Source organism: Mesorhizobium sp. WSM4898, from assembly GCF_029625845.1.
Taxonomy (GTDB): domain Bacteria; phylum Pseudomonadota; class Alphaproteobacteria; order Rhizobiales; family Rhizobiaceae; genus Mesorhizobium.
In genome coordinates this window covers 277737-333034 of sequence record NZ_JARTVQ010000001.1, presented here as the reverse complement: position 1 = coordinate 333034, position 55298 = coordinate 277737, and the positions used below count along the sequence as shown (strand labels likewise).

Sequence of the window (55298 nt, the reverse complement as noted above, 5' to 3'; positions counted from 1 at the left end):
TCGACCGATGCCTTGGTTGCCTGCACCTGGGTGCGGGCGCCTTCGATGCCCTTGCCGTAGATTTCCGACAGCGCGACGCCGAGGGGATAGTAGACGCCCGACGTGCCGCCGGTCAGCACGGTGATGAATTCCTGTGCCCCGGCCGACATGGCGCCGAGGCCGAGCGACAATGCCAAAGCGCCGGCGGCAACAAATTTCGTCCTGAAATCGAGCATTTTGTTTCCTCCTCCTGATGGTCGCGCCGCGCCGCCTCTGCCGGCGCGAAGCTGGGAGTTTAGACAGGAGACGCCAAATGCCAACCCGCAATTGCAGCCATTAGACGAACGATCGAGGGGTGGCGAAAGCGCCGGCTTGCGCTCGATTGCTTTGGAGGCGAAAGATTTTCGCGGCGCCTGTCGAAATCGGCCGTGGCCGCACGACATAGGTCGGCCCGCGACGACGCGGCCTTCGAGAAAACGGAGAAGACCATGCGATACATGCTTTTGATCTACAATGACGAAGCGGCAATGGCGAATGCGCCGCGCGACAAGACCGAACAGACGCTTGCCGCCTACGGTGCCTATACCGAAGCCTTGAAGAAGTCCGGCGCGTACCTCGCCGGCGAAAGGCTGCGTCCGACCCAGGCGGCCACTTCGATACGGCTCGCCGACGGCAAGACCAATGTGCTCGACGGTCCCTATGCCGACACAAAGGAACAGCTTGCCGGCTTCTACATGATCGAAGCGACCGACATCGACACCGCTATGGAATGGGGCGCGCGCTGCCCGGCAGCCAGCACCGGCACGGTCGAGGTGCGGCCGATCTGGGAAATGACCGACTACCGGTCCTAGCAATATGGACAAGCGCCCGGAGACGGCGCGGGCGGCGGCCGAGGCGGCCGCCCGGCAGAGCTACGGCAAGCTGGTTGCCTATCTCGCTGCTCGCATGCGCGACGTTGCCGGCGCCGAGGACGCGCTGGCCGACGCGTTCGCCGCCGCACTGGAGCGCTGGCCGAAGAGCGGCGTGCCCGAAAAGCCGGAGGCCTGGCTGCTGGCGGTGGCGCGCCGCCGCGACGTCGACGCCGTGCGGCGGCGGCTGACCGGCGAGGCGGCCCGCGGCCACCTGCAGCTGATTGCCGAAGAGGCGGAGGCGCGCATGACGCACGAGGATTTGCCCGACGAGCGGCTGAGGCTGATGTTTGCCTGCGCACATCCGGCGATCGAGGCCAGCGTACGCGCGCCGCTGATCCTGCAGACCGTGCTTGGCTTCGACGCCGCAACCATCGCCTCGGCCTTTCTGGTCTCGCCGACGACGATGGGCCAGCGCCTGGTGCGCGCCAAGAGCCGCATCCGCGAGGCCGCCATCCCCTTCCGGGTACCGGAGCGGGCCGAGCTCGGCGAGCGGCTCGAGGCGGTGCTGGAAGCGATTTACGCCACCTTCGCCGAGGGCTGGTCGGATCCGGCCGGCACCGAGACGCGCCGGCGCAACCTGGCCACGGAAGGCATCTGGCTCGGCCGGCTGGTCGCGTCGCTGATCCCGGACGAGCCGGAAACGCTCGGGCTCCTGGCGCTGATGCTTTTCGCCGAAGCGCGGCGCACGGCGCGGCGCAGTCCCGACGGCGACTTCGTGCCGCTGGCTGAGCACGACGTGGCGCTTTGGGACGACAAGCTGATCGACGAGGCGGAAGCGCTGCTCAGGCGCGCCGCGATCAGGGGAACCATCGGCCGCTACCAATTGGAGGCTGCGGTCCAGTCGGCGCACACGGCAAGGCGGCGGAGCGGCCGCACCGACTGGGCCGCGATCCGCCAGCTTTACGACGCGCTGATGGCGATTGCCGGTTCGCCGGTGGTGGCGATCAACCGCGCTGTCGCGATCGCCGAAGCCGAGGGCGCAGCCGAGGGTCTTGCCGCGCTCGACGAGATCGGCGGCGACAAGCGGGTTGGCGACTACCAGCCTTATTGGGCGGCGCGGGCCGAGCTCTTAGCCAGGCTCGGCAGGACGGCCGAGGCCGCCGAGGCTTATGGGCGGGCGATCGGCCTCGAGCGCGATCCGGCCTTGCGCCATTTCCTGCAGGCCGAGCGGGGGAAGCTGGTCCGCAACTGAGGCGAGACGGCGGTTCCAGCAACTAGTCCTGCGGCCACATCTCATGAGAAAGGTTCAGTTTCCGCATGATCGCATGCTGGCGCAACTTGCCCCACAGCCGTTCGATGTTCGGCCAGGCCACGCGAGCGCTCTTGGTGTCGGGATGCCAGGCCACCAGCATCACGAGATAGATGTCGACCAGCGAAAGTTCCTCACCGGCCAGCCACTCACGGCCGGCGAGCGCGCTATCGAGAATGGCAAAGCCGCGATCCATTTCCGCGATAGCCGCCTCCTTGACCACCTGCACGCTATCGGCGTCGGCCGTGTAGCGGTGGGGGTAATAGAGCCTCAGGATCGCGGGATAGAGCGCCGACGACATGAAGGCCATCCAGCGCAGGAAATCGGCGCGCGCCGGCGAGCCCGCTTGCGGCGCCAGATGCGCTTCTGGATGACGCTCGGCGAGCAGGATGCAGATCGCCGCCGATTCCGTCATCGACCGGCCGTCGGGCAATGTCAGCGCCGGCACCTGGTTCAACGGGCTGATGGCGAGGAAAGCCGGATCGGGCGGATCCTTCTTCGGCACGTCGATCTGCCGGAAAGGCGCGCCGGCCATAGCCAAGGCCGCCTCGACGACGAAGCCGCCGCTGCCGGGACGCGTGTAAAGCTTGTACATAAAATCCTCCCGCCGGCCGATTCGAGGCCGGCGGCGATTTGAACCGGAAGCGGCGCCTTCCTCAAGCCGGGCTCCGCTTGCCACAGACGCTTTTTGAGCGATCCAGCTTGCATCATCCCGGGAGTGCCGCTTGTCTGCAAGCTCTTGAGATTGGCTGTGGCGTTCCCGACTTGGTCATCCACGTGCGAGCAACGAGCTGCGCGACGCGCGCAGACCCGAGGATCAATCCCGTGACGTCCCCACGTCACAAGCTTTGCGGGTCTTTCTGCGGAGGAGCAGCGGCTCCGTTAATCTCGGATAAGACAGGTGGTATCCATTCTGGACCGTGGCATTTCCTGGCCACGGTCACGGCGTGGATCCCAGGATCGACGCGACGGAGTTTCGCTCCTGCTTCGCCCTGGGACTACGACCGTGAGGGGCTGAAGCCATTCCTCGAGGGATGAGCGCCTAGGCCCCCAGCCCGTCGAACAGGATCGTCGAGAGATAGCGCTCGGCGAAGGACGGAATGACGACGACGAGGTTCTTGTCCTTGTTTTCCGGCCGCGAGCCGACGACGATCGCCGCCTGCAGCGCGGCACCCGACGATATGCCGACCGGCACGCCTTCGAGGCGGGCGACGAGGCGCGCATTGGCGACCGAATCCTCGTTCGAGACCCTGACGATCTCATCATAGATCGTCGTGTCGAGGATCTTGGGCGCGAAGCCGGCGCCGATGCCTTGAATCTTGTGCGGGCCGGGCTGGCCGCCGGAGAGCACCGGCGAGGCTTCCGGCTCGACTGCCACCACATGCAGCGAAGGCTTGCGCTTCTTCAGCACCTGGCCGACGCCGGTGATGGTGCCGCCGGTGCCGATGCCGGCCACGAAGATGTCGACCTCGCCATTGGTGTCGTTCCAGACCTCCTCCGCCGTGGTGCGGCGGTGGATTTCCGGATTGGCCGGGTTCTCGAACTGCTGCGGGATGATGGCGTTGGGCAGCGTCGCGGCAAGCTCGTCGGCCTTGGCGATGGCGCCCTTCATGCCTTTCGGGCCTTCGGTGAGCACCAATTCGGCACCGAGCAGCGCCAGCATCTTGCGACGTTCGACCGACATTGTCTCCGGCATGGTGAGGATCAGCTTGTAACCCTTGGCGGCGGCGGCGAAGGCCAGCGCGATGCCGGTGTTGCCGGAGGTCGGCTCGATCAGCGTGGTCTTGCCCGGCGCGATCTTGCCGCCCTCCTCCAGCGCCTCGATCATCGAGACACCGATGCGGTCCTTGACCGAGGCGATCGGGTTGAAGAATTCGAGCTTGGCCAGCACGTTGGCGACGATGCCCTTCTCCTTGGCGAACTTATCCAGCCGCACCAGTGGCGTGTCCCCAATCGTCTCGGTGATCGAGTTGAAGATGCGGCCGCGGCCGGGGACGCGCGCGGAGGTGACGGGCTTGTTCATTGGTTTCGCTCCCAAGGCAAAGGCATAGGCAAACAGAATAAGGCTTTCAGCCGCGCAAGATAGGCTGCTCGCCGAAAATATCCGAGTGGGGCGGCTGCTGAAACCTCCCCGCGCCGGAAATGCATTTTCCGGATCGCCCGTTTTGGGGATGCTTTCCCCGAAATGGGGGCCGGTTGAGAATGCAGCCTATTGACGGGCCGCAATGGCGGCTGCCGCTCCCATCATGAAGCCGGCGGCGGTGCGGTTCAGCACCTTGAGCGCGCGCGGCGATCTCAGGAACCAGCGCGCCTTCGCAGCCAGCGCCAGATAGGGGACCAGCACCACGAACAGGACGACAACGGTAAGCGCGACAAGGATGCCGTAGTCGGCCGGCGTGATCGTTTTCAGGTCGACGATGGTCGGCGTGATGGCGAGATAGAAGATCATCGTCTTCGGGTTGCCGAGCGTCACCGTCAGCCCGGCGATGAAGCTCGACGCCAGGCCGCTCTTGCTCTTCCGCGCCTCGACCGTTTCGGGCGAGATGCCGCTCGTCCAGAAGCGCCAGGCAAGGAAGGCGAGATAAGCGACGCCCGCCCATTTGATGGCGAGAAACACCATGCCGAAGGTCTGGGCGACGAAGGCGAGGCCGAGCACGACGGCGGTGAGGTAGGTAATGTCGCCGAGCATGAGACCGAACGACATAGCGAGCGACGAACGGAAGCCGGAGCCGAGCGCGCGGGCAACAAGCGCCGTCACGCCGGGACCCGGAATGGCGGCGGCGACGCCGAGGGCGGCGCTGTAGGCGAGAAATCCTGTCAGTGTCATGGTTTGAACCCAGCGCTATCCCGGGATCGGGATCCAGAGCGGCAGCCTCTTACCACGGTGCCGGGGCGGCGTTAATTGCCTTGCGGCCGGATTCGGTTGCACCAGCGCCGCTTCAGGACCGGCCGTCGCCGTAGGTGACGCGCCATATCGTGCCGTTGCCGTCCTCGGTCAGGATCAGCGAACCATCGTTCGCCACCGCGACACCGACCGGCCGGCCCCAGACCGCATCGTCGGCAATGACGAAGCCGGTGGCGAAATCCTCATATTCGCCGGTCGGCTTGCCGTCCTTGAACTTCAGCCGCACCACCTTGTAGCCGGTGCGGACATTGCGGTTCCACGAGCCGTGCAGGGTGACGAAGGCGTCGCCCTTGTAGTCGGCCGGGAAGTTGCCGCCCTCGTAAAAGGCGATGTTGAGCGGCGCCGAATGTGCCTGGATCAGCACGTCCGGCACCGTGACCTTGCCGGCGAGATCGGGCCGCGCGCCTTTGTGGCGCGGATCCTCGTTGTCGCCGATATAGTACCAGGGCCAGCCATAGAAGGCTCCCTCCTTGACGGCGGTCGCATATTCGAAAGGCACGTTGTCGCCTAGCTCGTCGCGTTCGTTGACGACGCACCAGAGCGCGCCCGTAGCCGGCTGCACCGTCATGCCCGAGCAGTTGCGCAGGCCGGTGGCGACCATCCTGCGGTTCTTGCCGTCAGGATCGAAAGCGAGCACATCCGCTCGGCCTTCCTCCGCGCCCCAGGTAGCGCCGAGCGGTGCCGATCTCGCCCATTCTTCGACGCCGCCCTTCGGCCTCGCTCCCATGCCCTCCGCGGTATTCGAGCCCGAGCCGACCGAGAGATAGAGCGTTTTGCCGTCGGGCGAAAAAGCGATGTCGCGCGTCCAGTGATGGCTCGACGGGATGTCCGAGACGATCGTTTCGGGCTCGCCGGAAGCTTTGAGGTCGCCGTCGCGATAGGCAAAGCGGACGACGCTGTTGCTGTTGGCGACATAGACCCATTGCGGCTTGTCGCCCGGCGGATAGAAGGCGATGCCGTAGGGCCGGGTCAGGCCTTTGGCAAAGACCGACTTCTCGGCGGGCTTGGCGCTGCCTTCGGCCAGTCGATAGACGCGGACCTGGCTCGCCCTGCTGTCGGCGACGAAGAGATCGCCGTTCGGCGCCGTGCGCACGACACGCGGGCTGCTGATGCCCGAAGCCACCAGTTCGGCCGAAAAGCCGGGTGGAAGGGCTGGCGTGGCATCCTCGGGGCGATCGGTGACACCGCCGCCGTTCGAGGCGGATTCGGCGACATTCGGCTTCGGGAGATCGTCGGGCCTGATGAGGCGCCGCACGCCGGGCCGGTCGGCCCTCCAGTCACCGAAGGCCTTTTTGCCGGTGAGCAAGGGCTGATCGGCCTGCTGCGCGACGGCGCCGGAGGCCAGGAACAAAGCGAGGGCGGCAAGGCCGGCAATCCGTATCATGCTGTTCTCCGTTATTCGCCAACGTGCATCAGCAACCAGACAGCGAATATCGGGCAGGCTTTCCAAAAGAGAAGCCGGGCATGCGGATTTTGACGGAAAGCGCCGGCAGTTCAGCTCTCTTCGATATCCAGATCGTCGTCGAGCTGCTTTTCCAGCGCGACCAGATCGGCCGGCAGCGGCAGGCCCATGGCGCGCATTTCCCTGAGCTTCTCGCGCAGTAGCTCCTGGATCTCGTGATCGTCTTCCGGTTGGTTCACCATCTCCTCGAGCAGCAGGCTGATCTGGGCCTTGAACGATTCCAGCGCCATTTCCACCCTCCTTGCGACGTTTCCCGCTCGCCTATCTCAGCATGCGCGAAATCAACTGGGCCGTATAGTCGACCATCGGGACGATGCGGGCATAGTTCAATCGCGTCGGGCCGATGACGCCGAGCGCGCCGACGACGCGGGCATCCTTGTCGCGATAGGGCGCGACCACGAGCGACGAACCGGACAGCGAAAACAACTTGTTCTCCGAGCCGATGAAGATGCGCACGCCCGGACCTTCCTCGGCGAGGTCGAGGAGCTGCAGCAGTCCGTCCTGCGTTTCCAGATCCTCGAACAGATGGCGCAGCAATTCGAGATCGGCCTGGGCGGTGACGTTTTCCAGAAGATTGGCGCGGCCGCGCACGATGAGGCGCGCCGGCAGGCCGCTTTCGGCGCCGGCCCAGACCGCGAGGCCCTTCTCGACCAGCTCCTGCGACAGCGTGTCGAGAGCCGCCCTGGTCTCGTCTTTGATGCGCGCGATCTCGACCCGGGCCTCGGCCAGCGTGCGGCCGCGGATATGGGCGTTGAGGAAGTTCGAGGCCTCGTGCAGCTGCGAGACGGTGATACCGGCCGGCAGGTCGACAACGCGGTTCTCGACATCGCCGCTCTGCGACACCAGGACGGCGAGCGCCTTGGTGGGTTCCAACTGGATGAACTCGATGTGCTTCAGAGCCACCTCGTTCTTGGCGGCGAGCACCAGGCCGGCGCCGCGCGACATTCCGGAGAGCATCTGGCTGGCCTCGGTCAGCATATGCTCCAGCGTGGCGCCCGAGCCCGAGGCACGCACCTGCGCCTCGATGACGCGACGCTCGTCGTCCGACAGATCGCCGAGCTCCATGAAGGCATCGACGAAGAAGCGCAGGCCGGTCTGGGTCGGCAGGCGGCCGGCCGAGATGTGCGGCGCGTAGATCAGCCCCAGATGCTCGAGGTCGCTCATCACGTTGCGGATGGTGGCCGGTGACAGCGACGACGGCAGGATGCGCGACAGGCTGCGCGAGCCGACCGGCTCGCCGTCGCGCAGATAGGAATCGACGATCCGCCGGAAGATGTCGCGCGAGCGCATGTCGAGCGACTGAAGCACGGGCGGCTGCGATGCGGGATCGACTGCCTTGTTCATTCCAGCGAAAAACCTCCTATTGAAAGATATAGACTTAAGCCTCCCTGGCGCAACCCGGGCCATTTTCGCTTGCGCCGTTTCCTTGGCGCCCTTTTCCTTTGCGCCATCCGCCGCATGCGTCTACAAGCCGCCGACGAATCCAAAACCATAGGAAAGAAGGCCGAATGCGCCCCTCCAAACGCCAGCCCGACGAAATGCGCGCCATCTCCTTCGAGCGCGGCGTCTCCAAGCATGCCGAAGGCTCGTGCCTGGTGAAGTTCGGCGACACGCATGTGCTGTGCACGGCGAGCCTGGAGGAAAAGGTGCCGGCCTGGATGCGCAATTCCGGCAAGGGCTGGGTTACGGCCGAATACGGCATGCTGCCGCGCTCGACGGGCGAGCGGATGCGCCGCGAGGCTTCCGCCGGCAAGCAGGGCGGCCGCACGCTGGAGATCCAGCGGCTGATCGGTCGTTCGTTGCGCGCCGTTGTCGACCTGCAGGCGCTAGGCGAACAGCAGATCACCGTCGACTGCGACGTTATCCAGGCCGACGGCGGCACCCGCACCGCCTCGATCACCGGCGGCTGGGTGGCGCTATACGATTGCCTGCGCTGGATGGAAGCGCGCCAGATGGCCAGCGTTTCCAAGGTTCTCAAGGACCATGTCGCGGCGATCTCCTGCGGCATCCATGACGGACAGCCGGTCATCGATCTCGATTATCTCGAGGATTCCTCGGCCGGCACCGACGCCAATTTCGTCATGACCGGCAAGGGCGGCATCGTCGAGATCCAGGGTACTGCGGAAGGCGAGCCCTTCTCCGAAGAGCAGTTTTCGGCGCTGATGGGGCTGGCCAAGAAGGGTATTTCGCGGCTGGTGAGCCTGCAGCAGATGGCGGTGGCGTAGGGTCACCGATGAGGTCGACGATCCTTCGCATCCCCTTCTGGCCTGCCGGCCATCTGCCCGACAGGGCAGAGGGGGGTGCTTCGTGACTCCCTCCGCGATTCTGGAATCAGCGCTCTACGTCACAGATCTAACCGCTGCCGAAGCCTTCTACCGCGACATCCTCGGCCTGGATCCGCTGGGCAAGGTCGAAGGTCGCCACGTCTTCTTCCGCTGCGGCAACGGCGTGCTGCTCATCTTCAATGCCGAGGCGACGAAAATTCCGCCGGCGCCCGACGCCAGGCTGAAGGTGCCGCCGCACGGCACGGTCGGCGAAGGGCATCTTTGCTTCACCGCGACTGCGGCCGAGATCGCCCAATGGCGCAAGCATTTGGCGGCCAAGAACATCGCCATCGAAAGCGATTTCGAGTGGCCGCAGGGCGGACATTCGATCTATATCCGCGACCCTTCGGGCAATTCGATCGAGTTCGCCGAACCAAGGATCTGGGGTCTCTGAATGCATTCTTTGAACGGACAAAAGATCGTCGTCGCCAGCCACAATGAAGGCAAGCTGCGCGAATTCGCCGACTTGATGGCCCCGTTCGGCTTCGAGGCGAAGTCGGCCAAGGATTACGGCCTGCCGGAACCGGACGAGACCGGCACGACCTTCGAGGAGAATGCCTATATCAAGGCCTATGCCGCCGCCAAGGCCACCGGCCTGCCGGCGCTGTCGGACGATTCGGGGCTCTGCGTCGACGCGCTCGACGGGGCGCCCGGCGTCTACACCGCCAACTGGGCCGAGACGGCGGACGGCACACGCGATTTCGGCATGGCCATGCAGCGCACCGAAGTGGCGCTGCAGGAGGTCGGCGCGACCGAGCCGGCGCAGCGCACCGGCCGTTTCGTCGCCGTCATCTGCCTCGCCTTTCCCGATGGCGAGGCCGAATATTACCGCGGCGAGGCCGAAGGCACGCTGGTCTGGCCGCCGCGCGGCACGCTCGGCTTCGGCTACGATCCGGTGTTCCTGCCCAACGGCTTCGCCAAGACTTTTGGCGAGATGAGCGCCGAGCAAAAGCATGGCTGGAAGCCCGGCCAGGCAACAGCCCTGTCGCACCGCGCCCGCGCCTTCCAGAAGTTTGCCCAGGCCCGCTTGGATTTGGCGCGGCTGGATCTGGCGCGGCTCAGGTCAAAATGATCGGAACAGGCCAGACCATGCCGCTCGACCGCAGCCCCGGCTTCGGCGTCTATATCCATTGGCCGTTCTGCGCGGCCAAATGCCCTTACTGCGACTTCAACAGCCACGTTCGCCACCAGCCGGTCGACCAGGAGCGTTTTGCGCGGGCCTTCGAGACGGAGCTCAAGACGATGCGCGCCCGCACCGGGCCGCGCGAGGTGACCAGCGTCTTCCTCGGCGGCGGCACGCCGTCGCTGATGAAGCCGGAAACTGTGTCAGCGGTTCTGGAAGCCGTAGCGAAGAACTGGACGGTGCCTGCCGGGATCGAGGTGACGCTGGAGGCGAACCCGTCCTCGGTCGAGGCGGAGCGCTTCCGCGGTTATCGGGCGGCCGGCGTCAACCGTGTCTCGCTCGGCGTGCAGGCGCTGAACGACAAGGACCTGCGCTTCCTCGGCCGGCTGCACAATGTCGAGGAGGCGCTGCAGGCCATCGGGCTGGCGCGGGAAATCTTTCCGCGGCTCTCCTTCGACCTGATCTATGCGCGGCCCGGCCAGACGCCGGAGGCTTGGGCTTTAGAGCTTGAGGAAGCGATCGGGCACGCCGCCGACCACCTGTCGCTCTATCAGCTCACGATCGAGGAGGGCACGCCGTTCCATGCACTCCACTCAGCGCGAAAATTCGTCCTGCCCGACAACGACCATGCCGCCGACCTCTACGCGCTGACGCAGGAGGTGACCGCGGCGCACGGGCTTCCGGCCTACGAAATCTCCAACCACGCGCGGCCGGGCGCGGAAAGCCGGCACAACCTGACTTATTGGCGCTACGGCGAATATGTCGGCGTCGGACCCGGCGCGCATGGCCGCTTCGTCGAGAACGGCCGCCGTACCGTGACGGTCGCGGAAAAGATGCCTGAGACCTGGGCCAACCTGGTCGAAGCCAGGGGCCATGGCGTCAACGGCGGCGAGGTGCTGACGCGCGCCGAAGAAGCCGACGAGTTCCTATTGATGGGGCTGCGGCTGGCCGAAGGCATCGACCTCCAGCGCTACGAGACGCTTGCCGGGCGTAGTCTGGCGAGCGACCGATTGTCGGTGCTGCAGGAAGAGGGGCTGGTGGCGCCGGTCGGCAACGCCCGCCTCCGCGCCACGACCGCCGGCATGATCGTGCTCGATGCGGTGGTGGCAGACCTCGCGCGGTGAAAAAGGTTCTCTTCGTCTGCAGCCAGAGCCGCCTGCGCAGCCCCACCGCCGAGCAGGTGTTTTCCAGGCGCCGCGACCTCGAGGTCGAATCGGCCGGCACCAATCACGACGCGGACAACCCGCTGACGCATGAACTGGTCGCGTGGGCCGAGATCATCTTCGTCATGGAGAAGGCGCATCGTGTCAAGCTGCAGAAGAAGTTCCGGTCAAGCCTGATGCGGGCACGGGTGATCTGCCTCGACATCCCGGACAACTATGCGTTCATGGATCCGGAACTGGTGCGGCTGCTCGAGGCGAAGGTCACTAACTATCTGGGCTGAATGGCGTCAGGCGCCAAGCATGGCGCTTCGCTCCTCGCTCCGCCTGGGATGAGGCGAGAGATCGCGAAGGGTCGCAGCTGCTCTAGGCGTCGTGCTTCTGACGCTGCTTCCCGCGATCCTTTTCCGCATGCGCGTCGCCGGAACGGCCCTGCTTCAGGTCAGTCTTGTCGCGGCGGTTCCCGTGCTGGGCGGCGATCGGATGGGAAGGAATGCCCTCGCGGGCGGTCTTGCTTTCGAGTCGTGTGATGAAAATGTCGAAGCGATTGGGCATCGTCCGGTCAGTGCTCCGTCGTGCTTTCGGTTTCGGTCGAGGCGTCTTGAACCGCGGGGCTTGGAAGCGGCTTCATCGCTTCCTTGTCCTTTGTCCTGGCGGAGGGTTCCCGATCCTCCGAACCGGCAACCTTCTCCGATCCGGCAAAGCGCTTGCAGCCCGAATAATAGGGCGTGAAAGCGTCTTGAATGATCAGGCTGTCCATCCTGTCCTCCTCCTCGGGAATCAGGGGTAAAATCCGCCTTACGCGGTTTGGTTCCGCATCGTGGCAAAGGCATGGCGATTCCCTTGCATCGCCATCACGTTTTGCAACCGCAGATCAGCCGTGGCAAACAGTGGCGCGTGGGGAGGGCCTCAATTGACCGGCGACAAACGCAGCTATGTAATCGGGCAGACCGAAATTGCGGCGCGGCCGCTGGAGCCGGCGCTCTATCTGGTGGCGACGCCGATTGGCAATCTCGCCGATGTCACGCTGCGTGCGCTGGAGACGCTGGCCGGCGCCGACATCGTTGCCTGCGAGGACACCCGCGTCTCGCGCGTGCTGCTCGAACGCTACGGCATTCGCCGGCGCACCACGGCCTATCACGAGCACAATGCGGCCGAGGCCGGGCCGAAGCTGATCGAGTCGCTCGCTGCCGGACAAAGCGTGGCGCTGATCTCGGATGCCGGCACGCCGCTCGTTTCCGATCCCGGCTACCGGCTGGTCGGCGAGGCGCTGGAGCGCGGCATCCGCGTTATTCCGGTGCCCGGACCGTCGGCGGCGCTTGCCGCGCTGACCGCTTCCGGCCTGCCTTCCGACGCCTTTCTGTTCGCCGGCTTCTTGCCGGCCAAGGCGGGCCAGAGGCTCACCAAGCTCGAAAGCTTCAGGCAGGTACCGGCGACGCTCATCTTCTATGAATCGCCGCGCCGGCTGGCCGAGACGCTTGCTGCGATGGTGCAAGTGCTTGGCGGAGCGCGCAAAGCGGCGATCGGCCGCGAGTTGACCAAGGCGTTTGAGGAGATGCGAACGGGGACGCTCGGAGAGCTTGCCGATCACTACGCGGCGGCCGAGACGCCCAAGGGCGAAATCGTGGTCTGCGTCGGCCCGCCGGAGGCGGCCGAGGACCAGCCGGCCGACATCGACCGGCTGCTGTTGTCTTTAGCCGCCGAAATGCCGGCCTCCAAGGCGGCGGCGGAAGCGGCGAAGATGACCGGCGGCCAGAAACAGGCGCTCTATCGCCGGCTAATCGAGCTGAAGGCGGACGGCGGTGGCTGAGCGCACCGTCGGGCATCGGCGAAAAGCCTATCGGCGCGGCCATCGCGGCGAATGGCTGGCGGCGCTGGCGCTGATGCTGAAGGGCTATCGCATCGTTGCGCGCCGCCATCGCACAAAGCTCGGCGAGATCGACCTGATCGCCAGGCGCGGCGACCTTGTACTGTTCGTCGAGGTCAAGGCGCGGCGGACGCTGATGGATGCGATGGAAGCGATCGCCCACGCCTCGGAACGGCGCATCGAGGGTGCCGCCGACCTCTGGCTGTCGCGACAGCCGGACTATGGCCGGCTGTCGGTACGCTTCGACATGGTGGCGGTGCTGCCCTGGCGCTGGCCGGTGCATGTCGAGAATGCGTTTTATGGGCGGAATTGAGGGGCTCACCCTCCCAACTCATGGGAGGGTAAGCTCACCCCCAGATCATCAGCGCCACCAGTCCGAGCCCGCCAACCACCAGCCGCCACCAGCCGAACAGTGAATAGCCCCTGCGCGAGACGTAATCGAGCAGGAAGCGCACCACGAAGAGCGCGGTGACGAAGGCGGCGATGAAGCCGACGGCAATGATCGGCAGGTCGGCCGAGGTCAGCACGTTGCGGTTCTTGAACAGATCGAAGGCGAAGGCCCCGACCATGGTCGGCATGGCGAGGAAGAAGGAAAACTCCGCCGCCGCGCGCTTGTCGACGCCCAAGAGCAGCGCGCCGACGATGGTCGAGCCGGAGCGCGAGGTGCCGGGTATCAGCGACAGGCACTGGAACAGGCCGATCTGCAGGTAAAGCCTGGTCGGAAAGCGCTCGACGTCGCGGTAGACGGGCTTCAGGTTCATGCGGTCGACGGCGAGCAGCACCACGCCGCCGATGACCAGCATGATGCAGATCAGGCGCGGCGATTCGAACAGGAAGGTCTTGATGAAGTCATGCGCCAACGCGCCGATGACCGCCGCCGGCAGGAAGGCGATGAGGATGCCGATGGCGAAATGCCTTGTCAGCCGGTCATGCGGCAGTTCGAGCAGCATCTTCCAGAGGCGGCGGAAATAGACGCTCAAGATCGCAAGAATCGCGCCGAGCTGGATCAGGATCTCGAAGGCCTTGCCGGTCGAATGGAAGCCGAGGAAATGGCCGGCGAGCAGGATGTGGCCGGTCGACGAGACCGGGATGAATTCGGTCAGGCCCTCGATCAGACCAAGCAGCAGCGCTTCGACGATGGTCTGGCTTTCCATGGCAACCTCTGCTTCGAGTGACGGCTAAGGGGAAGGGCTTGCTTGTCATGGCGCGGAAGTGCCCCTATAGGTCGCAACACATGACAGTCCCTGGAATCGGGCCGCCAAGACTTACCGGCGCTCACACCAATTTGCCAGTGCGCCCTATCATCGCGGAACCATGCTGACGCTTTTTCACCACCCGATGTTCGCCACCTGCCGGTTCGTCCGCCTCGCCTTTGGCGAGTATGGCGAGGAGCTGGCCTTGATCGAGGAGAAACCCTGGACCCGGCGCAAGGAGTTTCTGGCGCTCAATCCGGCCGGCACGCTGCCGATCCTGCTGGCCGAAGGCGATGTGCCAATCGTCGGCGCCATGGTCATTGCCGAATATCTTGACGAGACACGCGGGGTGCTGAAGCGCGACAGGCGGCTGTTTGCCGAGGACCCGATGCAGCGCGCCGAAATCCGGCGACTGACCGACTGGTATCTCAGCAAGGCCGAAAGCGAGGTCACCCGCCATCTGGTGCGCGAGCGGGTGCTGAAGCCGGTGATGCCGGAGACGGCGGGCGGCGGCTCACCCGATTCGGGCGCAATCCGCGCCGCGCGCGCCAACATCCGCCAGCACATGAAATACACCAACTGGCTGGCGGGCACGCGTCATTGGCTGGCCGGCAACAAGGTGACCTATGCCGACCTCGCCGCGGCCGCGACGCTTTCCGTGCTCGACTATCTCGGCGAGATCGACTGGCGCGAGCACGCGGCGGCGCGCGAATGGTATACTCGCGTGAAATCACGGCCGTCGTTCCGGCCGCTGCTCACCGATCGCGTGCGCGGCCTGTCGCCGGTATCGCATTATGCGGACCTCGATTTCTGACACGACGAAGCTGCGCGCGCTGATCGACGCGGAGGCGCGCCGCGCCGGCTTCGACGCCGTTGCCGTCACCCGGCCGGACGCGATCCCGCTGGCTCCCGCGCGCCTGGCCGAGTTTGTCGCCGAGGGATTTCACGGCTCGATGGACTGGATCGCCGAGACGATCGGGCGGCGTGCCGAGCCTTCGACGCTGTGGCCGGAAGTGCGTTCGATCATAGTGCTCGCCATGAACTACGGTCCGGACCGGGATCCGCGCGATGTCCTCGACAAACACGATCGCGGTGCGATCTCGGTCTACGCGCAAAATCGCGACTATCACGACGTGATGAAAGGTCGGCTGAAGGAAATCGCGGGCAAGATCGTCGCGCGGGCCGGCGGCGACGTGAAGGTCTTCGTCGACACGGCGCCGGTGATGGAAAAGCCGCTTGCCGAAGCCGCGGGGCTGGGCTGGCAGGGCAAGCACACCAACCTGGTGAGCCGCGAGCATGGCTCATGGCTGTTCCTCGGCACTATCTTCACCACGGCCGAGCTTGAGCCGGACAAAGCCGAGATCGACCATTGCGGCTCCTGCCGCGCCTGCCTCGACATCTGCCCGACCGATGCCTTCCCGACGCCCTACCGGCTCGATGCGCGGCGTTGCATCTCCTACCTCACCATCGAGAACAAGGGGCCGATCCCGCGCGAATTTCGCGAGGCGATCGGCAACCGCGTCTATGGTTGCGACGACTGCCTCGCCGTGTGTCCGTGGAACAAATTCGCCAGCGTCGCCGCCGAGGCCAAGCTTGCCGCTCGCGAAGATCTGCGCGAGCCGCGGCTGTCGGAGCTGCTGTTGCTCGACGACGCGACGTTCCGCTCCTTTTTCTCGGGCTCGCCAATCAAGCGCATCGGCCGCGACCGTTTCATCCGCAACGCGCTGATCGCCGCCGGCAATTCGGGCGATGCTTCGCTGACGCCGGTCGCGCGCGGCCTAATCGACGACGGCTCGCCGCTGGTGCGGGGTGCGGCAGTATGGGCGCTATCGCGACTGATGCCGCGGCGCGATTTTGCGGAGTTCGCCGCATCGGCCTTGCAGGCCGAAGGCGATGCAACGGTGCGCGAGGAATGGCTGTCAGCGCTGCCGGTTCCCGCAAAGGACCATTGAGGAACGGATTTAATTGATGGGCGAGAGACGCTTCTTCATTTTCGGCGCCGGTTATTCCGGCAAGGCTTTTGCGAGAGCCAATGAAGATGGCGCGCCGATCCTTGGGACGACGCGATCGCCGGAAAAGTTCGAGGTGTTGCGGCAGGCAGGCATCAATCCGTTAAGCTTCGACGGTTCGTTGACGGCGGAAATCAGCGATGCGCTTCGGCACACAACACATCTCATCGTCTCGGTCGCTCCGGACGAAGCGGGCGATCCGGTGCTCAACGCGGCAGGCGAGGCGATCCGGGCCAAGATGCCGGCGCTCAAATGGATCGGCTATCTTTCCACTGTCGGCGTCTACGGCGACCATGGCGGCGCCTGGGTGGACGAGAGCGCCGAGTGCAGGCCGGTTTCGAAGCGCTCGGTAATGCGGGTGGCGGCCGAACAGGAATGGCTGGCTCTTGGGCGGGAAATCGGAAAGCCGGTAGCGATCCTGCGGCTTTCCGGCATTTACGGCCCGGGCCGCAACGCGCTGGCCAATCTCGAGGACGGCACCGCGAGGCGGCTGGTCAAGCCCGGCCAGGTCTTCAACCGCATCCATTGCGACGACATCGCCGGCGCCCTGTGGCACCTGGCCGATAGGAACCGCGGCGGCATCTTCAATGTCACCGACGACGAGCCGGCGCCGCCGCAGGATGTCGTCGCCTACGCCGCCCGGCTGATGGGCGTGGAGGCGCCGCCGGAAATCCCCTTCGAGACGGCGCAACTTTCGCCCATGGCGCGGTCCTTCTACGGCGAGAACAAGCGCGTCGCCAACGCCGCGATCAAAGCGGCCGGCTACAGCTTTCGTTTGCCGAATTACCGGGTGGCGCTGGAGCGGATGTGGGCCGACGGCAACTGGCGAGACGGACAGCCGCGCAGTCCGATGAAACGCTCGTGAGCGAAGCGACGTGCATGGCGTGATATGATTCGCGCCTGAACTGCGTCACGAATCTTTCGGATTCGCTCCATGCGCTCCAGTTTTGATTTTATGCATGTCTTTATCCCGAAACCGGGTCCCACTTTCGGGAGACATGTTTTAGCATGCCGCCTGAGATTGCGTCGCGCCACTGGAGAGGGGACCCGACCTGATGACGTTGCGACCGCTGCCCGACAGGAAGCCGTTCCTGACCGCCGCGCTTGCCCTGGTGACCTTAGCCGGGCTGGCGGCGGCCGCGATCTCGGCCGAACCGCGCGCAAAAGACCTGTTCGGCGCCAAGAAGCTGCCGGCGGTGGCGCACGCGCAATCGTTCGGCTTTTACTCAAGAGGCTGCTTCACCGGCGGCGTCGCCTTGCCGGTGGACGGGCCGAGCTGGGAGGTGATGCGCCCCTCGCGAAACCGCCGCTGGGGCCATCCGGCGATGATTGCGCTGATCGAGAAGCTCGCTCGAGACGCCCAGGCGGATGGCTGGCCGGGGCTGCTGGTCGGCGATGTCTCGCAGCCGCGCGGCGGCCCGATGACGACCGGCCATGCCTCGCACCAGATCGGCCTCGATGCCGACATCTGGCTGACGCCGATGCCGCGGCGGCCGCTGACCATGGCGCAGCGCGAGAGCATGAGCGCGACGCTGATGGTCGACGAGAAGACGCATCTGGTGAAGGACGCGCTGTGGACGCCGTCCCATACGCGGCTTTTGAAGCGTGCGGCGAGCTACCCTGAGGTCGAGCGCATCCTGGTCAATCCGGGCATCAAGAAGAAACTTTGCGACACGGTCACCGGCGATCGCTCCTGGCTGCGCAAGATCCGGCCGTTCTGGGGCCATGACTATCATTTCCACATGCGTATCGGCTGCCAGGCGGGCTCGCCCGGCTGCAAGGCGCAGGAGGCGACGCCGGCCGATGACGGCTGCGGCAAACCGCTTGCCTGGTGGTTCACCGAGGAGCCGTGGCGGCCCAACAAGAACCCGGATGCGCCGAAAGCGCGCGACCTGATGACCATGGCCAATTTGCCGAAGGAGTGCCAGGCGGTGCTTGCAGCGCCGGACGCGCCTTCTCTGGAAGCGGTCACCTATCAGGGCGACGGCGCGGCAGCTGTGGCGGCGGCCAAATCGAAAGCGACCGAGCCGGCGGAGACGATCTCCAGCGATGCGGCGACGCTGCCGGCGGCGGCGAGCTCCTTTGCGCCGACGCCCAAAATCGGCATCCCAGTGCCCCGGCCAAGGCCGGGGAACTGAGGGCCGCGCCACGGCGTCCAGATGGTCGAGGCCGGCGGCGCCCCACATCCGCCTGGCTGCCGCAATGCGGGCTTTCTTCTTGCGAAGCTGGCGATTGGCGAAACCATTGGCGACAGTGCCCCTCTCCCCGTCACTGACGGGGAGAGGATGCCGACAGGCAGGTGAGGGGCGGCGGCGACGCTCGAGATAGGCACCGAAGCCGCTTTCCCTTTGCAGGACCATGCGCTAGTCAGCGACGGAGCGGGAACGAACGGGACAAAAAGCATGGTTGGCGAAGACGATACAGCGCTGCGGTTTCCGGTCCTGATCGGTGATATCGGCGGCACCAATGCGCGTTTCTCGATCGTGCTCGACGCCAATTCGGAAGCGACCGAGCCGCAAATCGTCCAGACGGCCAATTTCAAGACCATCGACGAGGCGATCCAGGCGGCGGTGCTCGACCGCTCGTCGATCCAGCCGCATTCGGCGGTGCTGGCGGTGGCCGGGCCGGTCGACGGCGACGAGATCCGACTGACCAACTGCCCCTGGGTGGTCAAGCCGCACCAGATGTTTGCCAATCTGGGCTTGAGCGAGATCGTCGTGCTCAACGATTTCGAGGCGCAGGCGCTGGCGGTGGTGGCGCTGGGCGAAGAGCATATGGAAAAGATCGGCGGCGGGACGCCGGAGCCGAATGCCGGCCGGGTCGTGCTCGGCCCGGGGACGGGGCTCGGCGTCGCGGGGCTGATCTACGCGCTGCGCCGCTGGATACCGGTGCCGGGCGAGGGCGGGCATATGGATATCGGCCCGCGCACGCCGCGCGACTTCGAAGTGTTTCCGCATATCGAAAAGCTCGAGGGTCGCATCTCCGGCGAGCAGATCCTGTGCGGCCGCGGACTGGTCAATGTCTATCGCGCGGTGGCCAGGGCCGACGCAAAGCCGACGCCTTTCACGACGCCGGCGGAAGTTACCGCGGCCGCGCTCGCCAAATCCGATCCGGTGGCACAGGAAGCGCTGGAACTGTTCGTCACCTGCCTCGGCCGCACCGCGGGCGATCTCGCGCTGGTGTTCATGAGCCGCGGCGGCGTTTTCCTGACCGGCGGCATCGCGCAAAAAATCGTGCCGGCATTGAAAGCCGGCAATTTCCGCGCCGCGTTCGAGGACAAGGCGCCGCACAGCGCGCTGATGCGCACGATGCCGGTCTATGTCATCACCCACCCGCTGGCCGCGCTTCTCGGGCTGGCCGCCTATGCCAGAACCCCGTCGCTGTTCGGCGTTCAGACCGCCGGACGGCACTGGCGGGCATGAGCGCGCCCGGGTTCGGGATGGCAATCGGCCACCGCGACGAAGTTTCGCCATAGGCAAGCCGTAGCCGGGGCGCTAAGAGGGTGCCGACATGCTCCGCGACCTTTGACGAGAACCCACGAAGCGCTGCCGATTTGACATTTCAAAATCCAAACAAGCTAAAGACCCGGCCCGGCGAGGTCACGGCGGTACTGCGCCGTATCATCGCCGAGAACGGCTATGACCATCGCTGGTCCTATGCGATCGTCATCGTCTGCTCGTTATTGGTTTCCGGCGCGACCGCCTTCTCGGCCTGGGTCATGGCGCCGATGGTCAATCAGATATTCTACGAGCGGAGCAGCGACGCCGTCTGGTGGATTTGCGCCGGCTTCATGGGCGCCTTCCTCGTGCGCGGCTTCGCCGGCTACGGCCAGGCGGTGATGCTGGCCACGATCGGCAACAATCTGGTCGCCCGCTACCAGAAGCGCAGCTTCGACCAACTGATGAAGCTCGGCGTCAATTTCTTCAATGACACGCGCTCGGGTCGACTGGCGGCGCAGCTGGACGAGAATATCGGCGGCATCCGCGACCTGCTGTCGCTGACATTGATTTCGATCACTCGCGACGCAGTGACGCTCGTCGGCCTGGTCGGCCTCATGGTCTACCAGGATCCGGTGTTGTCGCTGAGCTCGCTGCTGATCGGGCCGCCGCTGATCTGGGCCGTCGTCTACATCACGCGCCGGGTGCGCAAGATCAATCGGGAATCCGTGCTGATCAATTCTCGGCTGAGCGGGTCGGTGCAGGAGGCCACCCAAGGCATCGCCATCGTCAAGGCCTTCACCCTGGAGGACGAGCTGGCGCGCCGCATCGGCATCATGGCCGACACGGCCGAACAGCGCAGCAACAAGATTGCCCGCGTCTCGGAACGGCTGTCGCCGATTTCGGACATGCTGGCCGGCCTCGCCGTGACCGCCGTCATCGCTTATTCCGGCTATCGGGCATTGTATCTCGGTCAGCCGCCGGGCGCGGTCTTTTCCTTCATCACCGCGCTGATCTTGGCCTATGATCCGGCGCGGCGGCTGGCGCGCATGCAGGTGGCGATGGAACGCGCGCTGGTCAACGCGCGCATGATCTATGAATTGCTCGACCTCGAGCCGAAACAAAGCGACGCGCCCGACGCCGCCGAAGCGAAGATCATTTCCGGCGAAGTGACCTTCAACAATGTGACGTTCGGCTATAGCGCCGACATGCCGGTGCTGAGGGATCTGAGCTTTACCGCCGCCGCCGGCAAGGTGACGGCGATCGTCGGCGCTTCGGGCGCCGGCAAGTCGACGCTGGTGGCGCTCTTGCAGCGCTTCTATGACGTCGACGAGGGCAGCATCGAGGTGGACGGCCAGGACATCTCGAAGGTGACGAAGCGGTCGCTGCGCCAATCGATCGCCTATGTCTCGCAGGCGCCGTATCTCTTCGAAGGCACGATCCGCGACAACATTCGCTACGGCCGGCTCTCGGCCACCGACGCGGAGATCGAGCAGGCGGCGAAACAGGCCGCCGCCGACGAGTTCATCCGCCAGCAGCCGCAAGGCTACGACACGCCGGTCGGCGAAGGCGGCTCGACGCTTTCCGGCGGTCAGCGCCAGCGCGTCTCGATCGCCCGTGCCATCGTGCGCCAGGCGCCGATCCTGCTGCTCGACGAGGCTACGTCGGCGCTCGACAACGAGGCCGAAGCGCGCGTCCAGGAAGCGCTCACCCATGTCATGGAAGGCCGCACCACCATCGTCATCGCGCATCGGCTGTCGACCGTGGTCAATGCCGACCGCATCATCGTGCTGGAAGAGGGACGGCTGGTTGAGGAAGGCACACACGCCTCGCTGATGGCCGACCCGCACAGCGTCTATGCCCGCTTCCACCGGGTGCAGGGCAAGAAGGGGCTGGGGCTTGTCGATGACGCCAAGACAACCCAAACTCCTCTGCCGCGCACGCGCGCGAAGAAGACCGTCGGGAGAAGCGCATGAGCGAAACGGGCGATATGGGCTTGGTGGTGGTGGGCGCCGCCGGCCGGATGGGTCAGACGCTGATCCGCGCCATCCACTCCATTCCCGGCGCGTGCGTTGCCGGTGCCGTCGAGCGGCCGGACTCGCCGCACCTCGGCAAGGATGCCGGAGAGCTCGCCGGCATCGGCTGCATCAATGTGCCGATCGCCGACGACCCGCTGCCGGCATTCGCCAAGGCCGACGGCGTGCTCGATTTCACGGCCCCGGGCGCAAGCGTCGAATTCGCCGGCTATGCGGCGCAGGCGCGGATCGTCCATGTCATCGGCACGACCGGCTGTTCGGCCGGTGACGATGCGAAGATCGCGGCGGCGGCGCGCCACGCGACCATCGTCAAATCCGGCAATATGAGCCTCGGCGTCAATCTTTTGGCGGTGCTGGTGGAGCAGGCGGCGCGCGCGCTCGATGCGCAGGATTTCGACATCGAGATCCTGGAGATGCACCACAGGCACAAGGTCGACGCGCCGTCCGGCACAGCGCTGCTGCTCGGCGAAGCAGCGGCCAAAGGCCGAGAGATCGCGCTCAAGGACAACAGCGTGCGTGTGCGCGACGGCCATACCGGCGTGCGCAAGGCCGGCACGATCGGCTTCGCCACCTTGCGCGGCGGCTCGGTGGTCGGCGAGCACAGCGTGATCCTGGCCGGCACCGGCGAGCGCATCACGCTCGCCCACCAGGCCGAGGACCGGGCGATCTTTGCCCGCGGCGCGGTCAAGGCGGCGCTCTGGGGCCGCGGCAAGAAGCCGGGCCTCTATTCCATGCGAGACGTGCTCGGCCTGGGCTGAGGCGGCTTTTTTCTGCTTTTCTTCCGCAATTCCGGGCCGAAACCGCTACACACTTTTCTTGGAATTGCTCAATCCAACGACGTATCAGGAGCAAACATGTCGGGAACTCTCGTGCTCGTGCGCCACGGCCAGAGCGAATGGAACCTGAAGAACCTGTTCACCGGCTGGCGCGATGTCGACCTCACCGACCAGGGCAATGCGGAAGCGCTTGCCGCCGGCGAGAAGCTCAAGGCGCGCGGGCTCAAATTCGACATTGCCTACACCTCGGCGCTGAAGCGTGCGCAGAAGACCTGCCAGCACATTCTCGACGTCGTCGGCCAGAGCAAGCTCGAGACCGTCCGCGACCAGGCGCTCAACGAACGCGACTATGGCGATCTCTCCGGCCTCAACAAGGACGACGCGCGCAAGAAGTGGGGCGAGGAGCAGGTGCATATCTGGCGCCGCTCCTACGACGTATCGCCTCCGGGCGGCGAAAGCCTGAAGGACACCGGCGCGCGTGTCTGGCCCTATTACCTGCACGACGTGCAGCCGCATGTGCTGCGCGGCGAGACGGTGCTGGTCGCCGCGCACGGCAATTCGCTGCGGGCGCTGATCATGGCGCTGGACGGCAAGTCGGGGGAAGAGATCGTCAAGCTGGAGCTCGGCACCGGCGTGCCGGTGATCTACAAGCTCAACGCCGATTCCACCGTGGCAAAGAAGGAAGTGCTGGAGGGGTGAGGGATTCCATTGTTCCGGCCCCGCTCGGAACGGGTGGCCGTCTCGGGACAACCGCTTCAGGCTGGAATTCCGTCTCGCCGTTAACTGACCAGCGTCGGCGCCGCCCCTCACCTGCCTGCCGGCATCCTCTCCCCGTATAGTGACGGGGAGAGGGAAGCTCCGGCCGCCGATTTCGCCAATCGCCAGCGTCTCAAGAGGACGCCAACGCCGCGGCCAGCCCCTTCTCCCCGTCCTACACGGGGAGAAGTGCCCGGCAGGGCGATGAGGGGCGGGGCCGACGCCGACAATTGCCGTCCGTGCCTGAAATCAACCCCAGCTGCCCTCTGGTCAGTCTTGAGCTCCTCGAAAAAACCGCGTTGACACGCTTCGTTTGCCCGCTTACATGAGCGCCCACCAGCCCAGATGGCGGAATTGGTAGACGCGCACGGTTCAGGTCCGTGTTCCGCAAGGAGTGGAGGTTCGAGTCCTCTTCTGGGCACCAAATTCCCGTTTCAGACGATCTGACGCGATGAGCAAAAAGCCCGGATTTTCCGGGCTTTTTTGTGCCTGCAACTCGTCTCGGGTTAAACCGTTCCTATCTTGTCTGTTAAGCCGAGGTTCCGTGATGCCCGCGCCGTTCAAGGAGTGGAAGGTTCTGCCGCATGGCAGGCTCTCTCCTGTCGACGACGATATTCTGACGGTGACCGGCGACATACCGATGCCGGTCGGCAACCTGAAACGGCGCATGACCGTGGTGCGATTGCGCGACGGACGGCTCGTCATCTTCAGCGCCATCGCGCTCGATGACGAACAGATGCGCGCGATCGAGGCCTTCGGCCAACCGGCCTTCCTGATCGTCCCTAACGACCATCACCGGCTCGATGCAAAGCCATGGAAAGATCGCTATCCCACCCTGCAGGTGATTGCACCGGCGGGCGCGCGCAACAGCGTCGAGAAGGTGGTGCATGTCGATGCGGCACGCGGCGACTTTGGCGATCCCGACGTCAAGCTCGTCACCGTCCCCGGAACCCGTGATCGCGAAGCGGCGCTGCAAATCGTCGGACCGAACGGCACGACGCTCGTTCTCAATGATATCGTCGGCAACATCCGCGGCGCATCCGGTTTTGCCGGCTGGGCATTGCGCATGATGGGATTTGCCGGTGATGAGCCGCGTATACCCTGGCCGGTCAAGCTGACGATGGTCGGCGACAAGGCGGCACTCGCAGCGCAATTGAGACGATGGGCTGACCTGCCGGCGCTCAAGCGCATCCTCGTCTCGCATGGCTCCGTCATTGCCGATGATCCGCAGGGGGCGCTGCGCAAGCTGGCGAGGTCGCTCGGATAGCTGACAGCGTAGCGGCCACCTGCCCTTCCGGCCAGTCCCTGAACAAACCGCTTCAAACCCGCTGCCGCGGACGCTACGGTCGGGTCATGGCCCCCTCCGTCAGCCCGACCATCGCCGCCCGCCGCGACCAGATGTTCCCCGTGCTCGCCAATGCGGACATCGAGCGCATGCGCCGCTTCGGCGTGCCAAGAGCCTACGGCGCCGGCGAGCATATCGTGACGGCCGGCACGGTCTCGCCCGGACTGGTCGTCATCCTGTCGGGCAAGGTCGACATCACGCAGGCCAGCGGTCTTGGCCCGCGCGAGGCGATCATCACCTATGGTCCGGGCAATTTCATCGGCGAGCTGGCGCAGCTTTCGAGCCGGCCGTCGCTGGTCAATGCCGAGGCGACCGAGCCGGTCGAAGCCATCGTCGTCCCCTCGCAGCGGCTGCGCGATCTGATGGTGCAGGAGGCGAATCTCGGCGAGCGCGTCATGCGCGCGCTGATCCTGCGCCGTGTCGGCCTGCTCGAGAGCGGCACCAGCGGGCCGATCGTCATCGGCCGTCCCAGCAATGGCGATGTGCTGCGGCTGCAGGGTTTCCTCACCCGCAGCGGCCTGCCGCACCGCGCGCTCGATTCCGACACCGATCCCTGCGCCAAGACGCTGATCGAGCGTTTTCATGTCGATCCGCACCATCTGCCGATCGTGCTCTGTCCCAACGGCAAGCTGCTGCACAATCCCGGCGAAAGCGATCTCGCCCGCTGCGTCGGGCTGCTGCGGCCGCTCGACGCCGGCAAGATCTACGACGTTGCCATCGTCGGCGCCGGGCCGGCGGGATTGGCGGCCGCGGTCTATGCGGCCTCCGAGGGGCTGTCGACCATCGTGCTCGACTGCCGCGCCTTCGGCGGGCAAGCGGGGGCATCCTCGCGCATCGAGAACTATCTCGGCTTTCCGACCGGCATTACGGGCATGGCGCTGATGGCGCGCGCCTACAACCAGGCGCAGAAGTTCGGGGTCGAGATGGTGATCCCCGATGAAGCCAAATTGCTCGGCGCCGCCGACAACATGGCCGGCTACCGGCTGGACGTTGGCGACGGCGAGACCCTGCGCGCGCGCACCGTGGTGATCGCCAGCGGCGCGCGCTACCGTCGCCTCGACATCGCCAATATCGCGCAGTTCGAGGGCACGTCCGTGCATTACTGGGCCTCGCCGATTGAAGCACGGCTCTGCCGGGACCAGGAAGTGGCGCTGGTCGGCGCCGGCAACTCGGCCGGCCAGGCGGCCGTCTTTCTCGCCAGCCAGGTGCGCAAGGTGACGCTGTTGGCGCGGCGCGACAGCCTTGACGCCACCATGTCGCGCTATCTGGTCGAGCGGATCGTGGCGCAGCCGAACATCGAGGTGCTGACGGAAACCGAGGTCGAGGCGCTCGACGGCCATGACGGCAACCTCGACCAGCTGTGCTGGCGCAACCGGGTCACCGGCGTGGCGACGACGCGGACCATCCACCACCTCTTCCTGTTCATCGGCGCCGACCCGAACACCGACTGGCTGGCGCGCTGCGACGTGGCGCTCGACGCTAAGGGCTTCGTGCGCACCGGACCGGATGTGGCGCCGGGACACGGCCCGATGGAGACGAGCCGCAGCGGCGTGTTCGCCATCGGCGATGTGCGCTGCGGCTCGACCAAGCGTGTCGCGGCCGCCGTCGGCGAAGGCGCTCAGGTGGTGGCCGCGCTGCATGCCTATCTTGCGCGCAACGGCGGGCGTGCTGCTCAGCCCGAAAGGAGACCCTGATGGACGAATGCAGGCATACGGACGACATAAAGGATGTGGTGCCGAGCGCCCTCGGCTGCGAGGAATGCCTGAAGAGCGGCTCCTGGTGGGTGCATCTCAGACTCTGCCGCACCTGCGGCCATGTCGGCTGCTGCGACGACTCGCCCAACCGCCACGCCACCAAGCATTTCCACGCCACTCAGCATCCGGTCATCGAAGGCTACGATCCGCCCGAAGGCTGGGGCTGGTGCTATGTCGACGAGGTGTTCATCGACCTCGGCGACCGCACGACGGCGCAGAACGGCCCGATCCCGCGCTTTGTCTAGCGTGCACGGAATACCGCGAGCCTCTTGCCGGGTCGCCTACTTCACCGAGCTGGTGACGGTCCGGTCGATGACGACGTGATCGCGGTCGTTGCCGGCAAGCGCGCCGATGATCAGCAGGCTGACGATGATCGGGACGAACAGGATCGCCACACGCGCCTGCACGTAGAAGATGGCGCGCCATTCATTGCGCTTTTCGGGGCTGTCGTTCATCGCGCTCACTCTGTCCTGCCTCCCGAAGCGGGACATAGTAGCGAAGCGTTAAGCAACCTTTTCCGCAAACGTTAACCGGCGGATTTCGAACAGGCCAATCTGCCAATCGGATCAGGCAATCGGCAACGCGAACAGCCGGCCGCCGGAAGGCACGACGTCGTCGATGCCGGCGAGCCGCAGGCAGTGCCAGGCCATGGCGTGGTTGGACGAGGTGACGGGAATGCCGATGCGCCGTTCGAGATCCGCCACCGCCTCGGCGACGCGCAGGCTGGTGCAGGAGATGAAGATCGCGTCCACGCCGGGCGCCGCCGCCATGCGCTCGGCCGCGGCCTCGATCGAGGCGAGCGAGATGCGGGCCGCCTCGCGGTCGTCGCGCCGGTCGAAAGTGGCGACGGCGGCGATATCGAGGCCGCGTCCGGTGAAATAGGTGACGAGGCCCAGGTTGATCTCGGGGGCATAAGGCGTCAGCAGGCCGATGCCCTTGGCGCCGAGCGCCTTGAAGGCGGCAAGCGCGCCCGTCACCGGCGTGGTGCAGGCGACGCCCGGCCGCGCCTTCCTGATCTCGGCGAAGACGGCTTCCTCGCCGAGCGTCATGGTGGCCGAGGTGCAGCCGAAGCCGACGACGTCGAGCGGGATGCTGGGCAGGATGAGGTCGACGGTGGGCGCGATGCGCGGGCCGATGGCGCGCAGCGTGTCGGGGGTGATGTCGTTGTCGTTGAACAGGCGGGCCTCGTAGAAGGCGACGCCCGGAATGCGCACCAACGCGCGGAACTCATGCTCCAGCGTCTGGTCGGTGGCCAGGATCGCAAGCCCGATCGACGCGCGCGAGGCAAGGCCGCCGTCGAGTTCGGACGGAAGCACGCCCAGATCGACCGGCTTGGGATCGACCGGTCCCGAAGATTGAGGGCGGGTAGCAGCCGCGCTGATGGACATGGCATTCCCTTTCTTGCCCGATCCCCCGGGATCATGCTCTCAATTCAAAAGACCGTCCATCGAGATGGCCGGCTTGCGGCCGGCGATCAGGTCAGCGGTGATGCGCGCCGAGCCATGCGACATGGTCCAGCCGATATGGCCGTGCCCGGTGTTGAGATAGAGGTTGCCGAGGCGGCGGCGCCCGAACTCGGGCAGATTGTTCGGCGTCATCGGCCTCAAGCCCGCCCACATCTCGGCGCGGTCATAGTCGGCGCCCTCGGGATAAAGCTCCTGCGTCACGCCCTTCATGAAGGCGAAATCGGCCGGCTTGTGGCTGGTGTCGTAGCCGGCGAATTCCGCCGTCGCGGTGACGCGCAGCCGGTCGCCGAAGCGCGACACGGCGACCAGATTGTGCTCGTCTATCGCCGCGATGGTCGGCGGCCGAGGCTGGTTGCCGATCGGAATGGTCAGCGAATAACCCTTGATCGGGTAGATCGGCAGGTTGATCCCGACGGTCTTCGCGATCAGCGGGCTGTAGGAGCCGAGCGCCAGCACATAGGCGTCGCCCTTGACGCTGCCCTTGTCGGTCAGCACCTGTGCGACGCGATCGCCCGAGGTCTCGATGCCGGAGATGGTCGTGCCGGTGCGGATTTCGCCGCCGCGCTCGACGACCTTTGCCGCGAGCGCCCGGGTGAATTTGGCCGGGTCACCGGTCTCATCGGTCGGGCAATGGATGCCGCCGGCGATCTTTTCCCGCGCGGAAGCCAGCGATGGGTCGAGCGCGACGATGGCGTCGCGGTCGAGCACCTTGATCAGCTGGCCGTCTGATTCAAGCAGCCGCATATGCTCGACGCCTTTATCGAGCGCCTGCTGGCTGCGATAGACATAGAGGATGCCGCGACCGTTGCGGTCGTAGTCGATCTGCTCGTCGGCAATTACCTCGTGCAGCACGCTCTGCGAATAGACGGCAAGCCGATGCTTGAGCAGCGTGTTGCGCCTGGCCTTCTCGGCCGTGCATTCCATCAGGAACAGCCATGACCAGCTGTAAAGCCTCGGATCGGCCGACAGCTTGAAGCGCAGCGCCTGATCCTTCAGCACCAGCGATTTCAACAGGACCAATGGCGCCCTGGGCGACGACCAGACGAAGGAATGTCCCGGCGCAATCATGCCGGCATTGCCCCAGCTGGTCTCGGCGGCGACTTGGCTCTGGCGCTCGAGGACGACCACCTCGTGCCCGTCCTTCTGCAGCTGATAGGCAGTGGTGACGCCGACAACGCCGCCACCCAACACGATCACGCGCATCACGCCTCCGGAGATCGCATGTTGGGAGGCAGTTTAGTCGGTGGATTGCGGTCTGCAATGGCACAGGCACCGAGATGTCGGCGGGACAGCGCCCCTCTCTGGCCTGTCGGCCATCTCCCCCCTCAAGGGGCAGATCAGGTGTCACGGCGGCTTTCGCAAATTACCGGCGTTGCAGCAAGGGTGAGGCGATGAAACAGCCAATCTCCCCCCTCGTGGGGGAGATGTCCGGCAGGACAGAGGGGGGCGCGAAGGATCACAACGATTGATCCTCGAAGGCACTCACCCCCGCAACGCCTGCTCCAGATCCACGATCAGATCATCGCCATCCTCGATACCGGCCGACAGCCGCACCAGCGAATCCGATATCCCGATCGCCCCGCGCTTTTCCGCGGGGATCGAGCCGTGCGTCATCAGCGCCGGATGCTCGATCAGGCTTTCGACGCCGCCGAGGCTTTCGGCGAGCGTGAAAAGCTGCGTGCGTTCGAGGAAGCGTTTGGTACCGGCGAGGTCGAGGTCGAGGTCGACCGAGATCATGCCGCCGAAGGCGTGCATCTGGCGCTTGGCGATCTCGTGCTGCGGGTGGCTCGCCAGCCCGGGGTAGATGACGCGGCGCACGTCCTTGCGGGCTTCCAGCCACTGCGCGATCTTCAGGCCGTTGGCGGAATGGCGCTCCATCCGAAGCGCCAGCGTCTTGATGCCGCGCAGCGCCAGAAAACTGTCGAACGGGCCGGAAATGGCGCCGATGGCGTTCTGCAGGAATTTCAGCCGATCGGCCAAATCCTTGTCGTCGCCGACGACCGCCACGCCGCCGACCATGTCGGAATGTCCGTTCAAGTATTTCGTCGTCGAGTGGACGACGATGTCGATGCCGAGCTCCAGCGGCCGCTGGATGTAGGGGCTGGCAAAAGTGTTGTCGGCGACAGTCAGCAGGCCTTTGCGCCTGGCCAGCGCCGCCAGGCCTTCGAGGTCGACGACGCGCAGCAGCGGGTTGGTCGGCGTCTCGACCCAGAGCAGCTTTGTCTCAGAGCGGATCGCACTCTCGACGGCGGCGAGATCGGTGAAGTCGGCGAAGCTGACCTGCAGGCCGGCGGAACGCTTGCGCACCCGCTCCATGAGCCGGAACGAGCCGCCATAGATGTCGTCGGTGGCCACCACATGGGCGCCGGCGTCGAAAAGCTCCAGCACCGTGGCTATCGCGGCCAGGCCTGAGGCGAAGGCGAAGGCCGCGGTGCCGCTTTCGAGGTCGGCGACGGCCCGTTCGAAGGCGAAGCGCGTCGGGTTCTGGCTGCGAGCATACTCAAAACCCTTGTGCACGCCGGGTGACTGCTGGCCATAGGTGGAGGTGGCGTAGATCGGCACCATCACCGCGCCGGTCAGCGGATCGTGGCTCTGGCCGCCATGGATGGTGCGAGTGGAAAAGGCCAGGCGGTTCTTGCCGTTCGAAGTCATTTTGCGCGACGCCTCAGATGGTTGATCAGGTCGATACGGGTGATCAGGCCGATGAATTCGTCGCCCTCGAAGACGATGGCGACCTCGTTGCGGTCGAAGACGGGGAGCAGCGCGTCGAGCGTCTGGCTGGCCTGCAGCGTGTGCAGGTTCGAGGTCATGGCCGTGCGCACCGGGGCGTTGAAGCGATCCCAGCGGCCGTCATAGGGGCCGTCGACCTTGGCCAGGATATCGCTCTCGTCGACGATGCCGACGAGCTTGCCGTCATCCAGCACCGGTAGCTGCGAGACATCGGAGCGGCGCATGCGGCCATAGGCGTTGAGCAGGGTTTCCTCGGGGCCAACGGTCACGATGTCACCAGTGCGCGGCGAGCGCATGACGAGGTCGCGCAGGTCGCCGTGCTGCTCTTGGTCGGCCAAGCCCTGCTCGGCGAGCCAGATGTCGTCGAAGACCTTCGACAGATATTTGTTGCCGCTGTCGCAGACGAGGGTGACCACGCGTTTGGCCGTCGTCTGATCGCGGCAGTAGCGCAGTGCCGCCGACAGAAGCGTGCCGGAGGACGAGCCGGCCAGGATGCCTTCCTTGGACAGCAGGTCGCGCACCGCCAGCATGCTCTGCTTGTCGGGGATGGAATAGGCTTTCTTGACCAGCGACAGATCGGCATTGGGCGGCACGAAATCCTCGCCGATGCCTTCGACGGTCCAGCTGCCGGCCTCTGTCATCTTGCCGGTCTTGATCAACGGCGCCAGCACCGAGCCGACCGGATCGGCAAGCACCATCTCGGTCTTCGGCGAATGCTTCGCGAAAAAGCGGCCGACACCGGTGAGCGTGCCGCCGGAACCGACGCCGACCACCACCGCGTCGACATCGCCTTCGAGTTGCGAAAAGATTTCCGGGCCGGTGGTGCTTTCGTGCGCCAGCGGATTGGCGGGATTGGCGAACTGGTTGGCATAGAAGGCGCCGGGAATTTCGGCGGCGATCTTCTCGGCCATGTCCTGGTAATATTCGGGATGGCCCTTGCCGACATCGGAGCGGGTCATGCGCACCTCGGCGCCCAGAGCGCGCAGATGCTGGATCTTCTCGCGCGACATCTTGTCGGGCACGACGAGGATGATGCGGTAGCCCTTGGGAATGCCGACCTGGGCGAGGCCGAGGCCGGTGTTGCCGGCGGTGGCCTCGACGATGGTGCCGCCGCGCTTCAGCCTGCCATCCTTCTCGGCGGCCGCGATCATCGACAGCGCGATGCGGTCCTTGATCGAGCCACCGGGGTTCTGGCTCTCGAGCTTGATGAACAGCCGGCACTTGCCGGTATCGAATTTGGTGAGCTCGACCACCGGTGTCTGGCCGATCAGGTCGAGCACGGAGGCGTAAGGCGGACGCAACCGCGACAAAGCGCTTTCCGCGCCGTCCGGCGCCGCTTTCCTGTGCACGCTCATCTCAGACCCTCCATGGGAAGCAGTTCCGACGGGATCGGCCGTCACCAGTCTGCGCATGATGCCGCCGAACGCCATGCCGGGTGCGCAGATCACACGCTGTTGTCTTTTCCAGCCCTTTTCATCCGGAAAGAAGATAGATCGTGCCATTCCGGCGACGAGTGGCGGAATGGAATTTCACGGGCGGCGGGGTCCTTGCGTGGCTGTCAAGGTTGAAACGACGCCATCAAGGCGCCGTCCGTCCAAGCGGACGCGCGGCGCCATCTTGCCGGTCGGATCAAACGCTCGGGCGGTTTGCCCAACGGAGGCCGAGCAGGCCGAGCAGCGTGGTGACGAGCCCGATATAGAGCCATTCCCTCTGGCCGGTCATGAAGCTGCCTTGGACCAGCCCAAGCCCTTGCAGCGACCACAGCACGCCGATCGCCAGCACGATCAGCGCCAGTAAATTCCTGATCAGTCGCATCGGCGAGATCCCCGCGCAAAGTCGATCCTTCACCGGAACGCGCGCGCAGTAAAGGAGCGGAAGGAAGCGAAGCAATCGCTTCCGCTTTTACTTGCGCCCCGAGGGCCGTTCCTACTCGGGACTTCCTGCAAAACCGGGTCGGTCTCCATGAAGAATACGCTGGCGCTCGCGGGAGATGTCATGACAAACTGTTTCGCGGCGACTCCAAACGTGTGCCTTTGCCATGGAACCGCCAGACCCTTGCCGCATTTCATGCCTCATTCGGCACTTACGGCGGGTTGTCTATAACGGAGCCCACCCCTAAAAGATGAATAAAACCAACCGCACCGCGCTTGTCGCGGCAACGATCGCGGCTGGCCTGATGGCTGGCGCCTCTTCCGCCTCTTCAGCCGCCGCACAATGCGGCCGCGCTTCCTGGTACGCGCTGCATTCCAGAACCGCCTCCGGCGAGCGCATGAACCCCGCCGCGCTGACTGCAGCGCACCGCAGCTTGCCCTTCGGCACCAAGCTCAGGGTCACCAACAAGAACAACGGCCGCAGCGTCGTCGTGCGCATCAACGATCGCGGCCCGTTCGTCCGGGGCCGCGTGCTCGACCTCTCCCGCGGCGCCGCCACCCAGCTCGGCTTCATCGGCTCGGGCCACACCGCAGTCTGCATGGCGCGCGTTTAACATGTCGATGTCCGGCAAGAGGGAGCCGGACATATTTCCTACACATTGCGGCAGCGCACAGTGAGCCGGCTCCGCCATACGTGACGAGTTTTCAACAGTTTGGACCAAAGCAGCATTCGTCACGCCAATTGACGTATTGCATCGCAACAATATCTTGTTAACCTCACTGCGAGACATTCAAGGCTCGGCGCTGCTCGTCGGCCCCTTGGTCGTCAGGCAGCAGCGGGGTTCTTGATGTTCTACCAGCTCTACGAACTGAACCATGCGGCGCTGCAGCCCGCCCGCCTTTACGCAGATGCGGTGCGGTTCTTCTATTCCAACCCGCTCAATCCGGTTTCGCATACGGCGCTCGGCCGCTCGGTCGCGGCAGCCGCGGAACTCTTCGAGCGCACGACGCGCCGCTACGGCAAGCCTGAATTCGGCCTCACCAAGGCGGTGGTCGACTGGAAGAGCGTCGACGTCGCCGAACGAACCGTGTGGTCGAAGCCGTTCTGCAACCTCGTCCGCTTCGAGCGCCAGCTTCCCGCGGACCGCAAGCCCGATCCGAAGCTACTGATCGTGGCGCCGATGTCCGGCCATTATGCGACGCTGCTGCGCGGCACGGTCGAGGCGATGCTTCCGCACGCCGACGTGCACATCACCGACTGGGTCGACGCGCGCATGGTGCCGCTGTCGCAGGGCAGCTTCGATCTCGACGACTATATCGACTATGTCATCGAGATGTTCCACGCGCTGGGTCCCGATACCCATGTGATGGCAGTCTGCCAGCCCTCGGTGCCGGTGCTGGCGGCGGTGGCGCTGATGGAAAAGCGCGGCGACCCCTTCGTGCCGTCAACAATGACGCTGATGGGCGGGCCGATCGATACCCGCCGCAATCCGACCGCGGTCAATCTGCTCGCCGGGGAAAAGGGCACCGACTGGTTTCGCGAGAACGTCATCATGCAGGCGCCCTGGCCGGTGCCCGGATTCGGCCGCGATGTCTATCCCGGTTTCCTGCAGCTTTCGGGCTTCATGAGCATGAATCTCGATCGCCACATCATCGCCCACAAGGACTTCTTCATGCACCTTGTGAAAAACGACGGCGACAGCGCCGAGAAGCACCGTGACTTCTATGACGAATATCTGGCGGTGATGGACCTGACGGCGGAGTTCTACCTGCAGACGGTCGATACGGTGTTCGTCCGCCACGCCTTGCCGAAGGGCGAGATGACGCATCGCGGCGAGGCCGTCGATCCCCAGGCGATCCGCAACGTCGCGCTATTCACCGTCGAGGGCGAGAACGACGACATTTCCGGGCTCGGCCAGACCCAGGCCGCGCATGAGCTTTGCGTGAACATTCCGGCCGACCGGCAGGCCCACTACATGCAGCCGGCCGTCGGCCATTACGGCGTCTTCAACGGCTCGCGGTTCCGGTCGGAGATCGTGCCGCGCATTCTGGACTTCATCTCCAGCTACGGCCGCCAGACCCGCCTGGCGGCGAAGCCGAAGCTGGTCCGTTCCGCCAAGAGCTGAGCGGGAAGCGGACGCGGCTCGGCGCCGCTCAAAGCGCGTGACCTTTCCGTGGAACCAATGTTCAGGGCTGACCGGCGACGGGCGAGTTCTTGAGTCGTCCCAGGCCGCTGTTGCCAAACTGCCGCTATGCGGGCCTGGCGGGTAACCATGCCACCAAACTAGCCGTTGTCTTCAATTGACACGGACTGTAAATCCCCCTTAACGTTTCGTTAATAAACAAGGGCGGACCCCGGGGGACAATGACTTCCTCACCGATGGCGCGGATGCTGCGTTTGTGTGCAGTCGCAGGGCTGGCGATCTCGGCCCACTGGGCGGTTCCGGCATGGGCTGCCGGCGCCATGGCCACCGGCGGCCTGACCTCGCAGCCGATCGGACATTATGATTTCTGCAAGACGCATCCGAGCGAATGCAACATTCGCCCGGCCAATCTCGCGCCGGCCAAGCTGACCGATGCTCTGTGGCGCAAGCTGATCAACGTGACCGCCAGGGTCAACGCCGCCGTCAAGCCGATGAGCGATCTCGACAATTACGGCAAGGACGAGGTCTGGACCTATCCGGACAATGGCTTTGGCGACTGCGAGGACTATGTGCTGGAGAAGCGGCGCCAGCTCTACCGCATGGGCATCTCGCTTGCGGATCTCTTGATCACCGTCGTGCGCAAGCCGGACGGCGAAGGCCATTCCGTGCTGACGGTGCGCACCGATAAGGGTGACTACATCCTCGACAATTTGACCGACAAGGTCCAAGCCTGGGACGAGACCGGCTACCGTTATCTCAAGCGCCAGGCGATCGACAACACCGGCCGCTGGGTGTCGATCCGCGATGGCCAGCAGCTGCTGGTCGGCTCGGTGCAGTAGATCTCGGGACCTACCTTCTCAGCGCCGCACGAATCGACGCGCTGAGGCGGCGCAGCTCCGCCTCGTCCAGCTTCTCGATGCTCTCGGCCAGAAGATTGGCCAGTTCGGTCGCGGCCGGCGACAGGCCCGACGTATCGATCCTGACCCGTGGATGCGAGGTTTCGGCGAGGCGGGCAAGGTCCTCGGCGTCGTCCCAGATGATGTTGAAATAGCCGATGATCTTCTGGATCAGCGTCCAGGTCGGCGCGCCGCGGCGGCCATGCTCGAGCGCCGACAGATAGGCGGCGCTGACGCCGATGGCCTGCGCCATCGCCTTCTGGCTGACGCCGCGCTCGGCGCGCAGCGCCCTCAGCCTTTCGCCGAACGGGGTCACTGTTGCGTCCTCATGGCCGGCGTCCTCATGCGCGCGTCCGCCTGAGCCGCACATAGAGCGCGCCCGAGCCGCCATGGTTGCGGGCGGCGTGATCGTGGCTCGAGACCAGATGCCGGAAAGCCGGGGTCGACAGCCAGTGCGGCACCGAGCGGCGCAGGATGCCGTCGCCGCCGGACGACGAGCCCTTGCCGGTGATGACCAGCACATAGCGGATACCGCCGGCATGGGCGCGGTGCAGGAAGGTGAGGAGCAGCGAATAGGCCTCGTCCTGCGTCATGCCGTGCAGATCGACGCGGCCCTCGATCGGCAGCCGGCCTTTTTTCAGTTTCTCGTGGGTCTGGTCGTCAAGCGAATGCACGACGTGCTGCGGCTTCGGCTTCGCGGCAGCGGTGGGAACGCCATTGGCGGGCGTGGGCGCCGGCGCCGGCGTCGGCTCGACAATATCGGGAATCTCGACCGCGGCCTTGCCTTTGAGGGGCCGCGTCGTGCGCGCCACCAGGTTCCAGAGGATGCGATCGTCGTCGCTCAGCGTGTCGTGGCGGCGGTTCACGCGTACCCCCTATCGACCAGCCCGCGCGGAACCAGCGCATAGAAGTCGGCGACGTTGCGCACGACGCCGGCGATCTCGCCCGCGGCATCGCCCGAGCCGGCGAAGAGATCGCCTCGCGCCGCTCCGGTGATGGCCGAGCCGGTGTCCTGCGCGATCATCAGCCGCCGGAACGGTTTTCCGCCGAAAGCGGTGAGCGTTGGCGCAACGATGTGGAAGGGCGTGCCGAAGGTGTGCAGCAGCCGGTCGACGGCGACCGAGCGGCCGGGCGTCAGCGGCACCTTGGCGGCGGCAATGGGACCGAGCTCCGGGTCGTCGACCGGCGCCTCACGAAAGAAGATGTAGGAGCGGTTCTGCCAGAGGATCTCGTCGACCCGCTCAGGATGCGCCTTGAACCAGGCGCGGATCGACTGCATCGTCACTTTTTCCAGCGGGATTTCGCCGGTCTCGCTCAAGATCCTGCCCGGCCCGGTGAAGCGCTGGCCGGATTTTGCGGCATAGGTGACGCGGCAGAGCCGACCATCGGTCATCTTCAGCCGCGCCGCTCCCTGCACATGGATGAAGAAGGCATCGACCTTGTCGGCGAGCCAGGCAATCTCGAGGCTCCGCCCGGACAGCGCGCCGCGCTCGATGGCGCCGCGATCGAAATATTCGACCGGACCTGTCGTCGTCGCGCGCGCGAAGGCGAGATAGGGATCCATTCCGAGGGGGCGATTTTTATCGTCGATGTCGACCAGATCGGCGGGACGGGAGAGCAGCGGCACCGTGAACCGCTCCGTCCTCACCGGCGAGGCCTCGACCTCGGGCTCGTAGAAGCCGGTGACGAGGCCGGCGCCGCCGCTTTCGGCCGCCACCAAAGCCGGAGCGAAATGGCGCTCGAAGAAGGACCGCGCATCCGACCGGTTCGCCGGCGAAACGGAGCGCGCCTCAGTATAGGCCTCGGCGAAAGCGGCGAACGCGACGCCGAGCGAACCTGTTCGATAGGGCTTGGTCAGTACGTGGAAAGCCGAACGTTTGAACGCCGCGAAGGCGGCGAGGTGATCATCCTCGTCCCAGCCGGGCAGGTCGCCGAAGGATTTTTCCTTGAATGCCGAAGACAGCGACATGACAGCCGCCACTAGAGCCGGATGATTTCAGGCCGGATCGACCTGAAATCTGAATCCGGCTCCAAATTGAAGAGATGGAGCATGATGGCGTCCGAAAACCGCTCCACACTTTTCGGCATCATGCTCTAGGTCAATCTTCTTCTTCCGTGGCGACCAGCTTCCAGTTCGGATCACGCGACCGGGTATCGCGGAAGAAGGTCCAGACGTCCTTGACCTCGGCGACTTTTTCCGGATCGCCGTCGATGACGGCGCCGACCTTGTCGCGGGTCGCCGAGATCAGCTCGCTGACGATGCGCAGCGTGATGTGCGCCTCGGTGCCCTTCATCTCGGCGGCGACGACATCGACCTTGTCGATGCCGACGAAGGAAGACTGGATCTTTTCAGCTTTCGCCTCGCGCTCGCCGATCGCGGCGACGAAGCTGTCATAGACCTCGCGCGACAACAGGTTCTTCAGCGTTTTGCGGTCGCCGTCGGCAAAGGCCATGACGATCATCTCGTAGGCCATCTTGGCGCCGTCGATAAAGGTCTTGGGATCGAAGGACGGATCGTTGTCCTTGATCGCGCGCAGGCCTTTGTTGAGATCGCTGTCCGGCTTGGCGAAAGCGTCGATCGCGGCATAGGTCTCCGCCGCCGGTTCCCCCGGCATGCGCTTGCGCGGCAGCGACACCACATTCTCGGACTTCTGCGCCGCATCCTGCTCGCGTGTGCGGCTTGCCGAATAAGGATCGAAGGGCGGGCGTTCGTTTCCGGTGCGACGGCCCAGCACGTTGCGAAGCTGGAAGAAGATCACAACCGCCGCAATCAAAAAGAAAATCGTGCCGAAGTCGAAGAAACCCATATCTTCCGCCAATTCGATCCCTGTCCAGGCCGGACCACCAGAGCCCCTAGAATGGCGGCGGTCGCATAGCGTTCATTACCCAAAGCATATAGAACGGCGGGCGCAATCATTCAAATCAAAGCCAGCCATACCTATCTAAAGGTCCCAGTGCCAGCGGCGATTTCCCGCGAGGCCCGCAAAAGAAGAAAGCGACCGGTCTCAATTTGCGCATTTCGTTCATTCCCCTGTTCCTGCTCCTGCTGCCGCTTCTGGAGATCGCCGGCTTCGTCATCGTCGGCCGTGAAGTCGGCGCTTTGGCGACGATCGGGCTCGTCATCCTCTCCACCATTGCCGGCAGCCTCCTGCTTCGGCACCAGGGCTTCGGCGTGATGGCGCGGGTGCGGACGGAAATGGATGCCGGGCGCGATCCAAGCCGCCAACTCGCGCATGGCGCGATGATCGTGCTGGCGGCACTCCTGCTCATCATTCCGGGCTTCATCACCGACATTGTCGCCATCCTGCTGCTCCTGCCGCCGGTGCGCGATCTTGCCTGGCGCCTGCTCAAGAACCGCATCGTGATGGCGACTAGCTTCAGCAGCGGCTTTTCGGCCCGCCGCCGCGACAGGGTCATCGATCTCGATGACAGCGACTTTTCGCGCCAGGACGACTACAAGCGCGGGCCGGATCACAATTCCCCTTGGCGGCGGCTGAAAGACGACTAGCTCTCTTCAGGGTCCGCTCGAATAGCTGTCTCATGCGCGCCGTCGCCCCGAAACGGCTGCGCAGTTTCAGGCGGCGCGCAAAACTTGTCTTGTCCTGCCGAGCATGATAGCGAACCCCCGATTTCAATCCGGTCAGCAATGCTGCCCAGGCAAAAGGACAAAGGCTAATGGCCAGCAATGATGATGCCGCGGCAGCCGCCGCCAATGGCAACGGCAAACAGGAACAGCCCTCGCTCAACGTGCTTGCGCAATATGTGAAGGACCTGTCCTTCGAAAGCCCCGGCGCGCCGAATTCGCTGCGCGGCCGCGACAAGGCCCCGGGCATCGCCATCAATGTCAACGTCAACGCCAACCCGCTTTCGGACAAGCAGTTCGACGTCAATCTGACATTGAATGCCAAGGCCTCCTTCGACCAGGAAGTGCTGTTCAACGTCGAACTGGTCTATGGCGGCGTCTTCGCCATCAGCGGCTTCCCGCAGGAGCACATGCTGCCGATCCTGTTCATCGAATGCCCGCGGCTGCTCTTCCCCTTCGCGCGCCAGATCATCGCGGACGCCACCCGCAACGGCGGCTTCCCGCCGCTGATGCTCGACCCGATCGATTTCGCGCAGATGTTCCAGCAGCGCATCGCCGAGGACCAGGCCGCCAGCAAGGTCCAGGTGAGCTGAGAAGACTCACCACCCATCGTATCGAGAGCCCGGCTTCGCGCCGGGCTTTTTCTTGAGACGTCTGGATTAGCGACGACATTCGTTAGGTCGTCATTCTCGGGCCGAGCAAGGAGCGGAGCGACGTTAGAACATATGCCGTGACGCTAAGGCGCTGCTGCGATTACAGAATTCTGCACCGTTGCGCTCCGCGGCAAGGGTCACGGCATGGATACTCGGGTCAAGCCCGGGTATGATGAAGGGATGGCGGTTCGGCCAATCGCGTCGGTTGGCGCCGGGAGCGCCCCGCTCACCCTGCGGCCACCACCTTCAGCCACAACGCCTTTTCGCCGAGCGTGCCGACCAGCCCGGCATGTGCCGCCCGATCCGCCTCGGTGAGGCGCGGCGGCAGCGCGATCGGCCTTGCGCCGATCGAAATGTCGATATCGGCGACTTCGCCGCTGCCGTTCACCTGCACGGCCACGGTTTCCAGGACCAGTGCCGCCTGCTTGCCGCCGATGAGCTCGATATAAACCTCGGCCAGCAATTCGGAGTCGAGAAGCGCCCCGTGCTTGGTGCGGCGGGTGTTGTCGATGCCGTAGCGGCGGCAAAGCGCGTCCAGCGAGTTCGGACCCATCGGATGCTTGCGGCGCGCGATCGCCAGCGTGTCGACGATGCGGCCGGGATCGATGGCCGGATGACCGAGCCGGCTGTATTCGAGGTTGAGGAAGCCAAGGTCGAAAGTGGCGTTGTGGGCGATCAGCTTGGCGCCGTCGGTGAAGGCCAGCCATTCCTCGGCGATTTCGGCGAAGGTCGGCTTGCCGGCCAGATCGGCCGCGCTGATGCCATGCACGGCCTGCGCCTCGGCGTGAATGGCGCGGCCTTGCGGATTGATGAACTTGTGGAAGGTGCGGCCGGTCGGGAAACGGTTGACCAGCTCGACGCCGCCGAGCTCGATGATGCGGTCGTCGCGCAAATCGAGGCCGGTGGTTTCGGTGTCGAAGATGATCTCACGCATTCGAATCAGTCCGCTCTAAAGAGCAGAATCACAAACCGGAACAAAATGGCAATGGGGACTGCTGACAGCGGCCGTCAGGAAGCGTTTTTGCCGGATTTATCCCCGGTCAATTCGCTGACGATGGCTGCCACCGCCGCACGTGCGGCATCAAAACCCTGGCCGGTGTCGACGATGAAATTCGCCTGACGGCGTTTCTCGGCGTCAGGCACCTGTTTGGCGAGGATGGAAGCGAATTTTTCTTCGCTCATGCCGGGTCTGGCGAGCACGCGGGCGCGCTGGATCTCGGCCGGCGCGGTGACGACCACGACCTTGTCGACCCGGTTGCGGCCGCCGGTCTCGAACAGCAGCGGGATGTCGAGCACCGCAATCGGCGCCCCGGCCGCACGATGGCGGGCCAAAAAGGCGTCGGCGTCGGCCCGCACCAGCGGGTGGATGATCGCCTCCAGCTTTTTCAGCGCGGCGGAATCGCCCAGCACTGTCTCGGCCAGCCTTGCACGATCCACCACGCCCGCTTTTGTCGTGCCGGGAAAGGCTCGTTCGACCAGGGGTGCTGCCTTGCCGGCATAGAGGCGATGCACGGTCTCGTCGGAATCATGCACCGGAACGCCGGCCTCGGCGAACATCTTTGCCGTGGTCGACTTGCCCATGCCGATCGATCCGGTGAGGCCGAGCACGATCATGTCAATGCGCTTCGATGTCGGCGACGATCATGCGCCGCAATCGCGGCGTCACATCAGGCCGCTTGCCGAACCAGCGCTCGAAACCGGGCACGGCTTGGTGCAGCAGCATGCCGAGGCCATCGACCGTCTTCAGGCCGCGCGCCCTGGCGGCAGCAAGCAGCGGCGTCTCCAGCGGCACATAGACGATGTCGGTGACGATGGCGTGGCCGGGCAGACCGGCCGGATCGGCGGCGAGGGTCTCGTTGCCATGCATGCCGAGCGCGGTGGTGTTGATGAGCAGGCCGGCGTCGGAAAGCAATTCGCCGACCGCGCCGGCGCCATGCGCCGAAACCCCGGCGCCGAACCGGTCGGCGAGTTCCTCAGCCCTTGCCAGCGTACGGTTGACGATGCGGATGTCGTTGAGACCTCGGTCCTTCAGGGCGTAGATGACGGCGCGGGAGGCACCGCCCGCGCCCAACACCACGGCCGGACCATTCGCCGCCCAGCCGGGGGCATGTTCATCGAGATTGCCGGCAAAGCCGAGAGCGTCGGTATTGCCGCCCCACAGCACGCCGTCTTCCAGCCACAGCGTGTTGACCGCGCCGATGGCTTCGGCGGCCTCGTCGCGGCGTTCGACCAAGGCGTAGGCTGCTTCCTTGTGCGGGATGGTGACATTGCCGCCGCGATAGCCATTCTCGTCCAGCGATTTCAGGAATGCTGCGAAATCCTCCGGCCGAACGTCGATAGCCTGGTAGCTGCCGTCGATGCCGTATTCCTCCAGCCAGTGGCGGTGGATCTTGGGCGAGCGCGAATGCGCGATCGGGTGGCCGGTGACGAAGGCCCGCTTCTCAACCATCGATCGCTCCCAATGCGCGCAGCTCCTTCAGCACCGGCAACAGCGGCAGGCCGACGATGGTGAAATAGTCGCCCTCGATCCTTTCGAAGAGCTGGATGCCCTCGCCCTCGATCTGGTAGGCGCCGACACTCGCCAGCGCCTTGGAACCGACGCGCGCCAGGTGGCGGCCGATGAAGGCGGGATCGAGCTTGCGCATGGTGAGGCTGGCGATGCCGACATGGCGCCACAGCACTTCGCCATCTCGGCAGAGGACGGCGGCGCTGTTCAGTTGATGGGTCTTGCCCGACAAGGCCAAGAGATGCCTCCGCGCGCCTTCCATATCGGCCGGCTTGTGGAAGATTTCGTCGCCAAGCGACAGCGTCTGGTCGCAACCGAGCACCAGCGCGCCCGGCCGGGGCTCGCTGACCTCGGTCGCCTTGGCTTCGGCAAGGATCGAAGCGACATCTTCGGGAGAGACGCCGCTGTCCTGCAAGGGCGCCTCGAGCGCGCGCTCGTCGACGTCTGCCGGCACCGCCTCGATGTCGAGCCCGGCATTGATAAGCATTGCCTTGCGGAACGGGCTGCCCGAAGCGAGGACGATTTTGCCGGCCATACTGGTTCACCAACGGTTGCGATCCGTCCAGCGCCCGTCATCCGTCTCGGCGCTATGCGCCGAGCCACCTTCTCTCAGGACGGAATGCTCACTTATATCGCCTGCCCTAGCGCGTCTTGCCCCGCAGGGCAACGATGGCCGCCGCGGTTTCCTCGATCGAGCGCCGGCTGACGTCGATCATCGGCCAGCCATGCCTGGTGCAGAGCTGACGCGCATAGGCGAGCTCCTCGGCGATGGCGGCGCGGTCGACATAGTCGGTCGGCACGTAGTTGTTGCTGTTGCCGAGGATGCGGTTCTGGCGGACATGCGAGATGCGCTCGGCCGTGGCGACGAGGCCGACGATCAGCGGCGTCCTGGCGTTGATCAGGCTTTCCGGCAGCGGCACGCCGAGCACGATCGGAATGTTGGCGGTCTTGATTCCGCGATTGGCGAGATAGATGCTCGTCGGCGTCTTGGAGGTGCGCGAGATGCCGATCAGCACGACATCGGCATCGTCCATGTTGGCCGGCAGCTGGCCGTCGTCGTGCTCCATGGTGAAGTTCAGCGCGTCGATGCGGCGGAAATATTCGGCGTCGAGCACATGCTGGGCTCCGACGCGCCGACCGGCCGGCGTGCCGAGATAGGACTGGAAGACGCTGAGCACGGGCTCCAGCACCGAAACGCAAGGCAGGCCCATTGCGGCGCAGCGCTCGTCGATGCTGCGCGCGAGCTTCTGGTCGACCACGGTGTAGAGAATGATGCCGGGCTCCTCCTCGATATCCTCGAACACCTTGGCGACCTGCTTTTCCGTGCGGATCAGCGGATAGATGTGCTCGATGGCGCGCGCATCCTTATATTGGGCGGAGGCGGCGCGGCCTGCCGCCAGCAGCGTTTCGCCGGTGGCGTCGGAAATCAGGTGCAGATGGAAGAAGCTCTGGGGTTTGTTCACAAGAGTTGGTTCCAGGCTGTGGGCGGATGTGGACAAGGTTGGACAGAAAGGTCGTGACGTCGAAGGCGACTGTATCAGATGCCACCTTGTCCACAATTCGCCCCGCTGTAGGCTTTGTCGGGGCGCTGGGGACAAAACCGGGGATCAACTTTTCTTGGCCGATATCCTCCACAGCTCGGGGCCCGGAGCAGAAGAGCCAAGCCGCTGACTCGAAAGCCCGAATCCGGTTCGTCCCCAGATCCCTCCAAATTGAGAAAGCGGCTGCGCGACAATATGCTGACTGGCCTTTTCGAGCGGCAGGCGGGACAGGTCGCAACCACCACAACCAACAGACTCTTAGAATCAGAAGACTCTTTTAAAATAGATATTTGATTTAAAAGACCTGGAGAGGGCGAGCACTGGATGGCTGGGAAACGGATCATGCTGGACGTCCTCAAGGGCGAGACGGTTTCACCGCCGCCGCTCTGGATGATGCGTCAGGCAGGGCGTTATCTGCCGGAGTATCGCGAGACCCGGAAGCGGGCCGGTTCTTTCCTCGATCTCTGCTATGATCCGGATCTTGCCGTCGAGGTGACGCTGCAGCCGATCGAGCGCTTCGGCTTCGATGCTTCGATCCTGTTCTCCGATATCCTGGTTGTGCCCGATGCGCTGGGACGAGATGTCCGCTTCGAAGAGGGATACGGGCCGATCCTCAAGCCGATTGCGGCAGCCGAAATCGAGACCTTGGACGGCGAAACGTTTCACGTGAATCTCGAACCGGTCTACGAAACGGTCCGCCGTCTGCGTGCGAAGCTTCCGGTTGAAACGACCTTGATCGGCTTCTGCGGCGCGCCTTGGACGGTGGCGACCTATATGATTGCCGGCCACGGCACGCCGGACCAGGGACCGGCCAGGCTTTTTGCCTATCGCGAGCCGGAGGCCCTTGCGCGGCTCCTGAAGATACTGGCCAACCATTCGGCCGCCTATCTCATCCGCCAGATCGAGGCCGGCGCCGATGTGGTGCAGATTTTCGACTCCTGGTCGGGTGTTCTCGATGAAGCGTCCTTTGAGGCGTTTTGCATCGAGCCCGTTGCGGAGATTGTCCGGCAAGTGAAGGCCGCGCGTCCGGATGTTCCGGTGATCGGGTTCCCCAAGGGCGCCGGCGAGCGCTATCGCGATTACAGGAAGAAGACCGGGATCACCGGGCTCGGTCTCGACTGGACCGTGCCGCTGTCGATGGCGCAGGAATTGCAACGCGAAGGCGCGGTGCAGGGCAATCTCGATCCGCTTCGCCTGGTTGCCGGCGGCAGGGCGCTGGCCGACGGCGTCGACGCCATCCTTCGCACGCTGGGCAATGGGCCGCTGATCTTCAATCTCGGCCACGGCATCACGCCGGAAACGCCGGTGGCGCATGTCGAGGCCATGGTGAAAATGGTGCGGAGCCATCGATGACGGAGACGACCAACGAGAACAGCGCCGGCCAGGCGATGAAGCGCATGTTGATCGGCATCGTCCTGCTGGTCGTCCTGACCGCCCTGCTCTTCCTTGTGGCGCCGGACAGCTTCTATCCCTGGGCGAAGGCAATCCATGTGATTGCCGTCATCTCCTGGATGGCCGGGATGCTCTATCTGCCCCGGCTCTTCGTCTATCATGTCGAGGCCGAGAAAGGCTCCGTGCAGTCCGAGACCTTCAAGGTGATGGAGCGCCGGCTGCTGCGCGCCATCATCAACCCGGCGATGACCGTGACGTGGGTGTTCGGGCTTTGGCTCGCCTGGAGGGGTTTCGGCTTCCAGGGTGGCTGGCTGCACGCCAAGATCTTGGCCGTGCTGCTGCTTTCGGGTCTGCACGGCTATCTCGCCGGCGCGGTGAGAAAATTTGCCGAGGACAAGAACGAAAAGCCGGCGAGGCACTGGCGGATCGTCAATGAACTCCCCACATTGCTGATGATCGTCATCGTCATCCTGGTCATCGTGAAGCCGTTCTGAGGCTTCCCTACACCCGGCAAAAGGCGGCTTGCTCTTTCAGGCGACCGACGATAAAAGACGGGTCTTCCTTCCCGTCATGCGCCGCCCCTTTCTCGCTTTCGGCCGCGCCCGGCATTTGTCGCATCCAGCCGATTTTTTCTCCCCAAAGCCTACCCAGAGTCCATCTAATGCAAGAAATGAAACTCGCAGAGTTCAAGAATAAGAAGCCGCCGGAGCTGATCGCTTACGCCGAATCGCTCGAGGTGGAGAACGCCAGCGTCATGCGCAAGCAGGAGCTGATGTTCGCGATCCTGAAGAAGCTCGCCATCCAGGACGTCGAGATCATCGGTGAAGGCGTGGTCGAGGTACTGCAGGACGGTTTCGGCTTCCTGCGCTCGGCCAACGCCAATTACCTGCCAGGTCCCGACGATATCTATATTTCACCGTCGCAGATCAGGCGCTTTTCGCTGAAGACCGGCGACACGGTCGAAGGGCCGATCCGCAGCCCGAAGGAAGGCGAGCGTTATTTCGCGCTGCTCAAGGTCAACACCATCAATTTCGATGATCCGGAGAAGATCCGGCACAAGATCCACTTCGACAATCTGACGCCGCTCTACCCGACCTCGCGGCTGAAGATGGAGGTCGACAATCCCCCGACCAAGGACATCTCGCCGCGTGTGATCGACCTGGTGGCGCCGATCGGCAAGGGCCAGCGCGCGCTGATCAACGCTCAGCCGCGCACCGGTAAGACGGTGCTGTTGCAGAACATCGCGCACTCGATCACCGCCAATCATCCGGAATGCTACCTGATCGTTCTTCTGATCGACGAGCGTCCGGAGGAAGTCACCGACATGCAGCGCTCGGTCAAGGGCGAAGTCATTTCCTCGACCTTCGACGAACCGGCAGCGCGCCATGTGCAGGTCGCCGAAATGGTGATCGAGAAGGCCAAGCGCCTGGTCGAGCATGGGCGCGATGTCGTCATCCTGCTCGATTCGATCACCCGCCTCGGACGCGCCTACAACACCGTGGTGCCGTCATCCGGCAAGGTGTTGACCGGCGGTGTCGACGCCAACGCGCTGCAGCGTCCGAAGCGCTTCTTCGGCGCCGCCCGCAACATTGAGGAAGGCGGGTCGCTGACCATCATCGCCACCGCGCTGATCGACACCGGCAGCCGCATGGACGAAGTCATTTTCGAAGAGTTCAAGGGCACCGGTAACTGTGAGATCCAGCTCGACCGCAAGGTGGCCGACAAACGCATCTACCCGGCGATCGACATCCTCAAGTCCGGGACCCGCAAGGAGGACCTTCTGGTGCCGCGTTCGGATCTGCAGAAGATCTTCGTGCTGCGCCGGATCCTTGCGCCGATGGGAACGACCGATGCGATCGAATTCCTCATCGACAAGCTCAAGCAGACCAAGACCAACGCGGATTTCTTCGATTCGATGAATACCTGATCGGGCGCCGAGGGACCGGTCCTTTCTTCGGCATACAAGACGGAGCAAGGAGCGAGGCGACGCTGCGCAGAACCCTAAGTCCATGCCGTTGTTTTTTGAGCTTTGCGGCGGTGCAGAATTCCGCACCGCCGCATTCGTCGGAAGCGCCGCGACATAGATCCTGGGTCAAACCGAGGAGACGAAGCTGTTTATTCCCGCCGCAACAGCTTCTCCAACTCGCCCGCATCCGTAACCGCCGGCAGGCATGTCTGTCCGCTGCAGAACCAGGCTCCCGGCTTGTCCGTCGGCGGCAGCACGCCGCCCGGCAAAAGCGGTTGATTCGCTTCCGTACCGATGGGCAGTACGACATCGACCCGGCGTGGATCGGAACTTCGATTCGCCACCGGAACAAGGCTTGAGGAATCAAGCTTGTCTATGATGACGAGCTTCAGCGGTTCGAGCGCCAGCGCGCACGCGTTGATGATGCCGGCCTGGCCGTAGGCTTGCTGCGCGGCGCGACCCATGGCGTGTTCGGCTGTCGTCCATGCCTTTGCCCAAAGATGGTGATCGCCGGTAAGGGACGAGAGCCGGACCAGCGCCTCGACGATCTGGCCGGTGGCGGAGGGGATTGCCTCATCGACATCGCCGCGGATACGGATCGGCACATCGACGCTGTCGGACGCCGTCAGATAATAGCCGGTCTTTTCAGGATCCTGATGCCAGCGGTCGAGCCGATCGATGAACTGCCGGGCATGGTCCATATAGGCAGAACTGCCGGTTGCCTCGAACAGCGCGATCGCCGCGTTGGTCATGGCGGCATAGTCGCTCGACAGCGCCGGGAAAAGCTTCTTGTCGCCGAGCATCGAATGCGGCAGGCGGCCGTCCTTGCTGGCTTCGACGATGTGGGCGAAGGCCTTGACGGCGGCGTCCACCCAGTCGGCTCGCCCGACGGAGCGGCCCGCTTCCGCGAGGGCCGCAATCATCAATCCGTTCCAATCGGTAAGCGCCTTGGCGTCGCGGCCGGGCCTGACGCGATTTTCTCTGGCAGCTAGCAATTTCGCCTTCAGCGCTGCGAGCTGAGCGTCATCGCTGATCCCCTGGCGCGGCTGTGCCTCGCTCTGGCGGATGATGGGCTTGCCTTCCCAGCCATGCGGAGCGGCGAGCTCGAAATATTGGAAGAAGCGAGCGGAATCAGCACCGAGTGCGGCTTCAACCTCTTCCCCGCTCCAGGTGTAGAACAACCCCTCCTCGCCTTCGCTGTCGGCATCGAGGCTGGCCGCAAAAGCGCCGCCCTCGACGCGCATTTCCCGCAGCAGCCAGGCCACGGTTTCCTCGATTCGCTTCCGAAACAACTCATTGCCTGTTGCCGCGAAGGCCCAATTGCACATGCGGATGAGCTGGGCGTTGTCGTAAAGCATCTTCTCGAAATGCGGGACCAGCCATTCGGCATCGGTCGAGTAACGGCTGAGACCGCCACCGACATGGTCGTAGATGCCGCCGGCGAGCATTTTTTCCAGGCTGATGAGCACGGCGTCGCGATGGGCGGTCTGGCCGTCGCGCAGCCAGGACAGCCACAGACTGTGCATGAAGGGCGCGTTGGGGAATTTCGGCGCGCCGCGCAAGCCGCCGAGATCGCCGTCGACCATGCCCTCGATGCGGCCGGCGAGATCGGCAAGCGTGCCGCGGTCGAGCACCGCCTTTCCCTTCGCGCCGGCCAGCCGCTGCTCGACATGGGTGGTCAGCGCGTCGGCGCTTTGGCCAAGGCTCTCCTGCTTCTCGCGCCAGGCCTTGTCGACCGCCTCCAGCACCTGGACAAAGCCCGGCCGTCCATAGCGCGCCTCGCGCGGAAAATAGGTGCCGCCCCAGAAAGGCTTACCATCGGGCGTAAGGAACATGGTCAGCGGCCAGCCGCCCTGCTCGCCCATGGCATGGAGTGCCGCCATGTAGATCTGGTCGATATCCGGGCGCTCCTCGCGATCGACCTTGATATTGACGAAGAGGCGGTTCATGACGGCGGCGACGGCATCGTTCTCGAAGCTTTCATGGGCCATGACATGGCACCAGTGGCAGGCGGCATAGCCGATGGACAGCAGGATCGGCCGTCCGAGTTCCTTCGCCTCGGCAAGGGCGTCCGGCGACCAGCCCCGCCAATGCACGGGATTGTCGCTGTGCTGCTGCAGATAGGGGCTGGCCTCTTCGGCAAGCAGGTTTCGCGCGGGCAAGGTCACAATGAGCGGCTCGGCTTCGTTGATGAGAGGCAGTTCCGGGAAAGCTACGGCTGACGTCCGGAACGGCGCCTGAAAGAAGATACCTAGGGTGGTTCGGCAGGTCGGGCAAATGGCAACTTCGAAGGATTCTATCGTAGCGCTTTCGAGCGGTCGCCTGCCCGCCGGCATCGCCGTAATTCGCATCTCCGGTCCCAAGACTCGATTCGTACTCGAAACGATTGCCGGTGGCGGTATTAAGGATCGCTTTACCACGTTGCGCAAGCTGATGGCAGCGGACGGTTCGGTCATCGATCACGGGCTTGTCGTGTTCTTTCCTGGACCTAGCAGCTTCACCGGCGAGGACGTTGGGGAGTTCCATGTTCACGGCAGCCGCGCCGTTGCGGCAAAAATGCTGGAAACGCTCACCGGCTTTGCCGGCGTCAGACATGCCGAGCCTGGCGAATTCACGCGGCGCGCCTTTCTCAACGGCAAGCTCGATCTGGTCGAGACCGAAGCGCTGGCGGACCTCGTCAATGCCGAGACGGAGGCGCAGCGGCGCTTTGCCGTGCGTAACGCCGAGGGCGCGCAGAGCGAACTCTATTCGGGGTGGCGCCGGCGGTTGATCCATGCCCGGGCAATGATCGAGGCGGAAATCGACTTCGCCGACGAGGAGGATGTGCCGGGTTCGGTCTCGAAGACGGTCTGGACCGATGTGGCGGCGATGGCCGACGAGATCGAACGCCATATTCAGGGGTTCAAGGCGGCCGAGATCATTCGCGATGGCTTCGAGGTCGTCATCCTCGGCGCGCCGAACGCCGGCAAGTCGAGTCTGTTCAACGCCCTGGCCCAACGCGAGGCGGCAATCGTCACCGACGAGCCGGGCACCACGCGCGACCTGCTGGAGGTGGTGCTGGACCTCCACGGGATGAGAGTGCGGGTCGTCGATACGGCAGGCCTGCGCGACGCCGCCGGCAAGGTGGAGACGATCGGCATCGAACGAGCGCGTGCCAAGGCCGGTGGCGCCGACCTGGTTTTGCTGCTGGAGGATATGGTCGATCCACAGCCCGTCAGCGCGGTTCCGACAGGTGTTCCGCTCCTGAGGATCGGGACCAAAACCGATCTCATGGGAGCGCGTAGAGGGGCCTATGATTTGGCCCTCTCTTCCAAGGAAGGTACCGGAATTTCGGAACTGCTGGACGAGATTGCGGGTCGTGCCGCTGCCGCAGTCGGAGGGGCCGGTGATATCTTGCCGTCGAGGCTCCGCCATGTAGAGCTGCTGAAAGAGGCGAAGTATTTCCTCTCGGAGGCACTGTCGGGGCAAAGCCTGGAGCTGCGCGCGGAAGACTTGCGGGTGGCCACGGATCGGCTCGGGCGTATTATCGGCGCTGTCGATGTCGAGGATATGCTGGACGTCATCTTTTCACAGTTCTGCATCGGCAAATGATTCACGTGAAACGCGGGGCGGCTACGGGCGCGGGAGATTCACGTGAAACAGCGATAGGATGTGGCGGATGGGTGTTTCACGTGAAACGAGTCCGGCTCCAGACGCGTGGCGTGCCAATAAATCAAGGGCCAAACGGCGCTGCCCCTCATTGCCTGCCTCGTAGAAGGCAAGGACGGCTGGCCACTAAAGCCAACGGCGCTGATTCGCAGCGCTTGAGAAGTGAAAAATCGTCCGTGGGATAAGCGACTGCCTTCTATGCGGGACGAGGTCGGACAGGCAGACCACTGGCACGCAGCCCCATCCCCGGCGATCACCTCCGCAACGGACTGCATCCTTGACAGCGGAGGCCGGCGGGGACATGTGTCAAAGCATCTCTGAAACGGATTCTTGCAATGACCAATCACTATGACGTGGTGGTGGTGGGCGGCGGCCATGCCGGATGCGAAGCGGCGAGCGCGGCTGCGCGCGCCGGCGCCCGGACGGCGCTGGTGACGCTGCGCTTCGAGACGATCGGCGTCATGTCCTGCAATCCGGCCATCGGTGGCCTCGGCAAGGGTCATCTCGTGCGCGAGATCGACGCCATGGACGGGTTGATGGGCCGCATCGCGGACGCCGCCGGCATCCAATTCCGCCTGCTGAACCGCCGCAAGGGCCCAGCGGTGCGTGGGCCGCGGACCCAGGCCGACCGCAAGCTCTATCGTCTTGCCATGCAGGCGGCGATCCGCGAGCAGGCCAATCTCGACGTGGTGGAAGGCGAAGTCCTGGACTTCGAGATCGAGGACGGTCGGGTTGCGGCCGTGCTGGTCTCCGGTGACAGGCGGTTCGCCTGCGGCGCCGTGGTGCTGACGACCGGCACGTTCCTGCGCGGGCTGATCCATATAGGAGAGAAGAAGATCGTCGCCGGCCGGATGAACGAGCAGGCGAGCCATGGGCTCTCGGCGACGATGGCGCGGGCCGGTTTCAAGCTCGGGCGGCTGAAGACCGGGACGCCCCCTCGCCTCGACGGCCGCACCATCGATTGGGCCTCGCTGGAACGCCAGGCCGCAGACGATCAGCCGGTGCCGTTCTCGCTGATGACAGACCGCATCGCGAACCCGCAGATCAACTGCGGTATCACACGCACTACGCAGGCGACACATGAGTTGATTCGCCTCAATTTGAAGCGTTCGGCGATGTATTCCGGCTCGATCGAAGGCGTTGGGCCGCGCTACTGTCCCTCTATCGAGGACAAGATCGTCAAGTTCGGCGACCGCGAGGGTCACCAGATCTTCCTCGAGCCGGAGGGCCTCGACGACGACACCGTCTATCCGAACGGCATCTCGACCTCGCTGCCGGAAGAGGTGCAGCTCGCCATATTGAAGACGATCCCCGGGCTGGAACGGGCGACGATGCTGCAGCCGGGATACGCCATCGAGTATGACCATGTCGACCCGCGCGAGCTCAAGCCGACGCTGGAGACGAAACGCGTCGCCAGGCTGTTTCTGGCCGGGCAGATCAACGGCACCACCGGTTACGAGGAAGCCGGCGCGCAAGGCCTGCTTGCCGGCATCAACGCCGCGCGCGGGGCATCGTCAAGCGAGCCGGTCGTGCTCAGCCGCACCGAAGCCTATATCGGCGTGATGATCGACGACCTCACCAGCCGCGGCATTGCCGAGCCCTATCGCATGTTCACTTCGCGGGCGGAGTTCCGGCTTTCGCTGCGCGCCGACAATGCCGACGAGCGACTGACGCCGCTGGCCGATCGCCTGGGGATCGCCTCCTCCGAGCGGAGGCAACGGTTCGGCGCGATCAGCATGAAGCTCGACGCTGCCCGCTCGCTGGCAAAGTCGATCGCCTTCACGCCGAATGAAGCCGCGCGGCATGGACTGGAGATCAACCGGGACGGCGTTCGGCGTTCGGCCTACGACCTTCTCGCCTATCCCGGCGTCGACATGGCCTGGCTGACGCGGATCGAGCCACGGTTTGGCGAACTCGACCCCAACACGGCAGAGCGGCTTGAGACCGAGGCGAAATATTCCGTCTATCTCGAGCGCCAACAGGCTGACGTGGCGCAGATCAGGCACGAGGAATCGCGGCTCATTCCGGAGACCATCGACTTCGCGGACGTGCCAGGCCTTTCCAATGAGCTGAAGCAGAAGATGAAGGCACGCCGGCCGCGCTCGATTGCCGACGCGCAGCGCATGGAAGGGATGACGCCAGCGGCTCTGGCGATCATTGTCGCGCATGTTCGCAATGCCGAGCTGGCTGCACGAAGGTCGGCCGCGTGAGTGGCGATGCCTGGGCGGACCTGCAGAAGGCAGCGGGTCCGGTTTCACGTGAAACATTCGAGCGGCTGCAGGCCTTCGAGCGGCATTTTCAAAAATGGAACCGCAGCATCAATCTGGCGGCGCCATCGACGCTAGACGACGTCTGGCGCCGCCACATCCTGGACAGCGCCCAGCTTGCGCGAATCGCGCCGACCGCAATGCGCTGGGTCGACCTCGGCTCGGGCGGCGGCTTTCCCGGATTGGTACTCGGTTTTCTGCTTGCAGAGCGGCCGGGCGCCACGATCGATCTGGTTGAAAGCAACCGCAAGAAGGCGTCGTTCCTGCAATCGGTCGTCGGCCAATTCGGCCTACCGGCGCGCGTGCTGGCGCGACGCATCGATGACAGCTATCCACTTGTTTCTGCGCCGGAAGTCGTTACCGCGCGGGCATTGACGGCGCTTCCGGACCTGCTCGATCTTGCCGCACCCTGGCTGACCAAGGGCGCGCGTTCGCTTTTTCACAAAGGCCGGGATTACCGGGCCGAAGTGGAAGAAAGCGCTCACCGCTGGACCTTCGATCTGGTAGAACATCCAAGCATGACAGACGCTCATGGCGTCATTCTGGAAATCACCGATCTGCACCCGGCGACCCCGCAATGAATCACTGGCATCGACCCATGAAAACTGGACCGCGTATCATCACCGTTGCCAACCAGAAGGGTGGCGTCGGCAAGACGACCACGGCGATCAATCTGGCGACGGCGCTGGCCGCGATCGGCGAGCGCGTGCTGATCGTCGACCTCGATCCGCAGGGCAATGCCAGTACCGGGCTCGGCATCGAACGCAAGGATCGCACCGTCTCGTCCTACGACGTGCTGACCGGCGAACTCGAGCTGGAGGCGGCCGCAGTGCCGACGGCGGTGCCGGGTTTGTCCATCGTGCCCTCAACCCTCGATCTGCTCGGCATCGAAATGGAGATCGCCTCGGCGCCAGACCGGGTGCTGCGCCTGCGCAATGCGCTGCGTGCGGCAGCCGCGCGCGCGGCGCCGTTCGGCTATGTGCTGATCGACTGCCCGCCGTCGCTCAACCTTTTGACTTTGAATTCAATGGCGGCGGCCGATTCCGTTCTGGTGCCGCTGCAATGCGAGTTCTTCGCGCTCGAAGGCCTTAGCCAACTGCTCGAAACGGTGGAGCAGGTGCGCGGCACGATCAATCCGGACCTCACCATCCAAGGCATCGTGCTCACCATGTTCGATGGCCGCAACAACCTGGCCAACCAGGTGGTGCAGGATGTGCGCGCGCATATGGGCGACAAGGTCTATGAGACGATCATCCCGCGTAACGTGCGCGTTTCCGAAGCACCGTCCTACGGCAAGCCGGCAATCCTTTACGACCTCAAATGTTCCGGCAGCCAGGCCTATCTGCAGCTTGCCTCGGAAGTGATCCGCCGCGAGCGCAAGCTGCGCGCCGCCTGAAAGCGCAGGCGAATTTCCCTAGCCGATTCGATTCCGAAACGATCTGGACAGAATGATGAGCGAAGACCAATCGAGAAAAAGACTGGGCCGCGGCCTCGCGGCGCTGATCGGCGAGATCGATCGTCCGGCAGCGGCCGAAAAGCCGAGCGCGGTCGCGGCGGATGGCAAGGTGCCGATCGAGTTCGTCAGTCCGAACCCGAAGAACCCGCGCCGGCATTTCGGCGACGCCGAACTCACTGACCTCGCCCAGTCGATCCGCGAGCATGGCGTGGTGCAGCCGGTGGTGGCGCGGCCCTCGCCGTCGCAGCCCGGCCGCTATGAGATCATCGCCGGCGAGCGGCGCTGGCGCGCCGCGCAGCGCGCAGGGCTGACCGAAATCCCGCTCATCGTGCGCGACGTCAACGACCGCACCGCGCTGGAGCTCGCAATCATCGAGAACGTGCAGCGCGCCGATCTCAACCCGGTCGAAGAAGCGCAAGGCTATCAGCAGCTGATCGACGAGCATGGCTACACGCAGGCCGATCTCGGCCAGGTGATCGGCAAGAGCCGCAGCCACGTCGCCAACACGCTAAGGCTCCTGAAGCTGCCTGACGTCATCCGCGACATGCTGGTCGACGGCGCGTTGTCGGCCGGACATGCCCGCACGCTGGTCACGGCCGGAGATCCGGCGGGGCTCGCCAAGCGCATCGTCGAGGAGGGGCTTTCGGTGCGCCAGGCCGAGGCGTTGGCGCAAATGCCCGCGGGACCGACACCCGCCAAAGTAAGGTCCGCGCCGAGCGCGCCGGAAAAGGATCCCGACACGCTGGCCTTTGAAAAGCTGATGACCGACACGATCGGCATGATTGTCTCGATCGAGCATAAGGCCAAGGGCGGCACGCTGCGGGTCGACTACCGGTCGCTGGATCAGCTCGATGAGTTGTGCCGGCGGCTGAAGGACGACCGATAAATTGCTG

General features: G+C 64.7%; 59 protein-coding genes and 1 tRNA gene (1 of these 60 only partly in view). 34 read left to right on the top strand and 26 right to left on the bottom strand.

The window, feature by feature from the left end:
* Nucleotides 1-215: the 5' end (the start) of a TAXI family TRAP transporter solute-binding subunit gene (locus P9228_RS01695; protein WP_067003186.1), read on the bottom strand. The gene continues 745 nt to the left of window position 1, outside the view; the window shows 215 of its 960 coding nt (coding positions 1-215); it begins with the start codon at nucleotides 213-215; its stop codon lies beyond the left edge, outside the window.
* 252 nt (nucleotides 216-467) lie between these two features.
* Between P9228_RS01695 and P9228_RS01690 the strand changes: the two genes are divergently transcribed.
* The gene (locus P9228_RS01690) at nucleotides 468-830 is read left to right on the top strand and encodes a YciI family protein (RefSeq protein WP_067003312.1); all 363 of its coding nucleotides are present in this window, start codon (nucleotides 468-470) and stop codon (nucleotides 828-830) included.
* A gap of 4 nt (nucleotides 831-834) precedes the next feature.
* On the top strand, nucleotides 835-2082 hold the full coding sequence (locus tag P9228_RS01685; RefSeq protein WP_278052029.1) for a DUF6596 domain-containing protein: 1248 nt from the start codon (nucleotides 835-837) through the stop codon (nucleotides 2080-2082).
* A gap of 22 nt (nucleotides 2083-2104) precedes the next feature.
* Here the strand turns inward: P9228_RS01685 and P9228_RS01680 are convergent, their stop codons facing one another.
* From P9228_RS01680 to hrcA, 6 genes are all read right to left on the bottom strand, one after another.
* The gene (locus P9228_RS01680; protein WP_127241324.1) at nucleotides 2105-2734 is read right to left on the bottom strand and encodes a glutathione S-transferase family protein; all 630 of its coding nucleotides are present in this window, start codon (nucleotides 2732-2734) and stop codon (nucleotides 2105-2107) included.
* A gap of 447 nt (nucleotides 2735-3181) precedes the next feature.
* Entirely contained in the window at nucleotides 3182-4162 is a 981-nt protein-coding gene (gene cysK, locus P9228_RS01675) for a cysteine synthase A (RefSeq protein WP_278052025.1), read from the bottom strand.
* A 186-nt stretch (nucleotides 4163-4348) separates the two neighbouring features.
* On the bottom strand, nucleotides 4349-4966 hold the full coding sequence (locus P9228_RS01670; protein ID WP_095799527.1) for a LysE family translocator: 618 nt from the start codon (nucleotides 4964-4966) through the stop codon (nucleotides 4349-4351).
* A gap of 112 nt (nucleotides 4967-5078) precedes the next feature.
* Nucleotides 5079-6428 (bottom strand): sorbosone dehydrogenase family protein, encoded by a 1350-nt coding sequence (locus P9228_RS01665; protein ID WP_127215918.1) that lies wholly within the window; start codon nucleotides 6426-6428, stop codon nucleotides 5079-5081.
* Nucleotides 6429-6538: 110 nt separating this feature from the next.
* Complete coding sequence (locus P9228_RS01660) at nucleotides 6539-6736, bottom strand: hypothetical protein (RefSeq protein WP_067003314.1); 198 nt, start codon at nucleotides 6734-6736, stop codon at nucleotides 6539-6541.
* Nucleotides 6737-6767: 31 nt separating this feature from the next.
* A complete protein-coding gene (gene hrcA / locus P9228_RS01655) occupies nucleotides 6768-7850 on the bottom strand; it encodes a heat-inducible transcriptional repressor HrcA (protein WP_067003197.1) in 1083 nt (360 codons plus the stop codon).
* A 164-nt stretch (nucleotides 7851-8014) separates the two neighbouring features.
* On the opposite strand from hrcA, the gene rph reads away from it, so the two are divergent.
* From rph to P9228_RS01630, 5 genes are all read left to right on the top strand, one after another.
* Entirely contained in the window at nucleotides 8015-8731 is a 717-nt protein-coding gene (rph, locus tag P9228_RS01650; protein WP_067003199.1) for a ribonuclease PH, read from the top strand.
* A gap of 82 nt (nucleotides 8732-8813) precedes the next feature.
* Nucleotides 8814-9224, top strand: coding sequence for a VOC family protein (locus P9228_RS01645; RefSeq protein WP_095799529.1), 411 nt, complete (start codon nucleotides 8814-8816; stop codon nucleotides 9222-9224).
* Complete coding sequence (rdgB, locus tag P9228_RS01640) at nucleotides 9225-9902, top strand: RdgB/HAM1 family non-canonical purine NTP pyrophosphatase (RefSeq protein WP_067323458.1); 678 nt, start codon at nucleotides 9225-9227, stop codon at nucleotides 9900-9902. It begins immediately after the preceding gene.
* A complete protein-coding gene (hemW, locus tag P9228_RS01635) occupies nucleotides 9899-11077 on the top strand; it encodes a radical SAM family heme chaperone HemW (protein WP_278052015.1) in 1179 nt (392 codons plus the stop codon). Before rdgB ends, hemW begins: the two co-directional genes overlap by 4 nt.
* Complete coding sequence (locus P9228_RS01630) at nucleotides 11074-11397, top strand: low molecular weight protein tyrosine phosphatase family protein (protein ID WP_278052013.1); 324 nt, start codon at nucleotides 11074-11076, stop codon at nucleotides 11395-11397. Before hemW ends, P9228_RS01630 begins: the two co-directional genes overlap by 4 nt.
* 82 nt (nucleotides 11398-11479) lie before the next feature.
* Here the strand turns inward: P9228_RS01630 and P9228_RS01625 are convergent, their stop codons facing one another.
* Nucleotides 11480-11668: a hypothetical protein gene (locus P9228_RS01625; RefSeq protein ID WP_067003209.1), complete on the bottom strand. Its 189-nt coding sequence runs from the start codon at nucleotides 11666-11668 to the stop codon at nucleotides 11480-11482.
* A 7-nt stretch (nucleotides 11669-11675) separates the two neighbouring features.
* A complete protein-coding gene (locus P9228_RS01620; protein WP_067003211.1) occupies nucleotides 11676-11873 on the bottom strand; it encodes a hypothetical protein in 198 nt (65 codons plus the stop codon).
* A 153-nt stretch (nucleotides 11874-12026) separates the two neighbouring features.
* Between P9228_RS01620 and rsmI the strand changes: the two genes are divergently transcribed.
* Both rsmI and P9228_RS01610 read left to right on the top strand, forming a co-directional pair.
* A complete protein-coding gene (gene rsmI, locus P9228_RS01615; protein WP_278052005.1) occupies nucleotides 12027-12923 on the top strand; it encodes a 16S rRNA (cytidine(1402)-2'-O)-methyltransferase in 897 nt (298 codons plus the stop codon).
* The gene (locus P9228_RS01610; RefSeq protein WP_278052003.1) at nucleotides 12916-13293 is read left to right on the top strand and encodes a YraN family protein; all 378 of its coding nucleotides are present in this window, start codon (nucleotides 12916-12918) and stop codon (nucleotides 13291-13293) included. Before rsmI ends, P9228_RS01610 begins: the two co-directional genes overlap by 8 nt.
* Before the next feature lie 34 nt (nucleotides 13294-13327).
* Here P9228_RS01610 and P9228_RS01605 read toward each other — a convergent pair whose 3' ends face one another.
* Entirely contained in the window at nucleotides 13328-14134 is an 807-nt protein-coding gene (locus P9228_RS01605; RefSeq protein WP_095799534.1) for an undecaprenyl-diphosphate phosphatase, read from the bottom strand.
* Nucleotides 14135-14294: 160 nt separating this feature from the next.
* On the opposite strand from P9228_RS01605, the gene P9228_RS01600 reads away from it, so the two are divergent.
* The 12 genes from P9228_RS01600 (at nucleotide 14295) to P9228_RS01545 (ending at nucleotide 26531) form a co-directional block, all read left to right on the top strand.
* Nucleotides 14295-14987, top strand: a complete 693-nt coding sequence (locus tag P9228_RS01600) for a glutathione S-transferase family protein (RefSeq protein WP_067003220.1) — start codon at nucleotides 14295-14297, stop codon at nucleotides 14985-14987.
* A complete protein-coding gene (gene queG, locus P9228_RS01595; protein ID WP_278051998.1) occupies nucleotides 14968-16125 on the top strand; it encodes a tRNA epoxyqueuosine(34) reductase QueG in 1158 nt (385 codons plus the stop codon). The genes P9228_RS01600 and queG overlap by 20 nt, the downstream gene beginning before the upstream one ends.
* 16 nt (nucleotides 16126-16141) lie before the next feature.
* Entirely contained in the window at nucleotides 16142-17047 is a 906-nt protein-coding gene (locus tag P9228_RS01590; protein WP_278051996.1) for an SDR family oxidoreductase, read from the top strand.
* Nucleotides 17048-17237: 190 nt separating this feature from the next.
* On the top strand, nucleotides 17238-18320 hold the full coding sequence (gene mepA, locus P9228_RS01585; RefSeq protein WP_067323472.1) for a penicillin-insensitive murein endopeptidase: 1083 nt from the start codon (nucleotides 17238-17240) through the stop codon (nucleotides 18318-18320).
* Nucleotides 18321-18584: 264 nt separating this feature from the next.
* Nucleotides 18585-19604 (top strand): glucokinase, encoded by a 1020-nt coding sequence (locus P9228_RS01580; RefSeq protein WP_067003316.1) that lies wholly within the window; start codon nucleotides 18585-18587, stop codon nucleotides 19602-19604.
* A gap of 131 nt (nucleotides 19605-19735) precedes the next feature.
* A complete protein-coding gene (locus P9228_RS01575) occupies nucleotides 19736-21595 on the top strand; it encodes an ABC transporter ATP-binding protein (protein ID WP_278051990.1) in 1860 nt (619 codons plus the stop codon).
* Nucleotides 21592-22413 (top strand): 4-hydroxy-tetrahydrodipicolinate reductase, encoded by an 822-nt coding sequence (gene dapB / locus P9228_RS01570; protein ID WP_278051989.1) that lies wholly within the window; start codon nucleotides 21592-21594, stop codon nucleotides 22411-22413. The genes P9228_RS01575 and dapB overlap by 4 nt, the downstream gene beginning before the upstream one ends.
* Before the next feature lie 96 nt (nucleotides 22414-22509).
* Nucleotides 22510-23130 carry a 2,3-bisphosphoglycerate-dependent phosphoglycerate mutase gene (locus P9228_RS01565; protein WP_067003230.1) on the top strand — a complete coding sequence of 207 codons (621 nt, stop codon included), beginning with the start codon at nucleotides 22510-22512 and terminating at the stop codon, nucleotides 23128-23130.
* Nucleotides 23131-23526: 396 nt separating this feature from the next.
* Nucleotides 23527-23611 (top strand) — tRNA-Leu (locus P9228_RS01560).
* 123 nt (nucleotides 23612-23734) lie between these two features.
* On the top strand, nucleotides 23735-24454 hold the full coding sequence (locus tag P9228_RS01555) for a hypothetical protein (RefSeq protein WP_095799540.1): 720 nt from the start codon (nucleotides 23735-23737) through the stop codon (nucleotides 24452-24454).
* 86 nt (nucleotides 24455-24540) lie between these two features.
* Nucleotides 24541-26226, top strand: a complete 1686-nt coding sequence (locus P9228_RS01550; RefSeq protein ID WP_127216377.1) for a cyclic nucleotide-binding domain-containing thioredoxin-disulfide reductase — start codon at nucleotides 24541-24543, stop codon at nucleotides 26224-26226.
* Nucleotides 26226-26531 carry a UBP-type zinc finger domain-containing protein gene (locus P9228_RS01545; protein WP_067003235.1) on the top strand — a complete coding sequence of 102 codons (306 nt, stop codon included), beginning with the start codon at nucleotides 26226-26228 and terminating at the stop codon, nucleotides 26529-26531. Before P9228_RS01550 ends, P9228_RS01545 begins: the two co-directional genes overlap by 1 nt.
* 36 nt (nucleotides 26532-26567) lie before the next feature.
* On the opposite strand, the gene P9228_RS01540 is transcribed toward P9228_RS01545, so the two are convergent.
* The 6 genes from P9228_RS01540 to P9228_RS01515 all read right to left on the bottom strand — a co-directional run bounded on the left by P9228_RS01540 (nucleotide 26568) and on the right by P9228_RS01515 (nucleotide 32297).
* Nucleotides 26568-26750: a hypothetical protein gene (locus P9228_RS01540; RefSeq protein WP_164746949.1), complete on the bottom strand. Its 183-nt coding sequence runs from the start codon at nucleotides 26748-26750 to the stop codon at nucleotides 26568-26570.
* A gap of 102 nt (nucleotides 26751-26852) precedes the next feature.
* The gene (locus P9228_RS01535; RefSeq protein WP_278051981.1) at nucleotides 26853-27674 is read right to left on the bottom strand and encodes an Asp/Glu racemase; all 822 of its coding nucleotides are present in this window, start codon (nucleotides 27672-27674) and stop codon (nucleotides 26853-26855) included.
* Nucleotides 27675-27713: 39 nt separating this feature from the next.
* A complete protein-coding gene (locus tag P9228_RS01530) occupies nucleotides 27714-28955 on the bottom strand; it encodes a D-amino acid dehydrogenase (protein ID WP_278051979.1) in 1242 nt (413 codons plus the stop codon).
* Between the two features lie 279 nt (nucleotides 28956-29234).
* Nucleotides 29235-30404 (bottom strand): PLP-dependent aspartate aminotransferase family protein, encoded by a 1170-nt coding sequence (locus P9228_RS01525; RefSeq protein ID WP_278051977.1) that lies wholly within the window; start codon nucleotides 30402-30404, stop codon nucleotides 29235-29237.
* A complete protein-coding gene (locus P9228_RS01520; protein WP_127216580.1) occupies nucleotides 30401-31837 on the bottom strand; it encodes a pyridoxal-phosphate dependent enzyme in 1437 nt (478 codons plus the stop codon). Before P9228_RS01520 ends, P9228_RS01525 begins: the two co-directional genes overlap by 4 nt.
* A gap of 274 nt (nucleotides 31838-32111) precedes the next feature.
* Nucleotides 32112-32297, bottom strand: coding sequence for a hypothetical protein (locus P9228_RS01515; RefSeq protein WP_067323495.1), 186 nt, complete (start codon nucleotides 32295-32297; stop codon nucleotides 32112-32114).
* Nucleotides 32298-32604: 307 nt separating this feature from the next.
* Here P9228_RS01515 and P9228_RS01510 point away from each other — a divergent pair, with 307 nt between their 5' ends.
* The 3 genes from P9228_RS01510 to P9228_RS01500 all read left to right on the top strand — a co-directional run bounded on the left by P9228_RS01510 (nucleotide 32605) and on the right by P9228_RS01500 (nucleotide 35336).
* The gene (locus tag P9228_RS01510) at nucleotides 32605-32967 is read left to right on the top strand and encodes a septal ring lytic transglycosylase RlpA family protein (RefSeq protein WP_066991454.1); all 363 of its coding nucleotides are present in this window, start codon (nucleotides 32605-32607) and stop codon (nucleotides 32965-32967) included.
* Between the two features lie 234 nt (nucleotides 32968-33201).
* Nucleotides 33202-34479 carry a polyhydroxyalkanoate depolymerase gene (locus tag P9228_RS01505; protein ID WP_127247402.1) on the top strand — a complete coding sequence of 426 codons (1278 nt, stop codon included), beginning with the start codon at nucleotides 33202-33204 and terminating at the stop codon, nucleotides 34477-34479.
* Nucleotides 34480-34718: 239 nt separating this feature from the next.
* Nucleotides 34719-35336 carry a transglutaminase-like cysteine peptidase gene (locus P9228_RS01500; protein WP_067323497.1) on the top strand — a complete coding sequence of 206 codons (618 nt, stop codon included), beginning with the start codon at nucleotides 34719-34721 and terminating at the stop codon, nucleotides 35334-35336.
* A 10-nt stretch (nucleotides 35337-35346) separates the two neighbouring features.
* Here the strand turns inward: P9228_RS01500 and P9228_RS01495 are convergent, their stop codons facing one another.
* The 4 genes from P9228_RS01495 to P9228_RS01480 all read right to left on the bottom strand — a co-directional run bounded on the left by P9228_RS01495 (nucleotide 35347) and on the right by P9228_RS01480 (nucleotide 38200).
* The gene (locus P9228_RS01495) at nucleotides 35347-35709 is read right to left on the bottom strand and encodes a helix-turn-helix transcriptional regulator (protein WP_066991880.1); all 363 of its coding nucleotides are present in this window, start codon (nucleotides 35707-35709) and stop codon (nucleotides 35347-35349) included.
* Between the two features lie 25 nt (nucleotides 35710-35734).
* Nucleotides 35735-36259 carry a Smr/MutS family protein gene (locus P9228_RS01490; RefSeq protein ID WP_278051965.1) on the bottom strand — a complete coding sequence of 175 codons (525 nt, stop codon included), beginning with the start codon at nucleotides 36257-36259 and terminating at the stop codon, nucleotides 35735-35737.
* A complete protein-coding gene (locus P9228_RS01485) occupies nucleotides 36256-37362 on the bottom strand; it encodes a murein transglycosylase A (RefSeq protein ID WP_278051964.1) in 1107 nt (368 codons plus the stop codon). Before P9228_RS01485 ends, P9228_RS01490 begins: the two co-directional genes overlap by 4 nt.
* Nucleotides 37363-37492: 130 nt before the next feature.
* Nucleotides 37493-38200 (bottom strand): Tim44/TimA family putative adaptor protein, encoded by a 708-nt coding sequence (locus P9228_RS01480; protein WP_066991466.1) that lies wholly within the window; start codon nucleotides 38198-38200, stop codon nucleotides 37493-37495.
* A 203-nt stretch (nucleotides 38201-38403) separates the two neighbouring features.
* On the opposite strand from P9228_RS01480, the gene P9228_RS01475 reads away from it, so the two are divergent.
* The gene (locus tag P9228_RS01475; RefSeq protein ID WP_067323499.1) at nucleotides 38404-38901 is read left to right on the top strand and encodes an FxsA family protein; all 498 of its coding nucleotides are present in this window, start codon (nucleotides 38404-38406) and stop codon (nucleotides 38899-38901) included.
* 167 nt (nucleotides 38902-39068) lie between these two features.
* Nucleotides 39069-39569, top strand: a complete 501-nt coding sequence (gene secB, locus P9228_RS01470; RefSeq protein ID WP_067323500.1) for a protein-export chaperone SecB — start codon at nucleotides 39069-39071, stop codon at nucleotides 39567-39569.
* Nucleotides 39570-39855: 286 nt separating this feature from the next.
* Here secB and dnaQ read toward each other — a convergent pair whose 3' ends face one another.
* The 5 genes from dnaQ to P9228_RS01445 form a co-directional block, all read right to left on the bottom strand.
* A complete protein-coding gene (gene dnaQ, locus P9228_RS01465) occupies nucleotides 39856-40563 on the bottom strand; it encodes a DNA polymerase III subunit epsilon (protein WP_095825105.1) in 708 nt (235 codons plus the stop codon).
* A gap of 74 nt (nucleotides 40564-40637) precedes the next feature.
* Nucleotides 40638-41243: a dephospho-CoA kinase gene (gene coaE, locus P9228_RS01460; RefSeq protein ID WP_278051960.1), complete on the bottom strand. Its 606-nt coding sequence runs from the start codon at nucleotides 41241-41243 to the stop codon at nucleotides 40638-40640.
* A 1-nt stretch (nucleotide 41244) separates the two neighbouring features.
* Nucleotides 41245-42078: a shikimate dehydrogenase gene (locus tag P9228_RS01455; RefSeq protein ID WP_278051958.1), complete on the bottom strand. Its 834-nt coding sequence runs from the start codon at nucleotides 42076-42078 to the stop codon at nucleotides 41245-41247.
* Nucleotides 42071-42670: a Maf-like protein gene (locus P9228_RS01450; RefSeq protein WP_127242003.1), complete on the bottom strand. Its 600-nt coding sequence runs from the start codon at nucleotides 42668-42670 to the stop codon at nucleotides 42071-42073. Before P9228_RS01450 ends, P9228_RS01455 begins: the two co-directional genes overlap by 8 nt.
* A gap of 106 nt (nucleotides 42671-42776) precedes the next feature.
* Entirely contained in the window at nucleotides 42777-43598 is an 822-nt protein-coding gene (locus tag P9228_RS01445) for a pyruvate, water dikinase regulatory protein (RefSeq protein WP_067323508.1), read from the bottom strand.
* A 402-nt stretch (nucleotides 43599-44000) separates the two neighbouring features.
* Here P9228_RS01445 and hemE point away from each other — a divergent pair, with 402 nt between their 5' ends.
* The 3 genes from hemE (at nucleotide 44001) to rho (ending at nucleotide 46995) form a co-directional block, all read left to right on the top strand.
* A complete protein-coding gene (hemE, locus tag P9228_RS01440; RefSeq protein WP_278051954.1) occupies nucleotides 44001-45029 on the top strand; it encodes a uroporphyrinogen decarboxylase in 1029 nt (342 codons plus the stop codon).
* Entirely contained in the window at nucleotides 45026-45562 is a 537-nt protein-coding gene (hemJ, locus tag P9228_RS01435; RefSeq protein ID WP_278051952.1) for a protoporphyrinogen oxidase HemJ, read from the top strand. Before hemE ends, hemJ begins: the two co-directional genes overlap by 4 nt.
* A gap of 167 nt (nucleotides 45563-45729) precedes the next feature.
* Complete coding sequence (gene rho, locus P9228_RS01430) at nucleotides 45730-46995, top strand: transcription termination factor Rho (RefSeq protein WP_082953824.1); 1266 nt, start codon at nucleotides 45730-45732, stop codon at nucleotides 46993-46995.
* Between the two features lie 188 nt (nucleotides 46996-47183).
* Here rho and P9228_RS01425 read toward each other — a convergent pair whose 3' ends face one another.
* Nucleotides 47184-49202: a thioredoxin domain-containing protein gene (locus P9228_RS01425; RefSeq protein ID WP_278051948.1), complete on the bottom strand. Its 2019-nt coding sequence runs from the start codon at nucleotides 49200-49202 to the stop codon at nucleotides 47184-47186.
* A 109-nt stretch (nucleotides 49203-49311) separates the two neighbouring features.
* On the opposite strand from P9228_RS01425, the gene mnmE reads away from it, so the two are divergent.
* The 5 genes from mnmE to P9228_RS01400 all read left to right on the top strand — a co-directional run bounded on the left by mnmE (nucleotide 49312) and on the right by P9228_RS01400 (nucleotide 55291).
* Entirely contained in the window at nucleotides 49312-50625 is a 1314-nt protein-coding gene (gene mnmE / locus P9228_RS01420; protein ID WP_278051947.1) for a tRNA uridine-5-carboxymethylaminomethyl(34) synthesis GTPase MnmE, read from the top strand.
* A gap of 392 nt (nucleotides 50626-51017) precedes the next feature.
* Nucleotides 51018-52892: a tRNA uridine-5-carboxymethylaminomethyl(34) synthesis enzyme MnmG gene (mnmG, locus tag P9228_RS01415; protein ID WP_278051946.1), complete on the top strand. Its 1875-nt coding sequence runs from the start codon at nucleotides 51018-51020 to the stop codon at nucleotides 52890-52892.
* On the top strand, nucleotides 52889-53530 hold the full coding sequence (rsmG, locus tag P9228_RS01410; RefSeq protein WP_127240872.1) for a 16S rRNA (guanine(527)-N(7))-methyltransferase RsmG: 642 nt from the start codon (nucleotides 52889-52891) through the stop codon (nucleotides 53528-53530). The genes mnmG and rsmG overlap by 4 nt, the downstream gene beginning before the upstream one ends.
* Nucleotides 53531-53547: 17 nt before the next feature.
* On the top strand, nucleotides 53548-54345 hold the full coding sequence (locus P9228_RS01405) for a ParA family protein (protein WP_066991504.1): 798 nt from the start codon (nucleotides 53548-53550) through the stop codon (nucleotides 54343-54345).
* 55 nt (nucleotides 54346-54400) lie between these two features.
* Entirely contained in the window at nucleotides 54401-55291 is an 891-nt protein-coding gene (locus P9228_RS01400; protein WP_278051945.1) for a ParB/RepB/Spo0J family partition protein, read from the top strand.
* Nucleotides 55292-55298: the final 7 nt, after the last annotated feature.

What these genes read in the sequence shown, in the direction of transcription:
- P9228_RS01690 (WP_067003312.1), top strand. Translation starts at nt 468, where the DNA reads ATGCGATACATGCTTTTGATCTACAATGACGAAGCGGCAATGGCGAAT.
- P9228_RS01685 (WP_278052029.1), top strand. Translation starts at nt 835, where the DNA reads ATGGACAAGCGCCCGGAGACGGCGCGGGCGGCGGCCGAGGCGGCCGCC.
- P9228_RS01680 (WP_127241324.1), bottom strand. Translation starts at nt 2,734, where the DNA reads ATGTACAAGCTTTACACGCGTCCCGGCAGCGGCGGCTTCGTCGTCGAG.
- cysK (WP_278052025.1), bottom strand. Translation starts at nt 4,162, where the DNA reads ATGAACAAGCCCGTCACCTCCGCGCGCGTCCCCGGCCGCGGCCGCATC.
- P9228_RS01670 (WP_095799527.1), bottom strand. Translation starts at nt 4,966, where the DNA reads ATGACACTGACAGGATTTCTCGCCTACAGCGCCGCCCTCGGCGTCGCC.
- P9228_RS01665 (WP_127215918.1), bottom strand. Translation starts at nt 6,428, where the DNA reads ATGATACGGATTGCCGGCCTTGCCGCCCTCGCTTTGTTCCTGGCCTCC.
- P9228_RS01660 (WP_067003314.1), bottom strand. Translation starts at nt 6,736, where the DNA reads ATGGCGCTGGAATCGTTCAAGGCCCAGATCAGCCTGCTGCTCGAGGAG.
- hrcA (WP_067003197.1), bottom strand. Translation starts at nt 7,850, where the DNA reads ATGAACAAGGCAGTCGATCCCGCATCGCAGCCGCCCGTGCTTCAGTCG.
- rph (WP_067003199.1), top strand. Translation starts at nt 8,015, where the DNA reads ATGCGCCCCTCCAAACGCCAGCCCGACGAAATGCGCGCCATCTCCTTC.
- rdgB (WP_067323458.1), top strand. Translation starts at nt 9,225, where the DNA reads ATGCATTCTTTGAACGGACAAAAGATCGTCGTCGCCAGCCACAATGAA.
- hemW (WP_278052015.1), top strand. Translation starts at nt 9,899, where the DNA reads ATGATCGGAACAGGCCAGACCATGCCGCTCGACCGCAGCCCCGGCTTC.
- P9228_RS01625 (WP_067003209.1), bottom strand. Translation starts at nt 11,668, where the DNA reads ATGCCCAATCGCTTCGACATTTTCATCACACGACTCGAAAGCAAGACC.
- P9228_RS01620 (WP_067003211.1), bottom strand. Translation starts at nt 11,873, where the DNA reads ATGGACAGCCTGATCATTCAAGACGCTTTCACGCCCTATTATTCGGGC.
- P9228_RS01605 (WP_095799534.1), bottom strand. Translation starts at nt 14,134, where the DNA reads ATGGAAAGCCAGACCATCGTCGAAGCGCTGCTGCTTGGTCTGATCGAG.
- P9228_RS01600 (WP_067003220.1), top strand. Translation starts at nt 14,295, where the DNA reads ATGCTGACGCTTTTTCACCACCCGATGTTCGCCACCTGCCGGTTCGTC.
- queG (WP_278051998.1), top strand. Translation starts at nt 14,968, where the DNA reads ATGCGGACCTCGATTTCTGACACGACGAAGCTGCGCGCGCTGATCGAC.
- P9228_RS01590 (WP_278051996.1), top strand. Translation starts at nt 16,142, where the DNA reads ATGGGCGAGAGACGCTTCTTCATTTTCGGCGCCGGTTATTCCGGCAAG.
- mepA (WP_067323472.1), top strand. Translation starts at nt 17,238, where the DNA reads ATGACGTTGCGACCGCTGCCCGACAGGAAGCCGTTCCTGACCGCCGCG.
- P9228_RS01580 (WP_067003316.1), top strand. Translation starts at nt 18,585, where the DNA reads ATGGTTGGCGAAGACGATACAGCGCTGCGGTTTCCGGTCCTGATCGGT.
- dapB (WP_278051989.1), top strand. Translation starts at nt 21,592, where the DNA reads ATGAGCGAAACGGGCGATATGGGCTTGGTGGTGGTGGGCGCCGCCGGC.
- P9228_RS01565 (WP_067003230.1), top strand. Translation starts at nt 22,510, where the DNA reads ATGTCGGGAACTCTCGTGCTCGTGCGCCACGGCCAGAGCGAATGGAAC.
- P9228_RS01555 (WP_095799540.1), top strand. Translation starts at nt 23,735, where the DNA reads ATGCCCGCGCCGTTCAAGGAGTGGAAGGTTCTGCCGCATGGCAGGCTC.
- P9228_RS01550 (WP_127216377.1), top strand. Translation starts at nt 24,541, where the DNA reads ATGGCCCCCTCCGTCAGCCCGACCATCGCCGCCCGCCGCGACCAGATG.
- P9228_RS01545 (WP_067003235.1), top strand. Translation starts at nt 26,226, where the DNA reads ATGGACGAATGCAGGCATACGGACGACATAAAGGATGTGGTGCCGAGC.
- P9228_RS01535 (WP_278051981.1), bottom strand. Translation starts at nt 27,674, where the DNA reads ATGTCCATCAGCGCGGCTGCTACCCGCCCTCAATCTTCGGGACCGGTC.
- P9228_RS01530 (WP_278051979.1), bottom strand. Translation starts at nt 28,955, where the DNA reads ATGCGCGTGATCGTGTTGGGTGGCGGCGTTGTCGGCGTCACCACTGCC.
- P9228_RS01525 (WP_278051977.1), bottom strand. Translation starts at nt 30,404, where the DNA reads ATGACTTCGAACGGCAAGAACCGCCTGGCCTTTTCCACTCGCACCATC.
- P9228_RS01520 (WP_127216580.1), bottom strand. Translation starts at nt 31,837, where the DNA reads ATGAGCGTGCACAGGAAAGCGGCGCCGGACGGCGCGGAAAGCGCTTTG.
- P9228_RS01515 (WP_067323495.1), bottom strand. Translation starts at nt 32,297, where the DNA reads ATGCGACTGATCAGGAATTTACTGGCGCTGATCGTGCTGGCGATCGGC.
- P9228_RS01510 (WP_066991454.1), top strand. Translation starts at nt 32,605, where the DNA reads ATGAATAAAACCAACCGCACCGCGCTTGTCGCGGCAACGATCGCGGCT.
- P9228_RS01505 (WP_127247402.1), top strand. Translation starts at nt 33,202, where the DNA reads ATGTTCTACCAGCTCTACGAACTGAACCATGCGGCGCTGCAGCCCGCC.
- P9228_RS01500 (WP_067323497.1), top strand. Translation starts at nt 34,719, where the DNA reads ATGACTTCCTCACCGATGGCGCGGATGCTGCGTTTGTGTGCAGTCGCA.
- P9228_RS01485 (WP_278051964.1), bottom strand. Translation starts at nt 37,362, where the DNA reads ATGTCGCTGTCTTCGGCATTCAAGGAAAAATCCTTCGGCGACCTGCCC.
- P9228_RS01480 (WP_066991466.1), bottom strand. Translation starts at nt 38,200, where the DNA reads ATGGGTTTCTTCGACTTCGGCACGATTTTCTTTTTGATTGCGGCGGTT.
- secB (WP_067323500.1), top strand. Translation starts at nt 39,069, where the DNA reads ATGGCCAGCAATGATGATGCCGCGGCAGCCGCCGCCAATGGCAACGGC.
- dnaQ (WP_095825105.1), bottom strand. Translation starts at nt 40,563, where the DNA reads ATGCGTGAGATCATCTTCGACACCGAAACCACCGGCCTCGATTTGCGC.
- coaE (WP_278051960.1), bottom strand. Translation starts at nt 41,243, where the DNA reads ATGATCGTGCTCGGCCTCACCGGATCGATCGGCATGGGCAAGTCGACC.
- P9228_RS01455 (WP_278051958.1), bottom strand. Translation starts at nt 42,078, where the DNA reads ATGGTTGAGAAGCGGGCCTTCGTCACCGGCCACCCGATCGCGCATTCG.
- P9228_RS01450 (WP_127242003.1), bottom strand. Translation starts at nt 42,670, where the DNA reads ATGGCCGGCAAAATCGTCCTCGCTTCGGGCAGCCCGTTCCGCAAGGCA.
- hemE (WP_278051954.1), top strand. Translation starts at nt 44,001, where the DNA reads ATGGCTGGGAAACGGATCATGCTGGACGTCCTCAAGGGCGAGACGGTT.
- hemJ (WP_278051952.1), top strand. Translation starts at nt 45,026, where the DNA reads ATGACGGAGACGACCAACGAGAACAGCGCCGGCCAGGCGATGAAGCGC.
- rho (WP_082953824.1), top strand. Translation starts at nt 45,730, where the DNA reads ATGCAAGAAATGAAACTCGCAGAGTTCAAGAATAAGAAGCCGCCGGAG.
- mnmE (WP_278051947.1), top strand. Translation starts at nt 49,312, where the DNA reads ATGGCAACTTCGAAGGATTCTATCGTAGCGCTTTCGAGCGGTCGCCTG.
- mnmG (WP_278051946.1), top strand. Translation starts at nt 51,018, where the DNA reads ATGACCAATCACTATGACGTGGTGGTGGTGGGCGGCGGCCATGCCGGA.
- P9228_RS01405 (WP_066991504.1), top strand. Translation starts at nt 53,548, where the DNA reads ATGAAAACTGGACCGCGTATCATCACCGTTGCCAACCAGAAGGGTGGC.
- P9228_RS01400 (WP_278051945.1), top strand. Translation starts at nt 54,401, where the DNA reads ATGAGCGAAGACCAATCGAGAAAAAGACTGGGCCGCGGCCTCGCGGCG.